This is a genomic window from Pseudomonas sp. BIGb0558, assembly GCF_024807515.1.
Classification (GTDB): Bacteria; Pseudomonadota; Gammaproteobacteria; order Pseudomonadales; family Pseudomonadaceae; genus Aquipseudomonas; species Aquipseudomonas yamanorum_A.
This window is the reverse complement of sequence record NZ_JANUEW010000004.1, coordinates 229,861-286,126: the sequence shown is the minus strand read 5'-3', so window position 1 is coordinate 286,126 and position 56,266 is coordinate 229,861. Positions and strand designations below refer to the sequence as shown.

At 62.3% G+C, this 56,266-nt stretch carries 55 protein-coding genes and 2 pseudogenes (2 of these 57 running past the window's edge); 21 read left to right on the top strand and 36 right to left on the bottom strand.

Going from position 1 to position 56,266, the window contains the following annotated elements; translation table 11 throughout:
- The 4 genes from M2400_RS09075 to M2400_RS09060 form a co-directional block, all read left to right on the top strand.
- Nucleotides 1-329: the 3' portion of an AAA family ATPase gene (locus tag M2400_RS09075; RefSeq protein ID WP_259195643.1), read on the top strand. It extends 628 nt beyond the left edge of the window; the window shows 329 of its 957 coding nt (coding positions 629-957); the start codon falls outside the window, past its left edge; it ends in the stop codon at nt 327-329.
- Between the two features lie 50 nt (nt 330-379).
- Nucleotides 380-943 (top strand): DUF2239 family protein, encoded by a 564-nt coding sequence (locus M2400_RS09070; RefSeq protein WP_259195644.1) that lies wholly within the window; start codon nt 380-382, stop codon nt 941-943.
- A 22-nt stretch (nt 944-965) separates the two neighbouring features.
- A complete protein-coding gene (locus M2400_RS09065; RefSeq protein WP_259195645.1) occupies nt 966-2,321 on the top strand; it encodes an MATE family efflux transporter in 1,356 nt (451 codons plus the stop codon).
- 170 nt (nt 2,322-2,491) lie between these two features.
- Nucleotides 2,492-3,517: a hypothetical protein gene (locus tag M2400_RS09060; protein ID WP_259195646.1), complete on the top strand. Its 1,026-nt coding sequence runs from the start codon at nt 2,492-2,494 to the stop codon at nt 3,515-3,517.
- Nucleotides 3,518-3,572: 55 nt separating this feature from the next.
- Here M2400_RS09060 and M2400_RS09055 read toward each other — a convergent pair whose 3' ends face one another.
- A complete protein-coding gene (locus tag M2400_RS09055; protein WP_259195647.1) occupies nt 3,573-4,349 on the bottom strand; it encodes a helix-turn-helix domain-containing protein in 777 nt (258 codons plus the stop codon).
- A 116-nt stretch (nt 4,350-4,465) separates the two neighbouring features.
- Between M2400_RS09055 and M2400_RS09050 the strand changes: the two genes are divergently transcribed.
- Nucleotides 4,466-5,350: an EamA family transporter gene (locus M2400_RS09050; RefSeq protein WP_177113187.1), complete on the top strand. Its 885-nt coding sequence runs from the start codon at nt 4,466-4,468 to the stop codon at nt 5,348-5,350.
- Here M2400_RS09050 and M2400_RS09045 read toward each other — a convergent pair.
- From M2400_RS09045 to M2400_RS08985, 13 genes are all read right to left on the bottom strand, one after another.
- Nucleotides 5,328-5,885, bottom strand: a complete 558-nt coding sequence (locus M2400_RS09045) for a GNAT family N-acetyltransferase (protein ID WP_177121826.1) — start codon at nt 5,883-5,885, stop codon at nt 5,328-5,330. The genes M2400_RS09050 and M2400_RS09045 overlap by 23 nt on opposite strands.
- A gap of 63 nt (nt 5,886-5,948) precedes the next feature.
- A complete protein-coding gene (locus M2400_RS09040) occupies nt 5,949-6,437 on the bottom strand; it encodes an Lrp/AsnC family transcriptional regulator (protein WP_259195649.1) in 489 nt (162 codons plus the stop codon).
- Between the two features lie 166 nt (nt 6,438-6,603).
- On the bottom strand, nt 6,604-7,989 hold the full coding sequence (locus tag M2400_RS09035) for an aspartate aminotransferase family protein (RefSeq protein ID WP_259195650.1): 1,386 nt from the start codon (nt 7,987-7,989) through the stop codon (nt 6,604-6,606).
- A complete protein-coding gene (locus M2400_RS09030) occupies nt 7,986-9,473 on the bottom strand; it encodes an NAD-dependent succinate-semialdehyde dehydrogenase (RefSeq protein ID WP_259195651.1) in 1,488 nt (495 codons plus the stop codon). The genes M2400_RS09035 and M2400_RS09030 overlap by 4 nt, the downstream gene beginning before the upstream one ends.
- Before the next feature lie 226 nt (nt 9,474-9,699).
- Complete coding sequence (gene proX, locus M2400_RS09025; RefSeq protein ID WP_177075838.1) at nt 9,700-10,725, bottom strand: glycine betaine/L-proline ABC transporter substrate-binding protein ProX; 1,026 nt, start codon at nt 10,723-10,725, stop codon at nt 9,700-9,702.
- 72 nt (nt 10,726-10,797) lie between these two features.
- Nucleotides 10,798-11,694 (bottom strand): proline/glycine betaine ABC transporter permease, encoded by an 897-nt coding sequence (locus M2400_RS09020; protein ID WP_079443397.1) that lies wholly within the window; start codon nt 11,692-11,694, stop codon nt 10,798-10,800.
- The gene (locus M2400_RS09015; protein ID WP_259195652.1) at nt 11,687-12,883 is read right to left on the bottom strand and encodes a glycine betaine/L-proline ABC transporter ATP-binding protein; all 1,197 of its coding nucleotides are present in this window, start codon (nt 12,881-12,883) and stop codon (nt 11,687-11,689) included. The genes M2400_RS09020 and M2400_RS09015 overlap by 8 nt, the downstream gene beginning before the upstream one ends.
- 179 nt (nt 12,884-13,062) lie before the next feature.
- A complete protein-coding gene (locus M2400_RS09010; RefSeq protein ID WP_259195653.1) occupies nt 13,063-13,458 on the bottom strand; it encodes a carboxymuconolactone decarboxylase family protein in 396 nt (131 codons plus the stop codon).
- On the bottom strand, nt 13,451-14,263 hold the full coding sequence (locus M2400_RS09005; protein ID WP_259195654.1) for an alpha/beta fold hydrolase: 813 nt from the start codon (nt 14,261-14,263) through the stop codon (nt 13,451-13,453). Before M2400_RS09005 ends, M2400_RS09010 begins: the two co-directional genes overlap by 8 nt.
- Nucleotides 14,263-15,339 carry an LLM class flavin-dependent oxidoreductase gene (locus tag M2400_RS09000; RefSeq protein ID WP_177042695.1) on the bottom strand — a complete coding sequence of 359 codons (1,077 nt, stop codon included), beginning with the start codon at nt 15,337-15,339 and terminating at the stop codon, nt 14,263-14,265. The genes M2400_RS09005 and M2400_RS09000 overlap by 1 nt, the downstream gene beginning before the upstream one ends.
- A gap of 18 nt (nt 15,340-15,357) precedes the next feature.
- Entirely contained in the window at nt 15,358-16,869 is a 1,512-nt protein-coding gene (locus M2400_RS08995) for an aldehyde dehydrogenase (protein WP_259195655.1), read from the bottom strand.
- A gap of 22 nt (nt 16,870-16,891) precedes the next feature.
- Nucleotides 16,892-17,839 (bottom strand): flavin reductase family protein, encoded by a 948-nt coding sequence (locus tag M2400_RS08990; protein ID WP_177042693.1) that lies wholly within the window; start codon nt 17,837-17,839, stop codon nt 16,892-16,894.
- 411 nt (nt 17,840-18,250) lie between these two features.
- Nucleotides 18,251-18,850 carry an amino acid synthesis family protein gene (locus tag M2400_RS08985; protein ID WP_177042692.1) on the bottom strand — a complete coding sequence of 200 codons (600 nt, stop codon included), beginning with the start codon at nt 18,848-18,850 and terminating at the stop codon, nt 18,251-18,253.
- A gap of 189 nt (nt 18,851-19,039) precedes the next feature.
- On the opposite strand from M2400_RS08985, the gene M2400_RS08980 reads away from it, so the two are divergent.
- The 7 genes from M2400_RS08980 to M2400_RS08950 all read left to right on the top strand — a co-directional run bounded on the left by M2400_RS08980 (nt 19,040) and on the right by M2400_RS08950 (nt 27,648).
- The gene (locus M2400_RS08980) at nt 19,040-20,788 is read left to right on the top strand and encodes a helix-turn-helix domain-containing protein (RefSeq protein WP_259195656.1); all 1,749 of its coding nucleotides are present in this window, start codon (nt 19,040-19,042) and stop codon (nt 20,786-20,788) included.
- A gap of 67 nt (nt 20,789-20,855) precedes the next feature.
- Nucleotides 20,856-21,356, top strand: coding sequence for a sigma-70 family RNA polymerase sigma factor (locus tag M2400_RS08975; protein WP_259195657.1), 501 nt, complete (start codon nt 20,856-20,858; stop codon nt 21,354-21,356).
- 32 nt (nt 21,357-21,388) lie between these two features.
- On the top strand, nt 21,389-22,363 hold the full coding sequence (locus M2400_RS08970) for a FecR family protein (protein WP_259195794.1): 975 nt from the start codon (nt 21,389-21,391) through the stop codon (nt 22,361-22,363).
- A 96-nt stretch (nt 22,364-22,459) separates the two neighbouring features.
- Nucleotides 22,460-24,865, top strand: coding sequence for a TonB-dependent receptor (locus tag M2400_RS08965; RefSeq protein WP_177075822.1), 2,406 nt, complete (start codon nt 22,460-22,462; stop codon nt 24,863-24,865).
- Nucleotides 24,866-25,180: 315 nt separating this feature from the next.
- On the top strand, nt 25,181-26,122 hold the full coding sequence (locus tag M2400_RS08960; protein ID WP_259195658.1) for a type III secretion protein: 942 nt from the start codon (nt 25,181-25,183) through the stop codon (nt 26,120-26,122).
- A 574-nt stretch (nt 26,123-26,696) separates the two neighbouring features.
- Complete coding sequence (locus M2400_RS08955; protein ID WP_177113171.1) at nt 26,697-27,044, top strand: hypothetical protein; 348 nt, start codon at nt 26,697-26,699, stop codon at nt 27,042-27,044.
- The gene (locus M2400_RS08950) at nt 27,034-27,648 is read left to right on the top strand and encodes a type III secretion effector protein (RefSeq protein ID WP_177042685.1); all 615 of its coding nucleotides are present in this window, start codon (nt 27,034-27,036) and stop codon (nt 27,646-27,648) included. Before M2400_RS08955 ends, M2400_RS08950 begins: the two co-directional genes overlap by 11 nt.
- Before the next feature lie 45 nt (nt 27,649-27,693).
- Here the strand turns inward: M2400_RS08950 and M2400_RS08945 are convergent, their stop codons facing one another.
- From M2400_RS08945 to M2400_RS08910, 8 genes are all read right to left on the bottom strand, one after another.
- Nucleotides 27,694-28,845, bottom strand: coding sequence for an MFS transporter (locus tag M2400_RS08945; protein WP_177042684.1), 1,152 nt, complete (start codon nt 28,843-28,845; stop codon nt 27,694-27,696).
- 98 nt (nt 28,846-28,943) lie between these two features.
- Entirely contained in the window at nt 28,944-30,167 is a 1,224-nt protein-coding gene (locus M2400_RS08940) for a sugar MFS transporter (protein ID WP_177075820.1), read from the bottom strand.
- Between the two features lie 51 nt (nt 30,168-30,218).
- Nucleotides 30,219-30,566 (bottom strand): L-rhamnose mutarotase, encoded by a 348-nt coding sequence (locus M2400_RS08935; RefSeq protein WP_177113169.1) that lies wholly within the window; start codon nt 30,564-30,566, stop codon nt 30,219-30,221.
- Nucleotides 30,563-31,336: an SDR family oxidoreductase gene (locus tag M2400_RS08930; protein ID WP_177075818.1), complete on the bottom strand. Its 774-nt coding sequence runs from the start codon at nt 31,334-31,336 to the stop codon at nt 30,563-30,565. The genes M2400_RS08935 and M2400_RS08930 overlap by 4 nt, the downstream gene beginning before the upstream one ends.
- On the bottom strand, nt 31,333-32,193 hold the full coding sequence (locus tag M2400_RS08925; RefSeq protein WP_259195659.1) for an amidohydrolase: 861 nt from the start codon (nt 32,191-32,193) through the stop codon (nt 31,333-31,335). The genes M2400_RS08930 and M2400_RS08925 overlap by 4 nt, the downstream gene beginning before the upstream one ends.
- Nucleotides 32,194-32,230: 37 nt before the next feature.
- Nucleotides 32,231-33,508 (bottom strand): L-fuconate dehydratase, encoded by a 1,278-nt coding sequence (locus M2400_RS08920; RefSeq protein ID WP_259195660.1) that lies wholly within the window; start codon nt 33,506-33,508, stop codon nt 32,231-32,233.
- 20 nt (nt 33,509-33,528) lie between these two features.
- Entirely contained in the window at nt 33,529-34,374 is an 846-nt protein-coding gene (locus M2400_RS08915; protein WP_177133173.1) for a fumarylacetoacetate hydrolase family protein, read from the bottom strand.
- Nucleotides 34,375-34,404: 30 nt separating this feature from the next.
- On the bottom strand, nt 34,405-35,145 hold the full coding sequence (locus tag M2400_RS08910) for an SDR family oxidoreductase (protein ID WP_259195661.1): 741 nt from the start codon (nt 35,143-35,145) through the stop codon (nt 34,405-34,407).
- A gap of 234 nt (nt 35,146-35,379) precedes the next feature.
- On the opposite strand from M2400_RS08910, the gene M2400_RS08905 reads away from it, so the two are divergent.
- A complete protein-coding gene (locus M2400_RS08905) occupies nt 35,380-36,141 on the top strand; it encodes a FadR/GntR family transcriptional regulator (protein ID WP_076016736.1) in 762 nt (253 codons plus the stop codon).
- Entirely contained in the window at nt 36,138-37,121 is a 984-nt protein-coding gene (locus M2400_RS08900; protein WP_259195662.1) for a diaminopimelate epimerase, read from the top strand. The genes M2400_RS08905 and M2400_RS08900 overlap by 4 nt, the downstream gene beginning before the upstream one ends.
- On the opposite strand, the gene codA is transcribed toward M2400_RS08900, so the two are convergent.
- From codA to M2400_RS08865, 7 genes are all read right to left on the bottom strand, one after another.
- On the bottom strand, nt 37,116-38,351 hold the full coding sequence (codA, locus tag M2400_RS08895) for a cytosine deaminase (protein ID WP_177042675.1): 1,236 nt from the start codon (nt 38,349-38,351) through the stop codon (nt 37,116-37,118). The two genes, M2400_RS08900 and codA, sit on opposite strands and share 6 nt — an antisense overlap.
- A 27-nt stretch (nt 38,352-38,378) precedes the next feature.
- Nucleotides 38,379-39,596: a PucR family transcriptional regulator ligand-binding domain-containing protein gene (locus M2400_RS08890; protein WP_259195663.1), complete on the bottom strand. Its 1,218-nt coding sequence runs from the start codon at nt 39,594-39,596 to the stop codon at nt 38,379-38,381.
- A complete protein-coding gene (codB, locus tag M2400_RS08885) occupies nt 39,593-40,861 on the bottom strand; it encodes a cytosine permease (protein WP_259195664.1) in 1,269 nt (422 codons plus the stop codon). The genes M2400_RS08890 and codB overlap by 4 nt, the downstream gene beginning before the upstream one ends.
- A gap of 202 nt (nt 40,862-41,063) precedes the next feature.
- Nucleotides 41,064-41,687 carry an NUDIX hydrolase gene (locus M2400_RS08880; protein WP_177042672.1) on the bottom strand — a complete coding sequence of 208 codons (624 nt, stop codon included), beginning with the start codon at nt 41,685-41,687 and terminating at the stop codon, nt 41,064-41,066.
- Nucleotides 41,688-41,697: 10 nt separating this feature from the next.
- Complete coding sequence (locus tag M2400_RS08875; RefSeq protein ID WP_259195666.1) at nt 41,698-42,150, bottom strand: GNAT family N-acetyltransferase; 453 nt, start codon at nt 42,148-42,150, stop codon at nt 41,698-41,700.
- Between the two features lie 91 nt (nt 42,151-42,241).
- Nucleotides 42,242-42,598 (bottom strand): 6-carboxytetrahydropterin synthase QueD, encoded by a 357-nt coding sequence (gene queD / locus M2400_RS08870; protein ID WP_003190259.1) that lies wholly within the window; start codon nt 42,596-42,598, stop codon nt 42,242-42,244.
- A 179-nt stretch (nt 42,599-42,777) separates the two neighbouring features.
- The gene (locus tag M2400_RS08865; RefSeq protein WP_259195667.1) at nt 42,778-43,857 is read right to left on the bottom strand and encodes a patatin-like phospholipase family protein; all 1,080 of its coding nucleotides are present in this window, start codon (nt 43,855-43,857) and stop codon (nt 42,778-42,780) included.
- A gap of 159 nt (nt 43,858-44,016) precedes the next feature.
- Here M2400_RS08865 and M2400_RS08860 point away from each other — a divergent pair, with 159 nt between their 5' ends.
- Genes M2400_RS08860 through M2400_RS08845 form a run of 4 tightly spaced genes read left to right on the top strand, consistent with a single transcriptional unit; the run spans nt 44,017 to nt 46,629 of the window.
- A complete protein-coding gene (locus M2400_RS08860) occupies nt 44,017-44,325 on the top strand; it encodes a PepSY domain-containing protein (protein ID WP_177090057.1) in 309 nt (102 codons plus the stop codon).
- Nucleotides 44,325-44,648 carry a PepSY domain-containing protein gene (locus M2400_RS08855; protein ID WP_010172783.1) on the top strand — a complete coding sequence of 108 codons (324 nt, stop codon included), beginning with the start codon at nt 44,325-44,327 and terminating at the stop codon, nt 44,646-44,648. The genes M2400_RS08860 and M2400_RS08855 overlap by 1 nt, the downstream gene beginning before the upstream one ends.
- The gene (locus M2400_RS08850) at nt 44,648-45,316 is read left to right on the top strand and encodes a response regulator transcription factor (RefSeq protein WP_177042668.1); all 669 of its coding nucleotides are present in this window, start codon (nt 44,648-44,650) and stop codon (nt 45,314-45,316) included. The genes M2400_RS08855 and M2400_RS08850 overlap by 1 nt, the downstream gene beginning before the upstream one ends.
- On the top strand, nt 45,313-46,629 hold the full coding sequence (locus M2400_RS08845) for a sensor histidine kinase (RefSeq protein WP_177133189.1): 1,317 nt from the start codon (nt 45,313-45,315) through the stop codon (nt 46,627-46,629). The genes M2400_RS08850 and M2400_RS08845 overlap by 4 nt, the downstream gene beginning before the upstream one ends.
- Nucleotides 46,630-46,765: 136 nt before the next feature.
- On the opposite strand, the gene M2400_RS33520 is transcribed toward M2400_RS08845, so the two are convergent.
- Nucleotides 46,766-47,521: a methyl-accepting chemotaxis protein gene (locus M2400_RS33520; protein WP_371321516.1), complete on the bottom strand. Its 756-nt coding sequence runs from the start codon at nt 47,519-47,521 to the stop codon at nt 46,766-46,768.
- Between the two features lie 102 nt (nt 47,522-47,623).
- A pseudogene (locus M2400_RS33515) lies at nt 47,624-47,770 on the bottom strand (HAMP domain-containing protein); the annotation flags it as partial.
- A 1,391-nt stretch (nt 47,771-49,161) separates the two neighbouring features.
- Between M2400_RS33515 and M2400_RS08835 the strand changes: the two are divergent.
- The 3 genes and pseudogenes from M2400_RS08835 (at nt 49,162) to M2400_RS33505 (ending at nt 52,230) form a co-directional block, all read left to right on the top strand.
- Nucleotides 49,162-50,481: a Na+/H+ antiporter family protein gene (locus M2400_RS08835; protein WP_169389406.1), complete on the top strand. Its 1,320-nt coding sequence runs from the start codon at nt 49,162-49,164 to the stop codon at nt 50,479-50,481.
- A 69-nt stretch (nt 50,482-50,550) separates the two neighbouring features.
- Nucleotides 50,551-51,372 (top strand): annotated as a pseudogene (locus M2400_RS33510) (cache domain-containing protein); the annotation flags it as partial.
- Nucleotides 51,373-51,408: 36 nt separating this feature from the next.
- Entirely contained in the window at nt 51,409-52,230 is an 822-nt protein-coding gene (locus tag M2400_RS33505) for a methyl-accepting chemotaxis protein (RefSeq protein ID WP_371321515.1), read from the top strand.
- A gap of 60 nt (nt 52,231-52,290) precedes the next feature.
- On the opposite strand, the gene M2400_RS08825 is transcribed toward M2400_RS33505, so the two are convergent.
- From M2400_RS08825 to nuoL, 5 genes are all read right to left on the bottom strand, one after another.
- Entirely contained in the window at nt 52,291-52,605 is a 315-nt protein-coding gene (locus M2400_RS08825) for a DNA-binding transcriptional regulator (protein ID WP_102604535.1), read from the bottom strand.
- The gene (locus M2400_RS08820) at nt 52,595-52,945 is read right to left on the bottom strand and encodes a type II toxin-antitoxin system RelE/ParE family toxin (protein WP_259195669.1); all 351 of its coding nucleotides are present in this window, start codon (nt 52,943-52,945) and stop codon (nt 52,595-52,597) included. Before M2400_RS08820 ends, M2400_RS08825 begins: the two co-directional genes overlap by 11 nt.
- 238 nt (nt 52,946-53,183) lie before the next feature.
- Nucleotides 53,184-54,647, bottom strand: coding sequence for an NADH-quinone oxidoreductase subunit NuoN (gene nuoN / locus M2400_RS08815; RefSeq protein ID WP_017476148.1), 1,464 nt, complete (start codon nt 54,645-54,647; stop codon nt 53,184-53,186).
- A 7-nt stretch (nt 54,648-54,654) separates the two neighbouring features.
- Nucleotides 54,655-56,187: an NADH-quinone oxidoreductase subunit M gene (gene nuoM / locus M2400_RS08810; RefSeq protein ID WP_017476147.1), complete on the bottom strand. Its 1,533-nt coding sequence runs from the start codon at nt 56,185-56,187 to the stop codon at nt 54,655-54,657.
- A gap of 55 nt (nt 56,188-56,242) precedes the next feature.
- A protein-coding gene (gene nuoL, locus M2400_RS08805) for an NADH-quinone oxidoreductase subunit L (protein ID WP_003219559.1) crosses the window boundary here: on the bottom strand, nt 56,243-56,266 show its final stretch. 1,830 nt of this gene lie beyond the right edge of the window; the window shows 24 of its 1,854 coding nt (coding positions 1,831-1,854); its start codon lies off the right edge, out of view; its stop codon occupies nt 56,243-56,245.

Here is a 56,266-nt window from a genome sequence, read left to right as displayed (position 1 = left end):
AATTTCTCAATCGCATCGACCGCATCCTGATGTTCGAGCCCATCGATCATCAATGGCTTGAAGCGTTGCTGGAGGTGGAACTCGGCAAACTCAATCAGCGCCTCGCCGCTCAGCAACGCTCACTGGTGCTGGATGAGTCGGCGCGGGCCTGGCTGTGCCGCGACCATGACCCACGGTTTGGTGCGCGTGCCCTGAGCCGTCGGCTGCGGGTCGAACTGGAGCCGGCGATTGCCGAATGCGTATTGCGCGACCCGGGTGTGGGGCCTATGGGCGTGACGGTCGGCAGCGATCGTTTGGTGGTTTCGCAACAAGCGCCTTGCATCCCCTGAATTTCAGGTTAATATAACCCGGGTAAAACAATATATTCCGGGTAAAAGTCATGAGCGCATCACACTGCACCGCCTTCCTCGGCCACCAACGCGTGGCCGCCGGCTCTTATGCCGACGTCGCCAAAACCCTGAAAAGCCTCGACCTGTCGGCGGGCAGCTTGCTGGTGTTTGATGACACCAGCGGTGTTCAAGTCGACTATCCCTGGCCAGCCGATTACGCACCCCAGCAGCCGACGGTTGCGGTGAACGAGGCCGAAGTGCCGGCGTCACCGGCTGTAGGCCGCCCGAAGCTCGGCGTGGTCGCCCGTGAAGTCACCCTGTTGCCGCGGCATTGGGAGTGGCTGGGGCAACAACGCGGCGGCGCCTCGGCGGCCTTGCGCCGGCTGGTGGATGAAGCGCGCAACGCCCATGCCGAGCATGACCAGCAACGCCAGGCGAAGGAATCCAGCTATCGTTTCATGAGCGCCCTTGGCGGCGACCTGCCAGGTTTTGAAGAAGCCTCGCGGGCCTTGTTTGCCCAGGATGGCGCTGACTTTTCCAACAAGATTGCGCACTGGCCGGTGGATGTGAAGCTGTACCTGGCCTGGTTGTCACGCAACGCTTTCCCTGCCTGATTGCATTGAGATCCGAACCTTCATGGAAGTCACCCAGAAACGACCGTTGTGGCAGATCTACCTGATCTTTTTGGCACCCATGGTGCTGTCCAATTTCCTCCAGAGCTTTTCCGGCACGCTCAACGGCATCTATGTCGGGCAGATGCTCGGCACCCAGGCGTTGGCGGCCGTGTCGGGGATGTTCCCCATCGTGTTTTTCTTTATCGCCCTGGTGATTGGCCTGGGGGCGGGCGCGTCGGTGCTGATCGGCCAGGCCTGGGGCGCCCAGGAAACCTCGATGGTCAAGTCGATCACCGGCGCCACCCTGACCCTCGGCGCCCTGATCGGGGTGATCGCGGCGGTACTGGGCAGCGTGTTTGCCCGCCCGGCGATGCAGGCCCTGGGCACCCCGGTGGATGTACTGGATGACGCGGTGGGTTATGCGCAGATGATGATGTTGATCATGCCGCTGCTGCTGGTGTTCATCCTGTTCACCCAGCTGCTGCGGGGCGTGAGCGACACGGTGTCGCCGTTGCTGGCGCTGATGGTGTCGACCGCCGTGGGCCTGGTGCTGACCCCGACGCTGATCAAGGGTTGGCTGGGCCTGCCGCCGATGGGCATCCAAAGCGCGGTGCTGGCAGGTCTGGTGGGTAACGCCCTGGCGATGACCTTTCTGGTGCTGCGCCTGCGCCATAAAAACCACGTGATGGCGCCGGACCGCGAGTTGATGGCGGCGCTGCGGCTGGACCGGGTGATCCTCGGCAAGGTCCTGCGTATCGGCCTGCCAACCGGCTTGCAAATGGTGGTGCTGTCGCTGTCGGAGCTGGTGATTCTGGCGCTGGTCAACAGCCATGGTTCCCAGGCGACGGCGGCGTATGGGGCGGTGACGCAAATCGTCAACTACGTGCAGTTTCCGGCGCTGTCGATTGCCATCACCGCATCGATCCTGGGGGCGCAGGCGATCGGGGCAGGGCGGCTGGAACGTATCGGGCCGATCCTGCGTACGGGGATTTTGATCAACCTGTGCCTGACGGGAGGGTTGATAGTGCTGGGGTATGGGTTGTCGCACTGGTTGCTGGGGTTGTTCATTACCGACGTTGATGCACGGGTCAAGGCCGAGCACCTGCTGCATATCATGCTCTGGAGCATCCTGGTGTTTGGCTTCCAGGCGGTGGTGGGCGGGATCATGCGCGCCAGCGGGGTGGTGCTGGTGCCGGTGGGGATTTCGATCTTTTGTGTGTTGGGGGTGGAGTTGCCGGTGGCGTACCTGCTCAACGCCCGGTTCGGGCTGGAAGGGGTCTGGATGGCGTTTCCGGTAACGTACCTGGCGATGCTGGGGTTGCAGACCGCGTATTACCGGTTGGTCTGGCGGCACAAGCAGATAAAACGCTTAGTGTGAGGGGGGTGTTCCTACTGGACGATGAAGGGTTTTCCTGCCGGGAACTGGAAGTTTCGGAACCATTTTTCGGCAAGGCGCCACACAGCCTTGGCCCATCCGGCTTGGTCGTTGGTTGATCAACACCAGTCCTGGATGGGCGGTACAAGGTCTAATCCATTGGAGAATAACTTATGTCATCAGTTGGCAAACCCTATCAAACCTTCGCTCCGCCTCCACCGCCTCAACCCACGCCCGCTGCCCTGCCATCAACTGCCTACGACCAGGCCACGCCTGAAGACATCGCTGAGGCTTTTGTAAAGAACAGTTCCCAATTCGTGGACAAAAAGACCGGTGAGCTCACCCTGGAAAAACTGATAGCGGTGGGCAACCGTAAGCCAACCGGGAATGCTGCGACCGACGGTATCACGGCCCTGGCCCTGGCCGTGCTCCAGCACAGCCTGTTTGATGGAGACTTGATCGACAGGAGCGAGGAATTCCTCAGGACCGGTGGTAGAGGCGAGAAGACTAAAGGCGCTGACGCCAAAAAGGACTTGCCTGTCGGCGGCAGGGGGGATGGTCTGCAGCGTCACAGGGTCGAGAGTTCTGACAAGGACAACGGGCAACTGAATGCTTATCGCGACAAAAAGCCCGAGGACCTTGCCGATAACGCCATGGCGCGCTTCAGTTCATTGGCCGATGCCGACGGGTTCATAAGCGATAAATCCCTGGCTGCGGTCGCCGCTGGAAAACATCAGGATGGTACTCCCGCTACTCAGTCGGAGATCAACCTGGCCAATGCGCTGATGGACGCGCCGGGTCTGTTCCGTGGGCTTGACGGGGATAAGGACGGGAAGTTTGACGGGAAGATATCCCGTGATGACCTGGCACAGTTCCAGTACACATCGATGAAACCCGATGTGTTGCTCAAAGGTATCAATGAGCACTTTTCAGAGTTGTGGGTCAACGGGTCGAAAGACTATATCAACGTCGGCGAGCTTGAACTGGCGGCAGGCATCCAGGAGTCTTCCAAAACCTATAGCCCTGAGCTGAGAGCCCTTGCCAAGCAACTCCTCGCGCGTCCAGAGCTTCTTCGGGAGTTGGACATCGGGATCAGATCCGACGGAAAAACGCCAGGTATTGAAGATGGCCGATTTGACAAGGACAACCTCGACTACCTGATCAAAAAGTACGCGTCGTCCGAGCAAAAAATTGCCTGAGTCCTTTCATAGGCCGTGAACTGCTCCCAAGGGTCGAACACAACCTTTGGGGGTTTTACATAAGCGCCCTGGCGAAATAACGACTGGGCACCTCGCCCAATACACGCCTGAACACCGTCGCAAATGCGCTCGGGCTGCTATAGCCCAGGTCCAGCGCCACCCTTGTCACCGTTTCGCCGTTACCCAGGTGCACAATCGCCGCCAGCAGGCAGGCTTGCTGGCGCCATTGCAGGTAACTGATGCCCGTGGCCTGGCGGAATTGCCGGGTAAAGGTACGGCGACTCATGCCGGCGCTGAGCGCCATGGCATCAATGCTGATTTCCAGCGAAGGCCCAGCCAGAAACTCCTCGCAGGCCTTGGCCAATCGAGGCTCCGCTGGCAACGGCGCACTGAGCGGAAGCACCGGCATCCGGGCGATTTCGTGCAGCAGCAAACCCATCAGGTAACTGTCGCGACCCCCCGCCGCATAACGCGCCGGCACCTCAACGGCTTTTTCCAGCAACTGCCCAAGCAACGGTGATACGTCCAGCACCTGACACGCCTGGGGCAGTTCCAGCCGCCGCGCCGCCTGCGGGCGAATGTAGGTGTTGAGCATCGTCACTGGCCCGCGCATCAGCATGGCGTGTGACACATCGGGCGGCACCCAGATGGCGCGTCGGGGCGGCACGACCCAGTTGCCGGTCGCGGTGTAGACGGTGATGACACCGAGGCGGGCATAGGCAAACTGCCCGCGCGGGTGAGCGTGGGCGGGGAACAGCTGGCTGTCGGCATAGTCGACGGCGGTCACGACCACGTCGCGGGGGGTGTTTTCGTAGGGATAAATATCGGACATGGCCTGATTCTAGCCTTTGTTGACCCACAATCGCAGGCGGGCCATCGCGGTTTGCGAAAAAATCGGTCGGATGCATGGCCTCTCGCCGTGCCACTGAGCAAACGGACCCCGTCACCATGAAGCACAAACACCTGTTACTGGCCGTCCTGGTGACGGCTGTGTGGGGCATCAACTTCCCCATTACCAAGCTGGGCCTGGCCGAGATCAACCCGCTGTTGCTGACGGCCCTGCGGTTCACCCTGGCGGCGTTGCCCTGGGTGTTCCTGGTAAAACGGCCACAGGTTGCCGTGAAGTGGCTGGCGGCCTACGGCTTGATATTCGGGGTGGCGATGTGGGCCTTGATCAACCTCGGGATCGCCATGGGCGTGCCGCCCGGCAGCGCGTCGCTGCTGATCCAGTTCAGCGCGTTTTTTACCATGGGCTGGGGCGTGCTGCTGTTTCGTGAAAGCCTTTCCCTGGCGCAATTGATCAGTGTGCTGCTGGCGGCCCTGGGCCTGGTGGGCATGTTGGTGGGGGTGCAGGGCTCGGCCACGATGCTGGGGTTTGCCCTGGTGCTGTTCAGTGCGCTGGCCTGGAGCGTCGGCAATATCATCATCAAGGTTTCCCGGGTGCGGGAGATCTTTGGGTTCGTGGTCTGGGCCAGCCTGTTTGCACCGGTGCCGCTGCTGCTGTTGACGTGGCTGCTGGACGGCTCGCAAGCCTTTGTCGCCTTGCCTGCCCAATTGAACGGCGTGGCGCTGTTCTCCCTGGCGTTCCAGGTGTATGGCGCGACGCACTTCTGCTATTGGGGCTGGAACCTGTTGTTGCGCGAGTACCCGGTTTCCCGGGTCGCGCCGCTGTCACTGCTGATCCCGGTGTTTGGCATTGTCAGCTCGATGCTGATCCTCGGTGAGCGCCCCGGCGCTGCGCAGTGGCAGGCCATGGGCTTGATCCTGCTGGCCTTGATCGTCGGCCTGAAGAAGGGGCGCCCGTTGTGGGTCAGGCAGGACGGTCACGCTTGAGCAGGCCGTACAATGCGCTGTCCGAGACCTCGTCGCCCACCACCCAGCGCTCGCGCAACAGGCCCTCGCGGACAAAACCCAGGCGCTCAAGCAGTTTCGCGGAACCCAGGTTGCGCGGGTCAATGTCGGCTTCAAGGCGGCGCAGCCCGGCGGTGTCGAACCCATGGTCGATCACGGCGCGGGCGGCTTCGCTCATGTAGCCCTTGCCCCAGTGCTGGCGGTTCAGGGTGAAGCCGATCTCGGCGCGGCGGCATTGCTCATCGACATTGAACAGGTCGCAACTGCCGATCACCTCGCCGGTGGCCAGCAACTCCACCATGCACACCAGGTCTTCACCGGCAACCGAGGCCTCCATCAGTTGGCCGAAGCGTTCGATGGCCTGCTCGGCGCGAATCATGGTGGGGAAGGAAAAGTAGCGCATGGCCTCGGGATCGGACCAGATCGCAAACAGCGCGCGCCAATCATCCTGATGGGGAGGGCGCAGGCCGAGGCGCTTGGTGGTGAGGAGAACGGGGGCGAAAAAGGGCAGGGTCATAAAGTGCTCGTCCGTGAAAGTCACGGGCGCAATCCTGCCGGGATTGGGGGTGTTGTACAAGGGTCAGGAGAAGGCGGCGTCGTCCAGCGCCTGGGCCGGCAGTGCGCCGCTGGCCTTGATGGTTTTGGTGACGATGTAAGTGAAGTAGCGCTCGATGGCCAGGTCTTCCATCAGTAGCTGATCGATGAAGCGCTGGTACTGGTCGATGTCGGTGGCGCGGATCATCGCGATGTAGTCCACGCCGCCGCCGGTGGCGTAGCAGAACTCGACTTCGGGGGCGTCGCTCATGCGTTGTTCGAAGCGGCGCATGTCCTGGGCGGTGTGCCGGGCGAGGGTGATTTCCACCAGCAGTTGCTGGCTCTTGAACACCTGGTTCCAGTCGATCACGGCGCGGTAGCCCTTGACCAGGCCGGCGCTTTCCAGCTTGCGTACGCGTTCCCAGGCCGGTGTCACCGAGAGGTTGATGGCCTCGGCCAGGCTCGACTTGGTGATGCGCCCGTCCGCGGAGAGGATGCGCAGGATTTTCAGGTCATAGCGGTCAAGCTTGTGCATTGCGAGCAGACTCTGAAGCGGGCGGGTAAATATCAGGCCACTAAATTGTGGGAGCTGTCGAGCTTTAGCGAGGCTGCGATGGCGTCGGCATTGCAAACATTGAGGTTGCCTGACCCACCGCTATCGCAGCCTCGCTAAAGCTCGACAGCTCCCACAGGCGGCCTCATCAGCCCAATACTTCGCCGGCCACCTGGTCGATCGCGCCCTTGGTGATGTCGACAATCAGGTCGGCCTCAGCCCTGGTCAGGATCAGCGGCGGAGCAAAGCCGAGGATGTCGCCGTGGGGCATGGCCCGGGCGATCATGCCGCGTTCCAGGCAGGCGGCCGAGACTTTCGGGCCAACCTTCAGCGCTGCATCAAACGGCGTGCGTTGCTCCCGGTCGGCCATGAATTCCACGGCGGCAAGCATGCCGTCACCGCGTACTTCGCCCACCAGCGGATGGCCTTCGAGGGTTTCCCGCAGGCGGCGATTCAGGTAGCTGCCGACTTCGTCCGCGTTGGCGGTGAGGTTTTCCCGCTCCAGGATATCCAGGTTGGCCAATGCCGCCGCCGCGCAGATCGGGTGCCCGGAGTAGGTCCAGCCATGGCCCATGGCGCCCTCATGAGTTGAGGCTTTTTCAATCACGTCCCACACCTTCTCACCGATGATCACCGCCGACAGCGGCGCATACGCACTGGTCAGGCCCTTGGCGGTGGTGATCAGGTCCGGGCGCATGCCGTAGCGCTGGCTGCCCATTTTCGAGCCCAGGCGGCCGAAGGCGCAGACCACTTCATCGGCGATCAACAGCACGTCGTACTTGTTGAGTACCGCCTGGATCGCCGCCCAGTAACCGGCCGGTGGCACCACGATGCCGCCGGTGCCCATCACCGGTTCGCCAATGAAGGCGGCGACGGTGTCGGGGCCTTCGGCGAGGATCATTTTTTCCAGCTCGTCGGCGCAGTAACGTACGAATGCCGCCTCGTCCATGCCCGCCGGCGCCTTGCGGTACCAGTGGGGGCAAACGGTGTGCTGGATGCCCTGTTCCGGCAGGTCGAAATGCTGGTGAAACGCTGCCAGGCCCGTAAGGCTGCCGGTCATGATGCCCGAACCGTGGTAGCCGCGATCACGGGAGATGATTTTCTTCTTCTGTGGGCGGCCCAGCACGTTGTTGTAGTAACGCACCAGCTTGATCTGGGTTTCGTTGGCGTCGGAGCCGGACAGGCCGTAATAGACCTTTTTCATGCCCTCGGGCGCCCAGTCCATGATACGGCTCGACAGCTCGATGATCGCCTCGGTCGAGTGGCCGACGTAGGTGTGGTAGTAGGCCAGTTCCTTGGCTTGCTTGTAGATCGCATCGGCGACTTCGGTACGGCCATAGCCGATGTTCACGCAGTACAGGCCGGCGAATGCATCGATGAATTCACGGCCCTCGTGGTCGCGAATGCGGATGCCCGAGGCGCTCTGGATGATGCGGCCCTTGAGTGCGCCGCTGGCGTGATCATGGGCGTGGGTGGACGGGTGCATGAAGTGCGCGCGGTCTTGTTCGAACAGGCTTTCGAGTGCTTGGCTCATGGTTGCTCTCCTTGGAATTGGCCTTGGTGATGCAGGCAAAAGTATTTGGTTTCGACAAAGGCTTCGAAGCCCTCGGCGCCGCCTTCACGGCCCAGGCCCGAGGCTTTCATGCCGCCGAAGGGAATCGGGTGGCCGGTGAATTTCACTCCGTTGACGGCGACCATGGCGTGGTCGAGGCGGCGGATCAGTGGGTAGATCAGGTCCAGGCGGTTGGAGCAAATGTAGGCGGCCAGGCCGTACTCGGTGTCGTTGGCCATCTCGATGGCCTGTTCAATCGAGTCGAACGGCATCACCCCGGCGATCGGTGCGAAGTTTTCTTCGCGGTAGATGCGCATCTGCGGGGTCACGTCGGCGAGCACCGTGGGCTGGTAAAACAGCCCGCCCAGTGCATGGGCTTCGCCGCCCACCAGACGGTTTGCGCCCAGCTCCAGGGCATCGGCCACGCGCTCGGCAGTGACGTCGAAGGCGGCCTGGTGCATCAGCGGGCCGATGTCGACGTTTTGCTCCTGGCCGCCGATCAACGCCGGGCCGACCCGCAGCTCCCGCACGGCGGCGGCGAAATGGCTGAGGAATTCGGGATAGATCGAACGCTCCACCATGATCCGGTTGGCGGCGCAGCAGTCCTGGCCGGAGGTTTGGAATTTGGCCTCCACTGCGACTTTCACGGCGTGCTCAAGGTGGGCATCGGCGCAGACAATAAACGGCGCATTGCCCCCCAGTTCCAGGGAGACCTTCTTCACGTCCTGTGCCGCCGCCTGCAACACCAGCTTGCCGACCCGGGTCGAGCCGGTGAAGCTCACCGAACGCACGCGGCTGTCCTGCACCAGGGTTTGCATGGCCATCTGCGGTTCGCCCAGCACTACGTTGAACACCCCCGGCGGGAAGCCGGCTTCCTCGGCCAGTTGCGCCAGGGCCAGGGCCGAGTAGGGGGTTTCATGGGCGGGCTTGACCACCACCGTGCAACCGGCGGCGAGGGCGGCAGCGGCCTTGCGGGTGATCATCGCCGAGGGGAAATTCCACGGGGTCAGCAGGGCGCACACGCCCACGGGTTCCTTGAGGGTGCCCAGGTGCGCACCGGGGATATGGCTGGGAATGTTCTGGCCGTACAGGCGCCGGGCTTCTTCGGCGAACCATGGAATGAAGCTTGCGGCATAGGCGATTTCGCCGCGGGCTTCGGCAAGCGGTTTGCCCTGTTCCTGGCTGAGGATACGGGCGAGGTCTTCCTGGTGTTCGAGGATCAGGGCCGCCCAGCGCCGCAGGATCGTGGCGCGGGCATCGAGGCTCTGTTCACGCCAGGCGGGGAAGGCGCGGTGTGCGGCGTCGATGGCGGCGACAATCTGGGGTTTTTCCAGCATCGGCACATGGCCGATCAGTTGCTGGTTCGCCGGGTTGTGCACGGCCATGGTGCTGGCACTGGCGCTGTGGACCCAATGGCCGTCGACGTAGCACAGGGCCTTGAACAGCAGTGGGTGTTTGTAGGTCATCGGGTTCACTCCGGTTCGTCTGAGTGGGAGTAATGCTAGGGCAGGGGCGCGTGCGGGATTGGTGGTTTGGTGGGGGTGGGGCAGTGGGTTTTTTCTGATTGATGTCGCCCAAACAGGTTTTTTTGCGGCGGGTGAAAATCAACTGTGGGAGCTGGCTTGCCTGCGATAACGATGTTGAATTCACCACCGCCATCGCAGGCAAGCCAGCTCCCACATTGAATGGGTGCTACTTCGCGGTTTTTGCGGTGGCTATCCAGCCGTCAAAGGTCGCTTTGTTTTCTTTCATCCAGTCCTCCGCCAGCTTGCGAATATTGCGTTCGCTGGAGCCGTCGGCGCTGATGGTTTTTTCCCAATAACTCCACGTCGCCTGGGAGAACGTCATCTGCTCCACCAGCTTCTTGATCGCCGGATTCGCCGCGATGAACTGCTTGTTGCCGATCGCGTACCAGTTCCACGCCGCCATCGCCATGCGGCACGGATCGGCCCCGCCGGCACACCCGGCAACCCCGGGCGTGAGTGCCGACGTGGTGCTCGGCACATTGCCCGGCAATGCATCAAACGGCGTCGGCAACCACACCACGTCCTTGCCCGGCACCATGGTGTTGGTCATCCACGACGGTGCCCACGCATAGAAAAACACCGGCTCGCCACGTTTGAGGCGGGCGACGTTTTCGAACATCAGCGCTTCGTACTTGCCGCGAACCGGGTTCACCGTGTCCTTGAGGCCGAACTTGTCGAGCTGGTAATCCACCACATCACCACAGCCCCAACCCGGGTCACAACTGATCAGGTTGGCCTTGCCGTCCTTGCCGAACAGCCCGGCGATTTTCGGGTCCTTCATTTGCTCCAGGCTGGTGATGCCGTACGCATCGGCGGTTTTCTTGTCGATCATGTAGCCGTTGTAGCCGGCGCCGGTAATGAAGCCTGCGCCCACCACTTCGGTGCGGTCCTTCACCTTGTCAAAGCTGGGTTGCAGCATCGGCAAGGTCACGTCCATCGACAAATCCAGGTCGCCCTGGGCGGCGGCGGGGAAGAACAGCGTGGTGTTCACGGTGCTCAACTTGCTTGCATAGCCCAGGCGCTTGGTGGCCTCGATCGCGATTTTGGTCAGTACGTAGTTGCCGCCGGTGCTCTCCGATTGCACGAAGCGGATGGTCTTGCCGGTGCCGGGTAAATCTTCGGCCCACACCTGCGTACTTGCCAGGTACAACACTGCTGCAAATCCAAGCAAGGCTTTGAATGGATGCATCATGATTTCCTCTTTTTTTTCTCGTTATGGTCAGGGTTGGCAGTCAACAACGGGCATTCATGATTTCTTGTATTTTTATGCGTTTACCGGGTTCGGATTCAGCAGGCGCTTGAACAGCGACTTGCGTTTGCGCACCGTCGGCTGCGCCAGGTTCTGGGTGATGCGGTCGAGCATCATCGCCAGCAGCACAATGGCAATCCCGCCCACCGCCGCGCGGCCCACGTCCATCCGCCCCAGGCCTTGCAGCACCACCAGGCCCAGGCCTTCGGCGCCGATCATCGCCACCACCACCGACATCACCATGGCCGTGAGCACGGTCTGGTTGAGGCCGCCGAGGATGGTCGGGATCGCCAGGGGCAGCTGGATTTCCCAGAGCAACTGGCGCTTGTCTGCACCAAAGGCGTGGCCGGCTTCCACCAGTTCGGTGTCGACCATGCGGATGCCCAGGTAGGTAAAGCGAATCAGCGGCGGGCAGGCAGAGATCACCACCGCCACTTCCCCCGACACGGTGCCGACGCCAAACAGCATCACCACCGGCACCAGGTACACGAAGGTCGGGGTGGTTTGCATGATGTCGAGAATCGGCCGCATCACGCCCCACACCCGCTCACTACGGGCGCACCAGATGCCCACCGGAATGCCCACCACCATGCAGATCACGATCGCCGTGGTGATCAGCGACAAGGTGGTCATGGCCTCGTCCCACACTCCCAGCGCGGCGATCACCACCAGGGCCACGGCGCTGAACACCGCCACTCCCAGGCTCGCGGCGCGATAGGCAATCACGAACATCAGCAGCACCATGACCGGGAACGGGATCGCGTGGATCACCGTGTCGCTCAGCCCCAGCAGGTGCTCCACCGGCCAGCGGATCGCCTGGAACATCGGCCGCAGATGAATCCCCAGCCACTCCACGCCCTGGCTGATCCATTGGTCTACGGGCAGAACCGCGAGGTCTTCTGAACTAAGCATGCTGTGCAACCTCCGCAGCGGCAGGGCGCGGGGCCGGGACGCTGGCTATGCAATCAAGAATGTGCGCGCTGTTGAGCGTGCCGACGAACAGCCCGTCGCCATCCACCACCGCCACCGGCAGGCCCGGCTTGAGCAGGCGCGCGGCTTCCACCAGCTTGGCGTTGGCCGGCACGCTGACGAACTGGCTCGACAACTGTTGCAGTGCGTCGGCGCCGCCGCCCACGGCCAGCAGCGCCGCCGAGTCCAGCACGCCGACGGCCTTGCCGCTGGTGTTGAGCACGAAGGCTGCCGAGCTTTCATTGCCCACCACCCGGGTGTCGCCTTGCACCAGCAGGGTGTTGGCTTTCTCCATGATCGAGCGCGCATCGAACAGCCGCGAACGGTCCACCTCGCGGGTGAACGCCGCGACGTAATCGCTGCCCGGGTCCATCACGATTTCCTGGGGCGTGCCCTCGCGCACCACTTGGCCGTCGGCCATGATCGCGATGCGCGTGCCCAGCTTCAGGGCTTCCTGGAAGTCGTGGGTGATGAACAGGATGGTTTTTTTCAGGGTGCGTTGCAGGCGCAGCAACTCGTCCTGCATCTCGGTGCGGATCAACGGGTCGAGTGCGCTGAAGGCTTCGTCCATGATCAACACGTCAGCGTCGGTGGCCAGTGCACGGGCCAGGCCCACGCGCTGGCGCATGCCGCCGGACAGCTCGTGGGGATGGTGATCGGCCCACTTGGCCAGGCCCACAATGGCCAGCACTTCCAGGGCACGCTTGCGCCGCTCGGCCGCCGAGACACCCCGCAGCTTGAGGCCGAACTCGGTGTTCTCGATCACGGTTTTGTTCGGCAGCAGCGCGAAGTGCTGGAACACCATGGAGATGCGCGTGCGGCGCACTTCCCGCAACTGGTTTTCGTCGAGGGTCACCAGGTCTTCGCCGTCCAGCAGGATCTTGCCCGCGGTCGGTTCGTTGAGGCGGTTGATGCAGCGCGCCAGGGTGGATTTGCCCGAGCCCGAGAGGCCCATGATCATGTAGATCGCACCGCTTGGAATCGACAGCGATACGTTGTTGAGGCCGACCACGGTTGCGGTCTCGGCCAGGATCCGGTCTTTGCTGGCCCCGGCGGTCAAGAGCTGCATGGCTCTGTCGGGCGTCGAGGAAAAGACCTTGTAGAGGTTCTCAATCTTTAGTCGTTCGCTCACCAATTGCCTCCAATTGTTGTTTTGCAATCTGCGGAAAACTTCATCAATAGAAATTTTTGGGCTACTGGCAGTTAAAAATCTTCGAGCTATGACGACGCAAGGTGCAGTCGCAAAAATTTCTTGTTGTGGTGCCAAGGCACTTACAGCATGAGCGGTGTGACGAGTGCAAGGGTTGGCCGTCAACCGGTCGGTGAATCCGATGGAGCCATGCTTTCCCGGGCCTTGCGGGCCACGCGGAACGCCTCGACACCCGCCGGAACGCCGCAGTACACCGCGATCTGCACCAGGGCGGCGCGCAGTTCGTCGTCGCTCAGGCCGTTGCGGATGGCACCGCAAAAATGCGTGCCGAATTCGTCCATGCGCCCCAGTGCCGCGAGCATCCCCAGGTTGAGCAGGCTGCGTTGCTTGAGGTCCAGGCTGTCGTCGGTCCAGACCATGCCCCAGCAATACTCGTTGAGCACCGCCTGGAAGGGGCGGGAAAAGTCGTCGGCGCGGCCCAGGGCCTGGTCGACGTAGCTATCGCCCAAGACTTTGCGGCGTACGCTTTCGCCCTGGGCCTGCAGTGATTTATCCATGATGGGTCTCCGAGTCGGTTAGAAAATCGCGTATCAGGGCGGCCACCTGTTGCGGCGCCTCGATCAGAATGCAATGGCGCAGCCCCGGCAGAATCTGCAGTTGCGAACCCTCGATGCGCGCGTGCATGAACGCCGCCATGCGCGGGTTGGAGCCGGCATCGTCGGCGCCGGTGGCAATCAGCGTGGGGCAGTGGATCCGTGACAGCTGTTCGCCGAAATCCGACTCGGCGAGGATGCGATACGCCGCGGCATAACAGCCGGGGTCGTTCTCGGCATTCAACTGACGCAGACGGGTGACGGCCTCGGGATGGCGTGCCTGGAAGTCCTCGGTCAGCCAGCGCGACAACGACGCCTCGTAATGCGCCACGGGCTCCCCGGCCTGCAACGCGGCGAGGCGTGCCTGCACCCGCTCGCGCTCCTCGGCGTTACGCCCGGCCACGGTGGACAGCAGCACCAGGCGACGCACCCGCGCCGGATGGGTCAGGGCCATGCGCTGGGCGATCAAACCGCCCAACGAGAACCCGGCCAGGTCGAACTGCTTGAAACCCACGTGATCTGCCAGGGCCAGGGCCTCGCCCACCAGGTGATCAATTTCATAACGCCCGGGTGTGCGCGACGACTGGCCGTGGCCGCGCAGGTCGAAGGTCAGCACGGTGAACTGCTCCTGCAAACCGGCCACCGTCTCGGCCCACGCCTCGAGGCTGGAGCCCACGCCGTGAATGCACACCAGCGGGCGCGGCCCATGCCCGTCCAGGCGAAAGTTGAGCGTGACGTTGGCCACGCTGAAACGTTGTGCCTGGCCCATCACGCGCTGACCTTGTCGCGTTGTCTGGCGCGTTCGCGCTCGGCGAAGAACGGCATCACTTCATCGATGAACAGGCGCAGGGTCTGCTTCTGCAATTCAAACGGCAGGTTGAAGGTCAGGCCCAGGCAATACTGGTCGACACCGGCGGCTTCGTAGTCGAGCAGCTTTTCGATGATCTCCTCGGGGGTGCCGAACATCAGGTTGCGCCGCAGGTTTTCCGGGTTGTAGTTGTCTTTGCCGCGCACGCTTTCAAACGGCACCGGCTCCGGGAAGCCGTTGTGCACGGTGCCGATGTTCTGCATCAGGTTTTCGAAGGCGCGGCCAAAGTCCATGCTGTGTTTGACCGGCAGTTCCCAGTCGTTGGCATTGGCGTACACGCAGGTGCGGCGCTGCATCATGAAGCGCGGGCGCGGCACGTGGGGGTTGTCGGCCACCGCCTTGTTGAACTTCTCGCCGAGCACGGCGATTTCGGCCGCCGGCAGCGAGAGCGGGGTGGACAGGATGTTGGCGCCAATGCTCACCGCCCAATCGAAGGTGCCCGGGTCCCGCGCGGCGACCCAGATCGGTGGATGGCCTTTTTGCAATGGCTTGGGCACCGCAGCGGTCTGCGGGAATTTCCAGTAGTGGCCGTCGTGGGCGTAGTCGCCGGTCCAGAGCTTTTGCACCGCCGGCACCAGTTCCTTCATGTAGCCCACGCCTTCCTGCTGTTGCAGGCCGGGGGTCATGCGGTCGAATTCGTACTGGTAGGAACCGCGGGCAATCCCGAACTCCAGGCGACCTTGGGTCAGGTGATCACACAGCGCGGCTTCGCCCGCCAGGCGGATCGGATGCCAATAGGCCGCGGCGAGGGTCGCGGTGCCCAGGCGAATGCGCTCGGTGTGCTGGCCGAGCCAGGTCAGGGTCTGGAACGGGTTGGGCGCGATGGTGCATTCCAGGGTGTGGTGCTCGGAGGTCCACAGGGTTTCAAAGCCGCCGGCATCGGCGATCTTTGCCAGCTCCAGCAGGTTGGCCATGACGGTCTGCATCGGCACGTCCGGCGAGAAGCGTTCCATGCTCAGGGATACGGCGAATTTCATAAGGTGCTCCTTGAATAATCAGCGCAGGCGAATGACGAAGGGGTCCTGCATTTCGCCGGAATAATCGATGACCACGTTCTTGGCCCGGGAAAACTCGCGCATCACGTCAAAGCCACCGCGACGGCCATAACCGCTGTGTTTGAAACCGCCATTGGCGGACATGTAGGCCGAGCTGCGGTAGGTGTTGATCCACACCGTGCCGGCGTCGATGCGGTTGGCAAAACGCAGGGCGCGGTCGATGTTCTGGGTCCAGATGCCGGAGGCCAGGCCGTAGTGGGTGTCGTTGGCCAGGCTGAGCATTTGCTCTTCAGTGGTGAAGGGCATCACGCCCACTACCGGGCCGAACAGTTCATCGCGCATGAACGGCATGTCGTTGGTGGCGTTGGCCATCACCGTGGGTTCGAAGTACCAGCCTTCGGACAGGCTGGCCGCGTTGGGGCGCTTGCCGCCGACCGCAATCTGCGCACCCTGTCTGGCGCCGCTGGCGATGTAGCCTTCGAGCTTTTGCAGTTGGGCTTGCAGGGCCAGCGGGCCGATGTCGGTGTGTTCTTCCATCGGGTGGCCGACGCTGATCTGTTGGGTGCGGGCCACCAGGGCCTCGACGAATTTGTCGTAGATCGGCGCCTCGACAAAACAGCGCGAACCGGCCACGCAACTTTGCCCGGCGGCGGCGAAGATCCCGGAGACCACGCCGTTCACGGCCTTCTCGATATCGACATCGGCAAACACCACGTGGGGCGACTTGCCGCCCAATTCCATCTGGCACGGCACCAGGTTGTTGGCGGCGTTGCCGGCGATGCGTCGGCCGGTGTCGGTGCTGCCGGTGAACACGTATTTGGCGATGTCCGGGTGGCGGGTCAACGCATCGCCGGTGACGGCGCCGTTGCCGGTGACCACGTTGACCACACCCGCCGGAAAGCCGGCTTCGATGATCAATTCGGCCAGTGCAAGTGTGGAGGCGCTGGCGTGTTCCGACGGTTTGATCACCACGGTGTTGCCGATGGCCAGGCACGGCGCGAGGGTACCGGTGAGCAGCATCAAGGGCGAGTTCCACGGGGTGATCATGCCGACCACGCCCAACGGTTCCCGGCTGCTGTAGTTGAGCTGGTTGAGCTTGTTGACCGGGATCACCTCGCCTTGCAGCTTGTCGGCCATGCCCGCGAAGTAGATGTAGGCGTCGGGCAGGGCGCTCATCTGGGCGCGCATTTCCCGCAGCAGCTTGCCGTTGTCGCGGGTTTCCAGCAGCGCCAGTTCTTCGGCGTGCTCGGCCACAAGCTGGGCCAGGCGATACAACAATTTGCCCCGTGCGGTGGGCGTCATATTGCGCCACTGCGGGTCGTTGAAGGTCTTGTGGGCGGAAGCGACGGCGCTGGCGACGTCACCGGCATCGGCCTGGGCGAACTGGTACCAGGACCGGCCGGTGGTGGGGTCGAAACTGTCGACGTAGGTGTCGCTGGCGGGCGCAACGAAGCGGCCGTCGATAAACAGGTTGAGGCGGTTGCCCTCAAGGGCGCTGACCGTGGTTTTCATGCAGGAGTCCTGTGGGTGCGTGTCAAAGGGGCGCGTTTTCGAGCATCGCGATGCGGCCGCTGGCGGCGGAGCCGGTGTAGATGCCGAATTGCTGGTTCTGGCGCTCGCGGGCATAGCGACGCACCACCGAGCGCAGTTCGTTGACCGGCATCTGTTCGATGGGCAACGCGTCCAGCGGGAAGACGCGCAGGGTGTCGGGCAGGCCGCTGTCGAACGGGCCGAGCTGGGCGCGGTAGATCAGGTAGCCGGGGTCGGTGTCGTCGACATCGAAGGCCGAGTACAGGAAGGTCGATTCCTGTTCCACCGGCAGCGAGCTGTTACCGGCGTCGATAAAACCTTTGCGTTTGCCGGCCACCGGCAGTGTCCAGCCGCCGTTGCCATCGGCGCGGAACAGGATCCCGCCGTCGGCTTCGATCAGGTAGCCGATGATCATCTTGTGGGAGTCCAGCCAGCTGGCCGGCAGCGGGTCCTGGATGTTGGCGTAGCGGCCCCGGCAGAAACACAGCGGCAGCTTGGGGCTGGTGCCGAAGGCACGTACCTGGCCGATCAGCACCAGGTGGTCGCCGGCTTCGATGCGCTGGTGCACGCTGCAATCGAACCAGGTCAGGCTGTCGGTGAGGATCGGCGCGCCGGTGTGCACGGTGTCGTGGTTGACGGTGTGGAACTTGTCCGGCGACTTGGAGGCAAAGGTGCCGGAGACGTCGACCTGGCCTTCATGCAGCAGGTTGACGGCGAATTGTTCGGTGTTGGCGAACGCGGTGTAGCTGGCGGCGGACTTGCCCACGCACACCAGCAGCAGCGGCGGGTCGAGAGACACCGAGGTGAACGAATTGGCGGTCATGCCGCGTGGGTTGCCGTCGGCGTCATGGGTGGTGATGACGGTGACGCCGGTGACGAAGGTGCCGAAGGCCTGGCGCAAGGCGCCCGGATCGACGGCTGCAACGTTGGCGCTGATCACGGTGCTCGGCATCGGGGTACTCCTTTGTTCTTGTGGTGTGAAGCAAGCCTACGAGGAAGGGAGACCGTGGGCTTGCGTCGAAAAATGGTAACGATGGTGAAAGTTTTGCTGTGCTTCGTAGTGCTCCGGCATTTCCATGACAAATACATCAACCCTGTGGCGAGGGAGCTTGCCTGTGACTAGGAGCTTGCCTGTGGCGAGGGAGCTTGCTCCCGCTGGGCTGCGAAGCAGCCCCCCAAAGCCAACCGGGTTCTTTCAGGCGGACTGTGGCGGGATTCATGGGGCCGCTCCGCGACCCAGCGGGAGCAAGCTCCCTCGCCACAGCAAGCTCCCCAGCCACAAGCAAGCTCCCCAGCCACAGGCAAGCTCCTGGTCACAGGCAAGCTCCTTAGCCACAATTGAGCGTCGTTCTTCAGTGAGGCGTCAGTCCTTGGGCAGTTCCGCTTCCATCTCCGCCATATCCTGGTAGCGATCAGCAATCCGTGGGTGCGCACGGGAGCCGTCGCTGGCACCGATGGCGATCAACACTTCGTCGGGGCCCGGCGCATCGGCGATCTGGAAGTTGGCGGTGAGAAAGTGCGAGCGCTTGCCGGTTTCGCTCTTGTGCACCATCGGCAGCGAGAGCAGGGCGCCCGGGGCGTTGCGGGTGTTGGTGAAGCTCAGGTAGGCGGTGCCTTCCACGGCTTCGCGAAACAGGTTGCCGAAGCGCAGGGTGTGGATCAGGCCCGAGGCGTGCTCGATTTCACCGTTGACCCCCACCGCCGCCGCCTTGCCGAAGGCTTCGACCTTGCCGCCGGGCATCAGGGCGATCAGGCGGCGGGTCATTTCATAACCCAGGCCCGGGGCCAGGCGCAGGATTTCCGGGCGCAGGTTTTCGACGAAGCCCTGGCCGGCCCAAGGGTTTTTCAACACCGCGGCAACCACGATCAGGGTGATGGGTTTGCCGGCGTCCTTGCCGCCTTCGATAAGGGTTTCTTCGATAAAGGTGCAGTACTTCCTGACGCCCAGATTTTCCAGATTCATGATGACTCGTCGCCCTTGTGGCTGTTGGTTGTGGCCTTAGGCTAGGAGCATTGGCCAACAGCGTCTTCCGTGGTTTCGGAGTGCAAATCCACTGGACATTGCTCTGAACCGGCGCAAGTATCAGGCGGGCCTGGCAGGCAACGTGGCTGCCGTGACCTCCATGTTCGGGTGAGCGCCTTGAATCGAGAAATGCAGATACTGTCGTTGCGGGATGTGGCCAGTCAGATCAACTCCGGCGGTGACTTGCAGTCGATGCTGCACCAGCTGGTGTACGCCAGTTGCCGCCACACCCACTGGACCATGAGCTCGATCATGGCCATCGACATGGACGCCGGCTTCGGCCACGTCATCGCCCGCCACGACCCGACCCTGGTGCAGCGCCCGCTGGTGGATTGCTGGGAGCTGTCTTCGAGCCCGGTGATGACCGCCCTGCAACGCAACGAGGCGGTATTCATCCGCGACGTGCGCGAATGCGAGTACCCCGGCTACCGCCGCGAATCCCTGGAGCGCGATTACCGCACGGTGATGGTGATGCCGATGAACTGCACCGACTTCGATGGCCGGCCCATGGTGCTCAGCGTGATTTCCCGCACGCTGATGGACGTGTCGGAAGAAGACCGGGTGTTCCTCGGCATGATCATCCACCTGGGCGCCATCGCGGTGGAGCGTCAGCGCCAGCTGGAAGCCGAGCGCCGCGCCGCCGAGCGCATGCAGCAGGCCTTGAAGGTGCACACCACGATGCTGGAACACGTGTTGGGCGGCGGCTCGGTGACGTCGTTATCGTTGATGGTGGGCGACCAGTTGCCCAACCCGGTGATCGCCGTGGACTTCACCGCCAACCAGGTGGTGGCGGGGCGCTCGCCGGACACTGCGCTGTTTGATGACAACGCCTGGCAGGCCGCCGTCGCCGGGGTGCTCAGCGTGCAGATCACCAAGGCCGCCCAGGAAAGCTTGCGCAGCGCCCTGCGCAACACGGTCAACCTGTTCCTTGACGACGGCCAGCGCCAGTTTACGTTGCGGGCGCAGATCGAGCCGTTGATGGTCGACCACGAACTGGTGGGCGCGTTGGTGTTGTTCCCGGTGGCGGCGCCGGTCAACGAGCTGGATTTGCTGATGCTGGAAAGCGCCAAGTTCGCCTTGAGCGTGCAGATGATGCGCAGCTTTATCCGCTTTCGGTTTGAAACCCGCACCCAGACCGAGTTGTTGTTCGAAGTGCTCGAAGGCCGCTGGCGCGACGCCGATGATATCCAGCAACGGGCCCAACGCCTGGGGATCAGTTTCAACACCCCGCAGCAGATGATTATTGTCGACTATGGCGCCAAGGCCCGGGAGGCGAAGAACCTGCACCACAACGTCGCCCGCATCCTGCAACGGGCGGGGATGCAGGCCACGGTGATCATCGTCGACGACGGCCTGGTGTGCCTGGTGCCGGCGGAAGGCGAGCGCTTGAGCAAGATCAAGCGGCAGATCGCGGATGACCTGGCGCACTACCTGGGCGCCGAGCCGATCCTGCTGGCCAGCGGCGTGTGCCGGGTGCTGGCGGATTATCCGGCTGCGTGGGAACGCTGCCGGCGGCTGATCGAGATTGCCCGTTCATTTGGTCGCAGCGGGCCGATCTCCGACCAGGATTTCGGGCCGATCCCGATCTTTGTCGCGGCCGTGGGCGGCGAGGATATTCGCACCTTCGTCAACGACAGCGTCGGCGCGATGCTCGCCCATGACCGCAAGCACCAGACGCCGTACCTGGAAACCCTGACCGCGTACCTGCGGGAAAGCTGCCGCAGCCAGGCGTGTGCGGATGCGATGGGGGTGCATGTGACGACGCTGCGCTATCGGCTGGCGCGGATTCAGGAGTTGTTCGGGATTGATGTGGAAACGCCGGAAAAGCGGTTTGCCACGGAGTTGGCGATTCATTTGCAGCGGGTGATTGATAACTGACGGGTAGCATTGCCCCGCTTAATAGGAAGCATTACTATTCACGCCCCGCCTCCCCAGTGCTCCCTTGATGACTCCTCAGCCGCCCCGCAGAACAGGCTTTTTCGAGCACTACGAAGAGTTGATCGGGACCTGGACGCGCCGCCTGAGAAACCGTCAGCAGGCCGAAGACCTGGCCCACGACACCTTTGTGCGGGTGCTTGAGTCCAAGTCCACCACGGTTGAGCAACCTCGCGCCTATCTGCATCAAACGGCGCGCAATATTGCGGTTGACGCCTATCGCCGCGAGGACCGGCGGGAGGCGATGGCGCTGGAAGCCTTTGATCAGAGTTCGCCCCACAGTGGCGACCCGGAGCATTTCATGCACGCGATCCAGCTGGCGGACTCCATCGAGCGGGCCTTGGCCGAGCTGCCGCTCAATTGCCGCAAGATTTTCATCTGGCAGAAAATCGAGGGCCTCACCCAGCAGGAAATCGCCGAACGCCTGGGCCTGTCTAAAAACATGGTGGAAAAGTATATGATCCGCACCCTGCGGCATCTACGTGACCGCCTGGACGCGATGGCCCCATGACCAATGCCCGCTTTGAAACAGGATCTTCCATGATGGATACCCGTGAGTGTGCCTGCGGCAGTGCAGCGGCCCGCGATGAGGCGGCGCAGTGGTTTGTGCGTGTGCAGGACGGCCAATTGAGCGTCGAAGAACGCGAGCGTTTTGATGCCTGGCGTGCAGAGCATGCCGAGCACCAGTATGAATTTGATGTGCTGCAAGGTTTGTGGAGCGCCACCGACCTGTTGCCAAAAGCGCGCTTGCAGGCGTTGTGCGATGCGCCGGAACCGCGTGCAAAGCGCCGGCCCGTGCTGCGTTATGCAGTGGCCGCCAGTGTGCTGGCAGTGGCCCTGGGCCTTGGTCTGTTCAGCGGCCTGGATCATCCGGCAACCTATAACGCCGAATTCAGCACCGCCCTGGGGGAGCGCCGGCAGGTGGCGTTGCCCGACGGTTCGCTGATGGATTTGAACAGCCGCAGCGTGGTCGCGGTGCACTATGTAAAAGGCCAGCGCGGTATCGAGCTCAAGCAGGGCGAGGCGATGTTCAGCGTCGAGCATGACACCAGCCGGCCCTTTGTGGTGGCGGCCGGGGCAGGGCAGGTGACGGTCACCGGCACGCGTTTCGACGTGCGCCGCGATGACGACCAGACCCGCGTGGTGGTCGAGGCCGGCACGGTCAAGGTGCAAGGACGCTCTTCCGATGAAATCGTGACGCTCACCGCAGGCCGGGGCACCCATGTGGATACCCAGGGCCAGGTGGCGGCTGCCTACGCCGTCAACCCCGAAGAACTGACGGCCTGGCGTACCGGCAAACTGGTGTTCAACAACGCCACCCTCGGTGAAGTGGCCCGGGAAGTCTCGCGCTACCGCGAGCAACCTTTGCGGGTCAGCACCGCTGCGGTGAGCAACCTGCGTTTGACCAGTGTATTCAAATCCACCGACACCGACGCCTTGCTCAAGGCCTTGCCGCACATCCTTCCGGTGGCCTTGCGCACCTTGCCTGACGGCAGCCAGGAAATAATTTCACGATAGATTCAGGTTTTTTCCGAGTTCTTCGTCTTCTTGTGCAACTGCAACTGGTTTGCATTAACAGCCGCACACTCTTGCGATCACAGGACTCCGTTCGACGTGAAAAAACTCGCCGTGAAAAACAATAAATCCTCCCGTTGGGCACCGCTCGCCCTGGCCCTGGCCGTCAGCGCCGCACTGCCGGCGGCCTATGCCGACGACGCGATTCATATCCAGGCCCAGTCCCTGGGTTCGGCCTTGAGCCAGTTGGGCCAGCAAACGTCCCTGCAAGTATTTTTCAGTCCCGACATGGTGGCCGGCAAACAAGCCCCGGCCGTGGACGGCAACCTGTCGCCGGAACAAGCCCTGCGCCAGTTGCTGCAAGGCAGCGGCCTGGATTACCAGATTGATGCCGGCTCCGTTACCTTGCGCCCACAGGGCAAGGGCACCGGCGAAGCAGGGTCCCCGCTGGAACTGGGCGCCACCGATATCAAGGTCGTCGGCGACTGGCTCGGCGATGCGAATGCCGAAGTGGTGCAGAACCACCCGGGCGCGCGCACCGTCGTGCGCCGTGAGGCTATGGTGGAGCAGGGCGCGATGAACGTGGGCGATGTGCTGCGGCGCATTCCCGGTGTGCAGGTGCAGGAAGCCAACGGCACCGGCGGCAGCGATATTTCCCTCAACGTCGGCGTGCGCGGGCTGACATCGCGTCTGTCGCCACGCTCCACGGTTTTGATCGATGGCGTACCGGCGGCGTTTGCCCCGTACGGTCAACCGCAGCTGTCGATGGCACCGATTTCCTCCGGCAACCTGGACAGCATCGACGTGGTGCGCGGTGCAGGCTCTGTGCGTTATGGGCCACAGAACGTCGGCGGCGTGATCAACTTCGTGACCCGCGCCATCCCGGAAAAATTCTCCGGCGAAGTCGGCACCACCCTGGAAACCGCCGCCCACGGCGGCTGGAAGCACATTGAAAACGCCTTCATCGGTGGCACCGCCGACAACGGCATCGGCGCCGCCTTGTTGTATTCCGGGACCAAGGGCGACGGTTACCGCGACCGCAACAATTCCAACGACATCGACGACGTGATCTTCAAGACCCACTGGGCACCGACCGATCAAGACGATTTCTCGCTGAACTTCCACTACTACGACGCCAGCGCCGACATGCCCGGCGGCCTGACCCAGAAGCAGTACGACGCCGACAAGTATCAATCGGTGCGTGACTGGGACAATTTCAACGGCCGGCGCAAGGACATGTCCTTCAAGTACATCCGGCAGATTGACGACCGTACCCAGGCCGAAGTGCTGACCTACTACTCCGACAGTTTCCGCGGCAGCAACATCGCCAACCGCGACCTGAAGACCCTGGGTTCCTACCCGCGCACCTACTACACCTTCGGCATCGAGCCGCGGGTGTCCCATGTGTTTGACCTGGGGCCGAGCACCCAGGAAGTCAGCGTCGGTTACCGTTACCTCAAAGAAGGCATGCACGAGCAGGCCACCAGCCTGGCGCTGGTCAACAACGTGCCGACCCCGGTGGGCCAGAGTGATGGCCACGTGTACCAGGACCGAACCGGTGGCACTGAGGCCAACTCGTTCTACATCGACAACAAGATTGATATCGGCAAATGGACCGTCACCCCGGGCATCCGCTTTGAGCAGATCCGTACCGAGTGGCACGACCGCCCGGTGGTGGGGCTGAACGGCGCGATGGTTCAGGAGAAGCGTCGCGAGATCCACAACAACGAACCGCTGCCGGCGCTGAGCGTGATGTACCACGTCTCCGATGCCTGGAAACTGTTCGCCAACTACGAAACGTCCTTCGGCAGCCTGCAGTATTTCCAGCTGGGCCAGGGGGGTAACGGCGACCAGACCGCGAACGGTCTGAACCCGGAAAAAGCCAAGACCTACGAAATCGGTACCCGCTACAACGACAACGTCTGGGGCGGCGAAGTGACGCTGTTCTACATCGACTTCTCGGACGAACTGCAATACGTCAGCAACGATGTGGGCTGGACCAACCTCGGCGCCACCAAGCACGAAGGTATCGAAGCGTCGGCCCATTATGACCTGTCGAACCTGGACCCGCGCCTCGACGGCCTGACCGCCAACGCCGGCTTCACTTACACCAAGGCTACCTCCGAAGGCGACGTTGCCTTCAAGGGTCGCGACTTGCCGCTGTACTCCCGTGAAGTGGCGACCCTGGGGCTGCGTTACGACATCAATCACTGGACCCATAACCTGGACGTCTACGCCCAGTCCGGCCAGCGTGCACCGGGCACCGGCACCACCTACATCACCCAGCCGACTGCCGATGGCCAGTACGGGGATATTCCCGGCTATGTATCGGTCAACGTGCGCAGCGGTTATGACTTCGGTGCGCAGCTGTCGAACCTGAAGCTGGGCGTGGGGGTCAAGAACGTCTTCAACCAGGAGCACTACACCCGCTCCAGCGACAACAACTCGGGGATTTACCTGGGCGAACCGCGCACATTCTTTGTGCAGGCCAGCGTAGGGTTCTGACGGATTGTTGAAGTAAACCGTTGAGAAAAATGTGGCGAGGGAGCTTGCTCCCGTTGGGTCGCGAAGCGGCCCCAAAAACAGGGCCTGCTGCGCAGCCCAACGGGAGCAAGCTCCCTCGCCACAGGTATGATGTTTTTCCTGGACTGATCGATATCAGCCTTTCTTCCTACCCTTTTTCGAACGATTTTCTGCGTCCGCAGGAACTGAATCCGACAGATTTGCCACACAAGAAGGTGCCCACTTTCCATGGGGCACCTTGCAGCGTCGAGGTGCCTTTGATCCGAGAGTGAATCGTATCAATACGTCGAACTGGAGATGCCAATGTCGGTACCAGGACTCAATCAATCCGTTACCCATTCCCCCACTAACTCCGAGATGCATCAGGCCGGTACCGCCGCGTTGGCACTGGCACGCTCACTGGTCGGGCCGGAATCGGTCACCGTCAATTTCGGCGCCCCGGAGAATAAAACCGGCCCGATGTTCGCCGGCCCGCAGGCGCAGAGCACTGCGGACCCCCGTGGCTTCGCGCCAGGTTCGTTCCCGACGTCAAATCCGGGCGGCTTTCTGGACAACCTGATCACACAATTCCAGACATTTCTGAATAACCTGAAGTCGCTGTTCAGTCCTGCCCGGCCCAACCCCGGGTGCTGCCCTGCGGCCCCTGCCAAGCCTGAGCCAGGCTACGGTCGCCCGGATCCACAGTATTCGCGGCGCAGCAACGATCAACTGGGGGAGTTGCTCAAGGACAACTTCAACGCGTTCAGGGCGCCGGGCACCTCCCACGTCACCCAGCAAAGCCTGCAGGACATGGCGGACAGGCGGTTGACCGGCAATGAGGACAGGGATCAGAACATTCTCCTGGCCCGGGAACTGTTGCGACGTCCCGAGGTGCTTCAAGCCTTTGATCGAAGCGGTGGGACGGGCAATCTGGATGGTCGAATCACCCGCAAGGATCTCGACGCCGTGCTCAGCTCTGACAACCCGTTGAAGTATCAGAGCGACAAGCAGATCGCCGAACAGATGCTGAAGGACTTCAATGCGCTGAAGGGCGGTTTCTGGAAAAGCTCCATCAATATCAATGACCTGCACCGCATGGCTGCACTGCCTTTGACGGGGAACCCAAGACAGGATTCGCTCATCCAGTTGGCCAGGGAAGTCACCCAGCGTTCCAGTCTGTTGACGCAAATGGACAACTTCGCCAGTCAGGATAACGACGGCAAAATCGTCAAGGACGCCCTGCGCTGGCTGTCGCGCTAAACCCGTTTTAACCCGATCACGCCGCGAGTGCTTCGTGGCGCGATTTCCTGCGTTGATCAATCCGCTGTTTTTTACGCTTTCAGCCAGGGCTTAGACATGCCTTCAACTTCATTTGGATCGCCTAATCCCGCGCCTCAACCCGTCTGTCGTGCGCCGAGGGGCAGCGAAACCCTGCCATACGACGAGGGTGGCGAAGCACTGCGCGTGAAGAACTTCACCGGGCAGCACACGTTTCAGGCTCCCGCGTCTGACGACTTCATCAGAGGCCTGTTGCCCCATGGACAATTGCCTGCCACTGAGGCGGCCTCTGTGCTGCGCCAGTTTTGCTCAGTGCTGGGAACGATGGCCGGTGTGATCAAAGGCCTTTGGCAGGCGGCAAAACCGACTGTGCCGGGTTCCCGGAAAACTGACTGATTTTTCGTTTTTTACATGTTGTCATTGGAACACTGTGCTACTTCGGAACCATTGCCTTCAGGGCACCACACACCTTTGGCTTGTTTATCGCGCGAGCGATACGGCCATTACCGAGGGTAATAGCTTGGCAGCGTGGATCTAAAATTGGTGGAGATGAAGCATGAGAATTGATGGCGGGTCAGGCTACCTGCAGTCCGGCGCTGCAAGCCGATTTGACGTAACACCGGATGAGGGGGGGCGCACCGTTCAGTCCGCTTCAAATGAAGCCGCTGATGTTGGCCGGCACGTTAATTATCACGATGGCGCCACGGCGGTGCGTTCTTCCGGTTATCGGCCACCTTTGCGGTCGGCCCAGCCCTATGAGGTGGTGTCCCATCATCGTACGCTTCAGAACGCTGTTGCTCCCCGCGCCGGCCAGCCCAATCCCAACCTGCACTTGCCGGACAGCGAGTTGGTGAAAGCACTGAAAGCCGGTTTTCCCACGCTGAAAGAACTTCATGAAAAGTGACGGACTGACGCTGTCTTCGTTGCAGCGAATCGCCGGCAGAAAAATCGGCGACAACCCGAAGTTCGACAGTGCGATTCTGCTGGCCAAGGCACTTGTCCAGCGTCCGCGCCTGATCGATGCAATCACCGATCAGGACGGCCGCATCACCCTGGAAAGCCTTTCACAGGCCGAAAGCGTGGTGTTCGGCAACAGCGATCCCGGCGCCTTCAGCCCGGATCCTTTCCACGCCAAGAGCAATGCCGAGCTTGTCGTGGTGTTCAAGGCGATGTTCGACGAGCTGCGTGACCGGTCCCGGGACCGCAAGGGATTCTTTGAACACATCGGCTACGTCAACATCGAGTTGCTGGTGGCCATGAGCAAGGACCCGGACGAACTCGACAGTCAGGGTGAGCCCGTGCTGGACCCCGCCACAGGGCTGGCGCGGAAAAAATACGACGAGCAGCAGGTGTACATGGCGAAGAATATTGTGGACCGGCCGGGGTTGCTGCGGTCACTGGAAAACGCCGACGGCAGCGGTCGGCGGATGTTTGGCAGTCATCACCAGGCGGGCTGGCTCAGCAGCAAGACCCTCGATCGCTGGCTTGGGCACCAAAAAACCCGGTAAACCCCGGGTAACGCCTCCACGCGCGAGGCGTTACGGGGAAGCCCTTCATACCCGCAGTATTTTCCCGCTGATTGCCACGCCGATCAGCAACACCGCAATCAGTACAAAGGCGGTGCTCAGGCTGCTGCCGTGGGCGATAAAGCCGATCACCGCAGGGCCGGCGAGGATGCCGGTGTAACCCAGGGTGGTGATGGCGGGAACCGCGATGTGTTCCGGCATGACCGTCTGCTTGCCGACGGCGGTGTACAGCACCGGCACAATGTTCGAACACCCGGCACCGACCAGCGCGTATCCCAGCAGCGCGGTTTCCCACGCCGGGAACAGCGTTGCCAGCAGCATGCCGGCGGCCGCGAGGGCACCGCCGAACACGATCACCCGGGTTGCGCCGAGGCTGCGCACAATGCGGTCGCCGGTGAGGCGTCCGACCGTCATGGTCAAGGCAAAGGCTGCGTAGCCGAGGCCCGCATAAGCTTCGTCCAGGCCGCGCTCGGCACTCAGGAACACCGCGCTCCAATCCAGCACGGCGCCTTCGGCGAGAAACACGATGCAGCACAGGCAGCCGATAAACAGCACCACGCCGTGGGGCACGGCAAAGGCCGGCCCGGAGCTTTCACTGCCGTAAGGCAGCAAGTGCGGCCCGGCCTTGAGCAAGGCCACCGCAATGACCGCGATGACGGCGAACGTGGCCTGCAACGGCGACCAGCCCAACCCCAGCAACCCACTGACACCCGCCGCACCGACGATCCCGCCCAGGCTGAACAGCCCGTGAAAGCCCGACATCATGGTCTTGCCGCTGGCCCGTTCGACCATCACCGCTTGCAGGTTGACGGTGGAGTCCACGGTGCCGAGGCCGGCACCGAACACAAACAGCGCGGCCATCAACAGCGGAATCGAAGTGACGGTGGCCAGCATCGGCAGGCCCAGGCAGATCAGGAGCGTCCCGCCGGTGGCCACCCGCCGGATACCGTAGCGCGACGCCAGGGCACCCGCGACCGGCATCGCGATCATCGACCCCACCCCCAGGCACAGCAGCAACAGCCCCAGGGTGCCTTCATTGAGTTGGGCGCGGGCCTTGGCATAAGGCACCAGGGGTGCCCAGGCGGCGATGCCGAAACCGGCGATAAAAAACGCGATGCGGGTCGACATTTGTTCCAGCCGCCCGGGTACCACGGGCGCTGGGGTGCTGATGACGGTCATGAAAAATCCTTGGTTTTGCGTTCAACGAACGATGTGCAGCGCAACATCCTTGCACATCAGGCCGTATCGAGCGAGCCAGGTTCCATACGGGTGTTGCTTCATGGATGGCGCAGGCGACTGCGGGCATACACCGCCACAATCACGAAACACCCCATAGGCAACAGGTACGCCAGCGCCACCGTGCTGTTGTCTGCCACCTTGCCCATCAAGTAGGGCATCAGCGCGCCGCCGACAATTGCCATGATCATGAACGAACTGCCGCGCTTGGTATGGGGCCCGAGGTTTTTCACGCCCATGGCGAACAGCGTCGGGAACATGATCGACATGAAGAAGAACACCGCAATCAGCGCGATCACCGAGACACCTTCCAGGCCAATCACCACCAGCCCGCACAACGCGATATTGATCAGCGCATACGCCAGCAGCAGCTTCTGCGCGCTGACCCGTCCCATCAGCCAGGTGCTGAAGAAACGCCCGAACATGAAGGCCAGCATCGCGATCGACAGCAGGTAGGCCGCTTGCTGGTTGCCCATCTGCGCCCAGTGCTCGGTGACGTAGTTGATAAAAAATGCACCGACCCCGACCTGGGCCGCCACGTAGAAAAACTGCGTGATCACCCCTCCGACGAATTCCGGATACTGCCACAGGCCTTTGCCGGCCACTGGCTGCAGTTCCTGCTCCTGGGCGCGCAGATCCGGCAGCGGAGTGCGGGCGATCAACAGCGCCACCAGCAACACCAGCACCGCGATGACCACATAGGTGGTCTGCAACGAACTCATGTCCGAGGCCGGCGTGCTGCCAGCGCTGAAGAACATTGCGCCGCCAATCAGCGGCCCGAAGAACTGACCCAAACCGTTGAATGATTGCGCCAGGTTCAACCGCCGCTCGGCGCCCTGGGGTTCACCCAGCACCGTGGCGTACGGGTTGGCAGCGGTCTCCAGGCAGCCCAGGCCGCAGGCGATGACGAACAGCGCGAACAGGAAAAACGGAAAACTCGCCGCCGCTGCTGCCGGCATGAACAGCAGCGCACCTGCCGCATACAGGCACAGGCCCAACAGTATCCCGGCCTTGTAGCCGTGGCGGTCCATCAACAGCCCCGCCGGCAGGGCGATCAGGAAGTACGCGCCGAAATACGCGCTTTGCAACAACCCGGACTGGGCCTTGCTGACGTGCAGGACTTCCTGGAAGTGCTTGTTCAACACATCCAGCAACCCGTATGACAAGCCCCAGAGGAAGAACAGACTGGTCACCAGCATCAGTGCCCAGCGATAGGTCGGCACGACGCGTGCGCCGGTTGCCACAGGTGTGTCTTTGCTTAACATGACGCTTCTCCTGTTGTTTTTATGGGATCAAGGCGTGCGATGCAGCGGGTATCAGGGTTGGTCGGTGAGGCTGAAAATCTGGGTCAGCGGCTGCCATTTGCCGCCGGGATCAGTCCATGGCGTGGGGGCCTGGAAGCGCCACATCAGGGTTTCCCAGGCTTGCACCTCGGGGTTGGCGCGGGCGGCCTGGTCGAGCGCTTCGAAGCTGAAACCGGCGGCGGTGTCCATGACCATGAACAGCCGCGTGCCCAGGCGCCAGATCTGCATCTCCACGATCTGTTGGTCGCGAAGATGCTCGGCCACGGCGGGCCAGATGCGTTGATGCAACTGCTGGTACTCGACGATCAAGGCCTCATCGTCGATCAGGTCCAGGGCCAGGCAGTAACGTTGGCGGCTCATGTCAGCGCCCGGTCGAGGTGGGTGTAGCCACCGTCCACGACCAGCCATTGGCCGGTGGTGTGGGAAGCGCGAGGAGAGAGCAGAAACAGCACGCTGTCGGCAATTTCCTCGGGGGTAGTCATCCGTTTGCCCAAGGGGATTTTTTCAACGATGGCGGCCAGCTTGGCCTCGGGGTTGTCGAAGCCGTCGATCCAGCGTTGGTACAACGGCGTCAGCACCTCGGCGGGCACCACGGCATTGACCCGTATGCCGAACTCCAGCAACGAGGCCGCCCATTCCCGGGTCAGCGACAACTGTGCCCCTTTGGAGGCGGTGTAACCGCTGGTGCCGCCCTGGCCGGTGAGGGCCGTTTTCGAGCTGATATTCACGATCGCCCCGCGACTGGCCTTGAGAGCATCCAGGCACAAATGGGTCATCAGGTAGTAATGAATCAGGTTCTTTTCCAGGGATTCGACGAACGCTGCACGGCCTGCTTCCAGGCCCACACCGTCGTTGACCCCGGCGTTGTTCACCAGCCCGTCGATACGCCCGAAGCGTTGTAACACTTCGTTGACCGCCGCGCGGCAGGCGTCTTCATCGCGCAACTCGACACGGATGAAGTGGCTTTGACCTTGCTGTTCAAGCTCGGCTGCGAAGGCCGCCGACAACGGTTGATGTCCGAAAATCACCGGGATCGCGCCTTCGGCGATCAGCCCCAGGGAGATGGCGGCGCCAATCCCCGAGCCACCGCCGGTGACGATGATCACGCGGTCCTGCAAATGCAGATTCATGGGCAGTTTCCTTCAAGGTGATAGACCCGCTGGGCGGTGCCGCCCCAGATGGCCTGCTGTTCATCGGGCGACAGCGAGCCGAGGGTGTGTTGCAGCAATTGGCAGGTGCCCTGGTATTCCCCGGCCAGCAGGCACACCGGCCAGTCCGAGCCGAACATCAGGCGTTCGGCGCCGAACAGTTCCAGCGCCAGTTCGATATAGGGGCGCAGGGCACCGGCGTTGCGCTGGTCGGGCCCGGCTTCGGTCAGCAGTCCCGACAGCTTGCAACTGACGTGGGGCAGGGCGGCCAGCGGCGCCAGGTGTTCGGCCCAGCCGACCGGGCCGTTGGCGATGTCGGGTTTGCCCAGGTGATCCAGCACCAGGTGATGACGGTCGTGGCGCCGGCACAGGGCGGTGGCGGCATCGAGGTCGGCGCAGCGGATCAGCACCTCGTAGACGTAGCCTTGTTGCTGCAGGTGCCGTAGGCCACGGGAGAATCCCGGGTCAGCCATAAAGTGGGCGGGCTGGGGTTCGTCCTGGATCTGATGCCGGAAGCCCTTGAGCCTCGGTGCGTCGCGCCACTGTTCCAGGTGTTGTTCCAGGGTTGGGTCGCACAGGTCGACCCAGCCGACGACGCCGAGTATCCACGGGTGCCGGTGCGCCATTTCCAGCAGCGCTTCGGTTTCCTGCTCACCGGCGCGGGCCTGCACGGCGATGCAGCCATCCATGCCGGCAGCGTCGAGCAAGGGCCGCAGATCCTGTGGGAGAAAGTCCCGCCGCAGGTCGGCCTCAGCCGCGCCGATCCATGGATAATCAGCGGCCCGGTAGCGCCAGAAATGCTGGTGCGCATCGAGCCTCAGAGGTGATGGGGACGACATTATTATTGTGCTCCGTCCATTCAAATTGCGTTTCAGCTCACGGCCGGTGGCGGTATTGCTCCCGGGACGCGGCTTTCATCTGGATCGAAAACCCCGGTGCCTGCGGCGGCAGATAGGCAGCGTCGCGTACCACGCAAGGTTCCTCGAAATGCTCGTGCAAGTGGTCGACATACTCGATCACCCGGCCTTCGTGGGTGCCGGCGATGCACAGGTAGTCGATCATCGACAGGTGCTGCACGTACTCGCAAAGCCCGACGCCACCGGCATGCGGGCATACCGGCAGGCCGTACTTGGCCGCCATCAGCATCACCGCCAGCACCTCGTTGACGCCACCCAGGCGGCAGGCGTCAATCTGCACCACATCGATGGCTTCGCGCATGATCAATTGCTTGAAGATGATCCGGTTCTGGCACATCTCTCCGGTGGCGACCTTGACCGGCGCCACACCCTGGCGAATCTTGCGATGGCCTTCGATGTCGTCGGGGCTGGTGGGTTCCTCGATAAACCACGGCTTGGCGAACGCCAACTCGCGCACCCAGTCGATGGCGGTGTCGACTTCCCACACCTGGTTGGCATCGATCATCAATTGACGGTCCGGCCCCAGCACCTCACGGGCGATGCGCACGCGGCGCAGGTCGTCCTGCAGGTCGTGGCCGACCTTGAGCTTGACGTGATTGAACCCGGCATCCACCGCTTCCTGGCACAGCCGGCGAAGCTTTTCGTCGCCATAACCGAGCCAGCCGGCGGAGGTGGTGTAGCAGGGGTAGCCATTGGCTTGCAGGTTGGCCAGGCGTTCAGCCTTGCCTTCGGCGCGTTGGCGCAGCAAGGCCAGGGCTTCGCTGGAGGTGATGCAGTCGGTGATGTAGCGAAAGTCGATGCAGCGCACCAGTTGTTCCGGGCTCATGTCGGCTACCAGGCGCCATAAGGGCTTTCCTTCGGCCTTGGCCCACAAATCCCACGCGGCATTGACGATTGCGCCGGTGGCCAGGTGAATAGCGCCTTTGTCCGGGCCGATCCAGCGCAACTGGCTGTCACTGGTGACATGGCGCCAGAAGCGGCCCATGTCTTCGGCGATCCATTCCAGGGTCAAGCCCACCAGCAACGGCTGCATGGCCTGGATCGCCGCGCAGCAAATCTCGTTGCCGCGGCCGATGGTGAAGGTCAGGCCATGGCCTTCGAGCGCCGGGTTGTCGGTCTGCAGAATCACATAGGCGGCCGAGTAGTCCGGGTCCGGGTTCATGGCGTCGGAACCGTCCAGGGACTGGGACGTGGGAAAGCGGATATCTTCGACGCGAATCGCGGTAATGGTGGTCATGAACGGCTCCTTGGCTCTTGTCAGGCGTCGACCGTGGTCTGGTTCTGTTCGCCAAGGCCTTCAATGCCCAGGCGGATCTTTTGCCCGGGCTTGAGGTAGACCGGCACGGGCTTGATCCCCAGGCCGACACCGGGCGGGGTGCCGGTGGAAATCACATCCCCCGGCTGCAGGCTCATGAACTGGCTGAGGTAGCTGATCAATTTCGGAATCTGGAAAATCATCGTGCGGGTGTTGCCGTTCTGGTAGCGGTGGCCGTCGACTTCCAGCCAGATCGACAGTTGATGCGGGTCAGCGATTTCATCCCGGCTCACCAGCCAGGGGCCCAGCGGGCCGAAGGTGTCGCAGCCCTTGCCCTTGTCCCAGGTGCCGCCGCGCTCCAGTTGGAACTCACGTTCGGAGACGTCGTTGATCACGCAGTAGCCGGCCACGTGCTGCATGGCCTGGCTTTCTTCGATGTAACGGCCGCCCTGGCCGATCACCACGCCCAGTTCGACTTCCCAGTCAGTCTTGGTGGAGTGGCGGGGGATCTCGATGTTGTCGTTGGGGCCGACGATGGCGCTGGTCCACTTGTTGAAGATGATCGGTTCGTCGGGTATCGGCGCGCCGGTTTCGGCGGCGTGATCGGCGTAGTTCAGGCCGATGCAGATGAATTTTCCCACTTGGCCGACACAGGCGCCCAAGCGCGGGTTGCCCGGTACCAGGGGCAGGCTCGCGGGGTCGAGGTCTTGCAGGCGAGCGAGGTTGTGGGGCAGCAGGGCTTCGCCTGCGACATCACTGATGTGGGCGGACAAGTCACGCAGGCGACCCTCAGCGTCCAGCAGGGCCGGGCGTTCCTGGCCTTTTTCACCGTAGCGCAGCAATTTCATGAGTAATCCTCTTGATTCGCAAGTGGGCGGTCAGTTGCTCCAGCCGCCGTCAATGACTTGGGTGGTGCCGGTGGTAAACGCGCTGGCGTCGGAGCCAAGGTACAGCGCCAACTGGGCGATTTCCTGGGGTGTGCCCAGGCGGCCCATCGGCTGGCGCGCAGTGAAGGCGGCGTACACCTCGTCCTGCTGGCGGCCTTCGCGGCTGGCTTGTTCGATGATGCGTTGCTGCAGCGACGGCGACTCCACGGTGCCCGGGCAGATGGCGTTGCAGCGAATGCGTTGGGTGACAAAATCGGCCGCGACGGATTTGGTCAGGCCGATGACCGCAGCCTTGCTGGCGCAGTAGGCAAAGCGGTTGGGCACGCCCTTGAGGCTGGAGGCCACCGACGACATGTTGATGATCGAGCCACCGCCCGCCGCCAGCATTCCCGGCAGAAACGCGCGGATCATGCGGTACATGGCGGTGACGTTCAGGTCCAGGGCAAAGGTCCAGTCGCTTTCCGGGCACTCGAGTATGTTGCCGGCATGCACTACGCCTGCGCAGTTGAACAGCACATCGAGAGGGCCGATCTCGGCGGCGAGGCGCTGGATGGCGCTGGCGTCGGTGACATCCAGTACCACCGTTTGCGCACCCGTCAGGTCGGCGAGCGCTTGTTGATTGATGTCGGCTGCAATCACTTTGGCGCCAGCCGCCAGGTAGGCTTCGACGCTGGCGCGGCCAATGCCCTGGGCGGCGGCGGTGATCAGCACGCGTTTACCGGTGAGGTCCATGACAGACTCCCTTGATTGTTATTATTGGCTCAATGGTCAGGCCATTAAGGGCGTAAAACGCCTGCATCTGCGGCATAGCGACCCTGTGAGGGTTTGCTATGATCAGCACACTGGAAACGATCCAATGGTCAGGCCATTGATCCAATTTTTAGCATGGGTCTTCTCGGTCAACAAGCGGCTTTTTCGCGGGTTGATCATCTGGACCGTGCCATGCATGAATCGAGCTGAGCCTAGATGCCATTTCAAGTAATTGATAACCAACGTCTTTATCGACAGATTGCCGACCAGTTGCGGGCGTTGATCGACAGCGGAGAATTTCCGCCGGGCAGTCGCCTGCCGGCTGAGCGGGAGCTGGCCAAACTGTTAGGGGTGAGTCGCGCCTCCGTGCGTGAGGCGATGATTGCCCTGGAGGTGATCGGCCTGGTGGACGTGCGGGTGGGCAACGGCGTGCTGGTGTGCGAACCCGTGCAACCGAAAGTCAGCCAGGAGCCGGTGATGGCCCAGGCCACCCGGGATCAATGGAAGGAGTTCGACCCGGAGCTCAACCTGCACGTCGACTTCAATGCCGAGATTCCACCGTTTTCGTTGCTCCAGGCCCGTCGCCTGATTGAGCCGGAAGCGGCTGCTTTGGCGGCCAAACATGCCACCGACGAAGAGCTGGCGGGTATTCGCGAGGCGTTCGAGCGCAACGTGCAGGACAACCGCGAAGGCTCCCATACCCATCCGGGCGACCGACTGTTTCACATCCGCATTGCCCAGGCCTCGGGCAACCCGGCGTATGCGCTGATGATTGCGCACTTGCTGGGGCATCGTTACGGCAGCATGTTCCAGCGGTTGCAGGCGCATTACACCTCGGATGACATGCCGCATCGCTCGGAAGACGAGCATCGCAAGATCCTCGACGCCCTGGAACAGCGGGACGTGGAAGGTGCGCGACAGGCCATGCGCAAACACCTCGAAGAGGTGGTGCGGATTTTCATGCGGACGGCGCAATGACCGTGTTCTATGACGCTCGCGGCAATATCTACGGTGTGGTTAGCCCTGAGCAGTTACGCAGCAAGGGTATCGATGTGCCGGATGACGCCGCCTTGGCCGCGGGCACCCGCGATGCTTGGGCGTTGGCGGCGGTTGCCGCCGAATGCGAGTGGGGTTCTTTGCCACGCCCGGCTGGGGCCAAAGAGCATCGCTGCGACGGCTTGTTGGTGGGGCCGTTTCAGGCCGCACCGCCCTTCGACCTGTTGATCGTCAACACCGACGGTTCCCTGGCCGAGCGCAGTGGCAATGGGCTGACGATTTTTGCCCAGTCGTTGACCGACCAAGGGTTGATGACGCAGGGCTGTGACCTGCGGGTGCATCACGACAAGGCGGATGCAGTGTCGCCGGTGATCACGCGGGTTGAGCCTGCGCAGTACGAACAGATCCGAGGCTTTTGGCTGGCGCTGGGGCGTCCCGGGTTCGGGCCTTCGGCGGTGGGGGCGGTTGGGGTGGGTGTGGTCTCGCTTGAGGGGACCGAGGTGAGCCATGTCTCACCACTGTCTGCACTGAACACTGCGTGGAATCACAGCCAGTTTGTGCGAGTGGGCAATCCTCATTGTGTGACGCTGGTGCAGGATGCATCGGCGTTGCCGGACAACGCACAGATGCTCCAGCCAGGGTTGTTCGATTCGCTGAGGGCAATCGCTTTTGCGCCGCCTGCCGGGGCGGGTCAGCCCTGTATTTCCGGAGTCAACCTGCAATGGGGCGCCCGGGATTCCGGCAACCGTGTCATCGCCCGGGTGTTTGAGCGCGGCGAGGGGCCAACGGCGTCCTCCGGGACCAGCGCGAGTGCCGTGGCTTGCGCCGCCTGGTCTGTAGGATGGGTGACGGCGGGTGAGGTGGCGGTGGTGATGCCCGGCGGTACGGCACCGGTGCGCTTGCAGGCTGACGCGGGGGAGTTGCTGAGCGTCAGCCTGTTCGGAACGGCGCGGCGTTTATAAAAACTCCACCTGCGCCGGCCGGCGTTTCATCAACACTTTGCCTGCGCGAATCGAATACAGCGGCAGGCCCTGGCTGCGAATCACTTCATAGTCGCTGTCCGCCGACAGGATCAACAGGTTCGCCGGGCGTCCCGGTTCCAGGCCATAACGATCTCCCAGGGCCATGGCCTTGGCACTGTTGTCGGTGACCAGGTCCAGGGCGCTTTGCAGGTTGCGATAGCCGAGCATGTGGCAGATATGCAAGCCGGCTTCCAGCACCCGCAGGATGTTGCCGTTACCCAGGGGATACCAGGGATCGACGATGGAGTCCTGGCCGAAGCAGACGTTCATGCCGGCTTCCAGCAGTTCGTTGACCCGGGTCACGCCCCGGCGTTTCGGGAAGGTGTCGAAGCGGCCCTGCAAGTGAATGCTTTCGGTGGGGCAGGAGACAAAGCTGATGCCGGAGTGGCCCAGCAGGCGGAAGAGCTTGGCGCAGTAGGCATTGTCGTAGGAGCCCATGGCCGTGGTGTGGCTGGCGGTCACGCGGGCGCCCATGTCGCGGCTGCGGGCTTCTTCGGCCAGCACTTCGAGAAAGCGCGAATGAGGGTCGTCGGTCTCGTCGCAGTGCACGTCCACCAAGCAACCGGTGCGCTCGGCCAGGTCCATCAGGAACTTCACCGAACTCACCCCTTGGTCGCGGGTGTATTCAAAGTGCGGGATGCCGCCGATCACGTCGGCGCCCAAACGGATGGCTTCTTCCATCAGCTCGCGGCCATTGCGGTAGGACTCGATGCCTTCCTGGGGGAACGCGACGATTTGCAGGTCGATGAGGTGGGTGCTTTCCTCGCGCACTTCAAGCATGGCCTTGAGCGCGGTAAGGTCCGGGTCGGTGACGTCGACATGGGTGCGCACATGCTGGATGCCATGGGCGGCCAGGGTCTGGATGGTTTTCCTGGCGCGGGTCTTGGTGTCTTCCAGGGTGATGGTGGCCTTGCGTTCGCCCCAGCACTCGATGCCTTCAAACAGTGTGCCGCTCATGTTCCAGCGGGGTTCGCCGGCGGTCAGGGTGGCGTCGAGGTGGATGTGCGGTTCGACGAAGGGTGGCACCACCAGGTTGCCGGCGGCGTCCAGGTCGTCGGGGCCTGCGATGGGCGCCGCGCCTTGTTGGGTGATGCTGGCGATCCGGCCGTGTTCCAGGTGCAGATCATGCAGGCCTTCACGGTTGCGCAGGCGGGCGTTGATGATGTGCATGGGCAAGTTCCTCTTGGCAAAAAACAGTCAGGCAGACAGGCGCCAGATCATCAGCGCGATGCCGATGTCCAGGCGGTCATAAGAATTGTCCAGCGTCAGCCCGCACAGGGCTTCGATGCGCTGGACGCGATGTGTCAGGGTGTTGCGGTGAACCGCCAGCCGCTGGGCGGCGGCCACAAGGTTACCATTCTCGTGGAACCAGGCCTCCAGGGTTGGCATCAGGCTTGGGCCATGGTGCAGGTCGTGGCGCAACAGCGGCCCCAGGCGTTCGTTGAGAAACTGGTCGAGCAGGGCGCGATCACGTACGCCGCTGAGCAACTTGAGTACCCCCAGCTCATCGTAGACACACAACCCGGCGCGCTCACTGAACCGCCGCGCCGCCGCCAACGCCTGGCGCGCTTCGTCCAGGGCCTGGGCCAGGCGAGCGGGCGGGTGCGCGGCGGCACTCAGGCCGATAAACAGTTTCAGCGGCGCCAGGCGCAGGTTCAGCGCTTTCAACCAGCCCGCCAACAACTGACGGTTGGCCAATGCCTCGCCTGCGTCGGCCGCAGGCAACAGCATTGTCCATTGCCCGGCACGCCCCTGCACGGGCAAACGAGACGGATGCTGCGCGGAAAACTGGCGCAGACGACGGGTAATGGCATCGTGCTGACGGGCCAGCTGTGCTTCGACCACCGGCGCCTCGCCTTGGGCAAACAGTGCATCGCTGCCGTCCAGCTGCAACTGGACGAGCTGCCAATGCCCGGCCAATGGCATGCCCAATTGCGCGGCGCGGTGCAGCAGCAGATCCAGGGATTGATAGTCACCGGCCAGCAGGCGTTCCAATACATCGTGCCGCGAGCGCCCCAACTGTTGCGACTGGATCAACGCCGAACCGATGGCCTGGGTCACCAGCACCATCTTCAACGAGTACGGCTGCTCGATCAGCGGCATGCCCGCGTCTTGCGCGGCTTCCAGCAAGCGCTGCGGGATCGCCTGGATATAGTCCGCTCCCGTGAGAATCACCAGCCCGGCGACCTGGCGCTGACAGGCCTCGTCCAGCAACACCAGCAGGTTGGCCTCATCCCGGGGGTGATTGATACCGGTGATGAACACCAGTTCGCCCCCCAGCACCCATTCGGCGATGCCGCTGTTTTCCGCCACATAGGGCCAGCGCACCGTGTTCTCCAGGCCGGCTTCCCCGGCCCGCAGGCACATCGACTCCAGCCCGGGCAAGGCCAGCACATCGGCGATGGTCAGGCTCATGCCTGGGCGTCAGCCAAAGGAGCCCGCACCCGCAGGACGGTGGTCAGCACGATGTACGTCAGCGACGCCGCCACAATCCCCACCAGCGGAGCGACCCACGGCGAATGAAAGGCCAGTACCGTGCCCACGGCATAGGCGATCAGCCCGGGCCAGTTGAATGCCGGCAGGCGCGTCTCGGCCAGGCGCGGGTAGTGGCCGCGGTAGCGATAGAAAAAGTCCGCCATGATCACCCCGCCAATCGGCGGAATCACCGTGCCCAGCAGGATCAGGTAGGGCACCAGCATGTCGTACATGCCCAGCAGCGCCAGCAGGGTGCCGATCACCGCGCCGGCCAGGGTCACCGTTTTGCGGCGTTTGGTGCGCAGCAGGTTGCAGCCGGCGACGGCGAAGTTGTAGATGGTGTTGTCCTGGGTGCTCCAGATATTCAGGAGCAGCATGGCCATGGCGGCCATGGCAAAACCTTGCAGCAGCAACACTTCGACCACGTCCGGTTGCTGGTAGACGATGGCGCCGTAGGCCCCGATCAATACCATCAAGCCGTTACCGATAAAGAAGCCGATCAGGCTGGCCAGCACCGCGACCTTGGCCGAGCGCGAGAACCGCGTCCAGTTGGTGGCCTGGGTCGCGCCGCTGACGAAGGTGCCGAACACCAGCGTGATGGCGGTGGACAGATCCAGCTCGCCGGTCGGCACTACTGCCAGCAGCCCATCCAGACCGCCGACCTTGACAGTGGCCACCCACATCGACAGAAACAGCAAAATGCCCATGGCCGGTACGGCGATGTAGGACAGGATCTCCAACCCGCGATACCCCACGTAGGCCGTCGCGCAGAACACCATGCCGAACAGCACCATCAGCCCGAGCACGCTGCCCTGGCTCAACTCGAAATATTTGCCCAGCACCACAGCCGCCGTGGCGGTGCCCCAGGCGTACCAGCCGATCTGGGTGAAACCGAGGATCAAGTCGCTCAGCTTGCTGCCCACTTCGCCAAAGCAGAAGCGCCCCATCAGTACCGAATTCAAACCGCTCTTGAACGCGATGTAACCCAGCCCTGCAGCGTAGATACCCAACAGCAGGTTACCCAGGGCCACGACGCCGAGCATTTGGGTGAAGCTGAAGGCCACTCCCAATTTGCCGCCGGCGAACATGGTGGCGGTAAAAAAGGTAAAGCCCAGCAGCACCATGGCGGTGGAGGCCAGGCCTTTGCGGGCATGCATGGGCACCTCGCTGAGAGGGTAGTCATTGCCCGGTTCGTTCTGCGTCATGTGCCTTTCTCCCTGAATGAGTGACGCAGGCCTATTGCACCCGGCGTGCCAACTGCTATGCAGTGACGTGCGCACGGTCAGCGCTGTGCACGTTGCACAGTATTTATAGCCAAACAGGGAGAGCACGCGGGAGGGATTGGTCTTTCTGCCCAGTCAGGCGCGAAAGCGGTGCAGGGGTGATACAAATTGGATCACCCGTTTTTCAATCGAACAGGGTGTGGGTGGTCTCCCCGCGGTGAAACGCAAAGGCGGCCTCAAGGTCGCTTTCAATGGTGCGGCCACGGGAGAGCGGCGGCAGGGCGTCGAGCCTGAAGAAGCCGACTTCCGTGGTTTCGAAACCGGCAGCCGGCGCCACTTGATCAACCCGCTCGCACAGAAAATAGAGTTTGTAGAAGTCCCGGATATCGGGCCGGTACAAACCTTTGGCCTTATGGGTGACGCTGTACAGCGCCCGAGCGGTAACTGTCAGCCCGGCCTCTTCGCGGATTTCCTTGATGATGTTTTCAGCGGCCGACAAACCGATATCCGCATAACCTCCAGGCAACGCCCAGCAACCATCCGTCAACTCACGCACCAACAGGATCCGGTCACCGTCAATCACCGCACCCCGTACATCAATCATCGGCGTCGAATAGCGCTTGGCAAAGTCCGGCACCAGCCCGGTGATGCGCTCCAGCGGCACTTCGCCCAACTGCGCGAGCATGCTGTGGGCGATCTGGGCGATTTCCTCGAGGCGCTCGCGCTCGAAGTCATCGGTGCAGAAATGCAGCCCCGTGGAGGCCAATGCTTGCAAGCGCTTGGCCTGGGCCAGCCAGGTGTTTTCCATGGGAATTCCTTCAGCGAGAGGCAGTGAGGTCTTTTTGCAGGTAAACCCGACGCAGGCCGTTTTCCTCGGCCCGGTGGGTTTCCACATAGCCCTTGCGGGTGTACAGCGCGAGGTTTTCGGTCATTGCCTCATTGGTGTAGAGGCGCACGAAACCCTGATGGGCTTGCTGTTCTGTGAACTCCAGCAGCACGCGCCCGTAGCCCAACCCCTGGGCGCCGGGGTCGACGGCCAGGTTATCCAGCAGCAGGTACTCGTCCTCATGGATCAGCACGACAAAGCCGTGCACCCGGCCGGAACTCTCCAGCACATGTACGCGTCCAGCAGCGACCTGTTGGCGATAATCATCCAGCATCGGCCCCGGCTTGCGCCCGATGCGTTCGATGTAAGGGGAGTAGGCGGCGTGGACGATGGTCTCGATGGTGGCGATATCGTCAACGGTAGCGGGGCGGATATGGGTTGGCATCGCAGCGCTTCCTGTACAAGAGGCCACGACTGTAAGGGAGTCACCGGCATAAAAAAACCACCGCAAGGGTGGTTTTTTCTAGATCACCGGCTCATTCGCCGCGATAAATGCAGCCACTGGTGCAGGTCTCATGGATGCGAATCGCGCTGAGTTCCGGCAACAACGGTTTCAATTCATTCCAGATCCATTTGGCCAGCACTTCGCTGGTCGGGTTCTCAAGGCCCGGGATGTCATTGAGGTAGTTGTGGTCGAGGCGTTCGTAGAGCGGCTTGAAAATCGCCTTGATCTCCGAGAAGTCACGGATCCAGCCGGTATGCGGGTCGAGGTCGCCGCTGAGGTGGATTGCCACCTTGAACGAATGGCCATGCAGGCGCCCGCACTTGTGGCCTTCGGGCACGTGGGGCAGGCGGTGGGCGGATTCGAATGTAAATTCCTTGAAGATTTCCACAGTATTTTTCAGCTCGGTCAGGTGTCTGGCAGGCGGCGAGTTTAACAGTTTGTTGCCACCGCGCGCGCACCCTACGTAGCAGCTGTCGAGCTTTAGCGAGGCTGCGTTTACGGTTTGTCTGGTAAACCGAGGTGCTGCCGACGCAGCCTCGCTTAAGCTCGACAGCTGCTACGGGGGGGTCAGAGAGCCAGCAGGCGTTCGCCCAATTGCCCGTTGTCGGCCAGTTGCAGAAACTCATCCCCCAGCCGCTGGCTTTCGCTCATCGCGGTTTGCCAGTACTTGTTGCGTCCCGGGTCATCACCCATGAAACGCTTGAAGTCACTGCGGTCCGGCAGTTTGCCGTGGGGCAGGCGGGCCAGGTATTCCTTCGACGGCGCCAGCAGCAATACATCCTGCAGGCCCTGTTGATTGGCACGGCGCCATGGCAAGCCCTTGTCGAACCAGCCGGGAATGACCCTGTCGGTGAAGTGCGGGTACAGCACGATGTCGTCACCGTGGTAGGGCAGGTCGAGGTGATAGTCCAGCAGGCCGCCGTCGCGGTAGGTGCCTGCGCCAGCACCCGGCAGGTCACGCACGCCTTGCATCACCATGGGGATCGAGCCGGACGCCAGCAACGCCTGGCGCAGGTTGCCCAGTTCCAGATTGAGGAAGCGCGACGGGAAATCCTTGAGCGCATGCAGCGGTGGCGCCTGGCGCGGGTCGTGGACGATCAGCCGTTCGAAGTGCCGTGAGAGCCGAGCGCGGCCCCGCAGGTTGTCGGCGATCACCGAGGACAGGCCCAAGCCGAGGCGACCGCGATGATCGTCGGCGAGCAGGCCGTGGCTTTTGACCACCATGATGTTCAGCCGATAGTTCGGGTTGTCGAGAACCCGGGCATCGCGGCCGGCCAGCAGGTCATCGAGCATGCGCACGCAGCTCTGGCTGACTTCGGCCATGGTCACGCCTTTGGCAAAACTTTGTTCGTTGTACAGGCGGCCCAGGTCGAGCAGGCCTTGCACCGGGTCGGGCAGGCACGCGCTGGCAAACCGCCAGGAGCCTATCGAGGCGCCGATCAGTGCACGCTCGCGTGGCGCGCGGGGCAGCCAGTCACCGAACAGCGCCAGGTCCAGGCCCTGGATGCCCAGGGCCTTGGGGCCGCCAGCAGCACCGGGCAGGATGCCGACATCCGCAGGCGCCAGCCCTTGTTCGCGAATGCGTGCGAAAGCGCGTTTGCCAGCCTTGAGTGTCAAGGCGGGAAATTTCATATGGATAGCAGTCATACCGATCTCATCGACAGCGAGCAGGGCAGTATAGAAAATCCTGCGCGGTTGCAGGCAATGGTGTTGCGCAGAATTGCCATGGTGGCAATTCAGTTTCAGTTAAGTTGGATCCAGTACCGTGAGCGCCGTAGGCAAAATATCCTGAAACGGAGACTCACCATGAAAACCCTCACAGCCTTGATTGCCAGCAGTATCATCGCCCTCACCGCTGGCATCGCCCAGGCCCGTGACCTGGGGCCGGACGAGGCACTGAAATTGCGCGACGCTGGTACCATTGTGTCTTTCGAGAAGCTCAACGCCATTGCACTTGCCAAACATCCCGGCGCCACCGTGCATGAAACCGAGCTTGAAGAGGAATACGGCAAGTACCTTTATCAGGTTGAACTGCGCGACGCCCAGGGCGTTGAGTGGGACCTGGAATTGGACGCCGTCACCGGGGCCGTCCTCAAGGATCATCAGGATACGTAATGAAGGTAAATCTACGCACCAGCGTTCAAGTGGCGCTGGTGCTCCTGGCATTTTGCTCAAGCCTGGCCGCTCGGGACCTGGGCCAGGACGAAGCGCTGCGCCTGCGCCAGAAGGGTGTGATCGCGCCGCTCGAGCATCTGCTTGGCCCGGCTTTCGAGCGCTACCCGGGCGCCAAGTTGCTCGACGCCGAGCTTGAAGAGCACAAGGATCGTCCTGTGCGCTATATCTATGAAATCGAACTGCTGACAGTGGAAGGCGTAGTACGCGAGATCGAACTCGACGCCAACACTGGCCAGTTGCTCAAAGACAAGGAAGATGACTGATGCGCCTGCTTCTGGTGGAAGACCACGTACCCCTGGCCGATGAGCTGATGGCCGGGCTCAATCGCCAGGGCTATGCCGTCGACTGGCTGGCGGACGGGCGCGATGCGGTGTATCAGGGGCGCAGCGAACCCTACGACTTGATCATTCTTGATCTCGGCCTGCCGGGTTTGCCCGGGCTTGAGGTGCTGACGCAATGGCGCGCCGCCGGCTTGGCCACGCCGGTGCTGATCCTCACTGCCCGCGACTCCTGGGCCGAGCGCATCGAAGGGCTCAAGGCCGGGGCCGATGATTACCTGAGCAAACCGTTTCATCCCGAAGAGCTGCACCTGCGTATCCAGGCCTTGCTGCGCCGTTCCCATGGCCAGGCCAATCAGCCCACCTTGCAGGCCGCCGGCTTGCACCTGGATGAAGGGCGCCAGTGCGTGATGCGTGACGGCGAGGAGATCCAGCTGACCGCCGCCGAGTTTCGGCTGCTGCGTTACTTCATGCTGCACCCCGAGCAAATCCTTTCCAAAAGCCACCTGGCCGAACACCTGTACGACGGCGAGACCGAGCGTGATTCCAATGTGCTGGAAGTGCACGTCAATCACCTGCGCCGCAAGCTGGGCCGCAGCGTGATCGAGACCCGGCGCGGCCAGGGTTACCGGTTTGGCGCTGGCCCTGCATGAAGTCGATCCAGCGGCGCCTGAGCCTGGGGCTGATCAGTGTGATGGTGATCGTCGGCCTGGTGCTGGCGCAGACCAGTTTGTGGCTGTTCGAAGTGGGCCTGCAACGCTACCTGGAATCGGGCCTGCGCAATGACAGCGAGAACCTGCTGGTGGCGCTGGTGCGCGGGCCCACGGGTGTGCAACTGGATGAGCAGCGGCTGTCTCCGGCTTATCAGCGCCCGTTTTCCGGGCACTATTTCCGTATCGATTTTGGTGACACCCACTGGCGTTCCCGCTCGTTATGGGACCAGGAGCTGCCGCAACTGCCCCAGGCCGGGCTCAAGGGCAACCTGCAACTGGGCCCGGAAGGCCAGCAACTGCTGGTGCTGCGTTCGGACTACAAGCGCTTCGGCCAATCGATTTCCATCAGCGTGGCCCAGGACTACACCCCGGTCAGGGAAAGCTTTCGCCTGATGCGCCAGATTGGCCTGGTAATCGGGCTGGCGGCGCTGTTGCTGATCCTGATCCTGCAACGGGTCACCGTGCGCCGCGCGTTACGCCCGCTGGAGACCGCGCGCAACCAGATCGCCCAACTGCAACAAGGCCAGCGCTCGCAACTGGACACCCAGGTGCCGGTGGAACTGGAGCCGCTGGTGGCACAGATCAACCATTTGCTGGCCCACACCGAAGACAGCCTCAAACGCTCGCGCAACGCCCTGGGCAACCTCGGCCATGCCCTGAAAACCCCGTTGGCGGTGTTGCTGAGCGTGGCCTCCAGCGAGCAGCTCAAGGACCATCCGCAACTGAGCAAGCTGCTGCGCGAACAGTTGGAGCAGGTGCAGCAACGGCTTAACCGCGAACTCAATCGTGCGCGGTTGGCCGGCGAGACCCTGCCGGGTGCCTTGTTCGACTGCGATGGTGAATTGCCGGGGCTGTTAGCGACCTTGAACATGATCCATGGCGAACATCTGGATTTGAGTTACCGCGTGCGCCCCGGTTTGCAACTGCCGTGGGACCGCGAGGATTTGCTGGAGCTGTTGGGCAACCTGCTGGACAACGCCTGCAAATGGGCGGATGCCGAGATTGTGTTGAGCATCAGCGAAACCCCGGAAGGCTTTCGGCTGACGGTCGAGGATGACGGGCCGGGGATTCCCGAGAGTCAGCGCGACCAGGTGTTCAGCCGGGGCACCCGGCTGGATGAGCAGACTGATGGCCATGGTCTTGGGCTCGGGATCGTGCGGGATATTGTCGAGGTGTGGGGCGGGGTGCTGCTGTTGCAGGAAAGCGAGCTGGGCGGGCTGAAGGTGGTTATCGACCTGCCACGTCGCCAGTGAAAACCGACGTAGCAGCTGTCGAGCCTTGGCGAGGCTGCGTCGGCGGCATACCTGACACACCGCTAACGCAGCCTCGCCGAGGCTCGACAGCTGCTACGGGATACTCGGGCTTATTGCCAGAGAATCTCGCAGCTCATCAAACCCTGAACTGATCCATCAAACCCTGCTGCTGATTCGCCAGGCTATTCAACGCCTGACTGACCCGCGCCGATTCATTCGCCTGCTCGGACAGCGACTCGGTCACATCCCGAATCGTCGCCACGTTGTTGTTGATCTCCTCGGCCACTGCGCTTTGCTCTTCGGCGGCGCTGGCGATTTGCAGGTTCATGTCGCTGATCACCGTTACCGCATCGCCGATCTGGCGCAACGCGGTCACGGCCTGGCCCACCTGTTCGACGCTGCCCTGGGCCTGGCGATGGCTGTTGCTCATGGAGCCCACCACATCCTGGGTGCCACTTTGCAGTTGCTCGATCACCAGGCGGGTTTCTTCCACCGATTCCTGGGTACGTCGTGCCAGGTTGCGCACTTCGTCGGCAACCACTGCAAAACCACGACCGGCCTCACCCGCGCGGGCCGCTTCGATGGCGGCGTTGAGTGCCAGCAGGTTGGTCTGCTCGGCGATCGCGCGAATCACTTCCAGTACCGAACCGATCTTCTCGCTGTTGGCAGCCAGGCCTTCAACCTGGGTCATTGCCGTGCTCATGTCAGCGGCCAGATGACCGATGCTGGTGGTGGTGCGGTCGATCACCGTCAAGCCTTCGCGGGTAGCCCGGTCGGCATCGCGGGCGGCCTGGGCCGCTTGGGCTGCACTGCGGGCGACGTCCTGGGCGGTGGCGCTCATCTCGTGGGAGGCGGTGGCTACCTGGTCGACCTGGCGGTATTGCTGCTCCATGCCGGCGCTGGTTTCGGTGGCAATCGCGGCCGACTGATCGGCAGTGCCACGGGCGTCCTGCACCGAACGTTTGACCTGGGCAATGATCGGCTGCAGCTTGTCGAGGAAGCGGTTGAACCAGCCGGCCAACTCACCGAGCTCATCGTGCTTGTCGTAGGCCAGGCGACGGGTCAGGTCGCCTTCGCCGCTGGCAATGTCTTCCAGCATGCGCGCCACCCCGAGGATCGGCCGCGTCACGCTGCGGGCCATCAGCCACACCAGCAACAGGCCGACGATGGCGGCCAACAGGCCCAGGCTCAGTTCCAGCAGGGTGCCCTTGGCGTTGTCGGCGTCGAGCTTGACCTTCAGGGCTTCAGCCGGCGCCACCAGGACTTTCTCCGGCACATCCAGCAACACGCCCCACGGTTTGCCATCGGGAATCGGCAGGAACGGCGCCAGTACCTTGAGTTGATGGTCGGTGCGCACACTGCGGGTCTGGGTGCTGCTGGCCAGAGCGCTGATCAGTTGCGCGCCATTGGAGGAGTCGACGGTGTCCAGGCGCTGGCTGAGTTTGCCGGCGTCCGGGCTGTAGCCGGCCAGCAGGCCCACCGGGCTGATGATGCTGACGCTGGTCTGGCCGTTGTAGAGTTTCTGGCTGGCGCTCTGGCTGACCGCTTGCAGGCTGTTGAGGTTGATGTCCACCGACAGCGACGCGATGACTTTGCCGTTGACCATCAGCGGGAACACGATGCTGGTCATCAGCACCTTTTGCCCGTCGATGACATAGAAGTACGGCTCGATCACGCAGGGTTTGAGGGTGGTGCGCGGGCAGGTGAACCACGCGTTGGCTTTTTCGCCGCTGGGTCCGATGCTGGTGTCGGACATGTCGCTTTCGGGCAGCGACATTGAGGTCAGTTTGCCCGCGGTCGGCTGGGACCAGTACAGCGCAAAGCGGCCCTTGTCGTTGCTGCCCAGCTCCTTTTGATTGGCGAACAGTTCGTCCTTGCCGTCCAGTGCGTTGGCTTCAAACACCAGGGACAGGCCCAGCAAGTCCGGGTTGGCTTGCAACGCGGCCTTGACCTGGCGAGTCAGGTCTTCGCGCAGATCGAAGGCATCCAGGAAGCGTTTTTCTGCCTGTTCCCGCAGGAACAGCACCTGCCGGGAAAAACCGTGACCGTATTGATAGGCGTCCATGAACTGCTGGCGAATGCCCAAGGCCTGGACTTCACCCTGGGCTTCGATGCGCGCCTGGGCGGCTTCGTCGAGCATTTCCATGCTGGAGGCCTTCACCAGATCGGAGCTCTGCGCCATGCGGTACAGCGACAGACCCACCAGCAAGGTCACGATGCCCAACAGGCAGAGACCGGCCAGCAGGGTAATTTTCCATTGAATGGACAGCTGTCTGAGCGACATGGAGCCTTCCTTAACCTTTCGATACGACAGAGACGATCTGCCTGTATCGGCCGCTTGAAAGTTTTCTTTATTCAAACGTTCAATTTAAAGCTGTTTGCGACGTCGTGCTTTGACATGCCCGCCTGCCTGCTGCAAAGTGCGCGCCCTCTAATAAAACTCCTTTAACACCTGATTTGCGGCAGCCGTCCCCGACAGCAGCCCGGGCAGGTGCGTGCTTTTTTTATGTTTTCTGTCTTGAGGTAACGATGATTAATGCAGTAATCGCCGCGGTCGGCACCATGCTGGTGCTCAGCCTGTCCCGCGTGCATGTGGTAATCGCGATCATTGTCGGCGCCCTGGTGGGTGGCCTGACCGGCGGCCTGGGCATCGACGCAACGCTCAAGGCGTTCAACAGTGGGCTGGGTGGCGGTGCGACGGTGGCATTGTCCTACGCGCTGCTCGGTGCTTTCGCGGTGGCGATTGCCAAGTCTGGCCTGGCCCATGCGTTGGCCGACAAGGCCCTGCTGCTGGTGGACCGTCAGGAAGCCACCGGCGGCAGTCACGTCAAGTGGTTGCTGATCGGCTTGCTCTGGGTGGTGGCCATCGCCTCGCAGAACATCCTGCCGATCCACATCGCGTTTATCCCGCTGCTGGTACCGCCGCTTTTATATGTGCTGACCAAGCTGCAACTGGACCGCCGGCTGATCGCCTGCGTGATGACCTTCGGCCTGATCACGCCCTATATGTTTCTGCCGGTGGGCTTCGGCAATATCTTCCTGAATCAGATCCTGCTGGCCAACGTGGCCAAGAGCGGTGTCGACATCAGCCAGGTCAACGTCACCCATGCCATGGGCCTCCCGGCGCTGGGCATGGTGGTCGGCCTGCTGGTGGCGGTGTTTATCAGCTACCGCAAGAAGCGCGTGTACGATCTGGAGAAAATCGAGCGGGTCGAGCAGGTGGCGGTGCAATACAACCCGCTGACCCTGCTGGTGGCCGGCCTGGCAATTGCGGCGGCGTTCATTATCCAGCTGTGGCTGGACTCGATGATCATCGGCGCCCTGGCGGGGTTCCTGATTTTTTCGGTGTCGGGCATCGTGCGCTGGCGTGACACCGATGACCTGTTCACCGAAGGCATGAAGATGATGGCGATGATCGGCTTCATCATGATCGCCTCGTCGGGCTTTGCCGAAGTGCTCAAGGCCACCGGCGAAGTGCAGACTCTGGTGCAAGCCTCGGCGGCGTTTATCGGCCATAGCCGCGGTGTGGGCGCGCTGCTGATGCTGCTGGTGGGCTTGTTGGTGACCATGGGCATCGGCTCGTCGTTTTCCACGGTGCCGATCCTGGCGGCGATCTTTGTGCCGCTGTGCGTGCAACTGGGCTTCAGCCCGCTGGCCATCGTGTGCATCGTTGGCACGGCCGGGGCACTGGGGGATGCCGGCTCGCCCGCGTCGGATTCGACCCTGGGCCCGACTTCCGGTTTGAACATCGACGGCCAGCATCACCATATCTGGGACACCGTGGTCCCGACCTTCCTGCATTACAACATTCCGCTGCTGGCGTTTGGCTGGTTTGCTGCGATGACGCTCTGAGGGATTGTCCTACAGATTTATTGTAACTAGCCGTTAACCTCTTAAGTTGTCCCTTAAGAGAGAAGAGCCATGCGTCTGAGTCTAAAGGCCAAAGTACTGTCCCTTGCTGTCCTGCCCGTGTTGTTGTTTGCCGTGATCATCAGCCTGACCACGGTGTGGATCCTTCAGGAGCAGGCCCGCAAGGAGGTCGAAGAAACCCGTCAGAACCTGCTCAACGACGCCAAGACCACCTTGCGCGGCTACGTCGAGGTGGCCATGACCACCATCCAGCCGCTGTACGATGCTGCCGCCCAGGGCGACACGACGGTGCGGGCGCAGGTGGTCAAGCTGCTGTCCAACACCAGTTACGGCAAGGACGGCTACTTCTTCGGCTACGACTCCGAGACCATTCGCCTGTTCAAGGGCAACAGCCCGGACGGCGTGGGCAAAAGCTTCAAGGACAACCGCGACCCGAACGGCGTCTACGTCAACCGTGACCTGGTGAAAGTCGGCAAGGACGGCACCCACTACCTGCAATACAGCTCGACCCAGCCCGGCCAAACCGAACTGGTGCCCAAGCTGGGCTACACCGAATACTTGCCCAAGTGGGACATGGTGATCGGTACGTCGGTGAACCTGGACGGCATCGACGCCCAGGTCGCCGAGGTTCAGGCCAAGGTGGAAAAACGCATGGAAGGCGTGGTGCTGAGCATCATCGGGATTGCCGTGGTGGTGCTGTTGGTGATCGCCGCCGTGGGCATGCTGGTGGCCAATACCATCCTGCGGCCGCTCCACCTGATGAAGATCAACCTCGACGACATCGCCGCCGGTGAAGGTGACCTGACCCGCCGCCTGGCCATCACCAGCCAGGATGAACTTGGGGAATTGGCCGGCTCGTTCAACCGCTTTGTCGACAAGATCCACGGCCTGGTGCGCCAGATCACCGAAATGACCTCCCAGCTTACCGGCCTGGTGAGCCAGGTCGCCGAGCAAGCCAATCGCTCGGAAAAGGCCATGGAGCGCCAGCGCCACGAAACGGACCAGGTGGCCACCGCGATCAACGAAATGTCGTCTGCCGCCCATGAAGTGGCCCGCAGCGCCCAAGGCGCCGCCGTGGCAGCGCAACAGACCGACGCCGAAGGCCAGGCTGCGAAAAAAGTCGTGGATGGCAGCATCGCGCAGATTCACGCGCTGGTGAACGACATCCGCACCAGCGGCGTGTCCCTGGACAGCTTGCAGCAGGACGTTTCCTCGATTGTCAGCGTGCTTGGCGTGATCCGCTCGATTGCCGAACAGACCAACTTGCTCGCCCTCAACGCCGCCATTGAAGCCGCGCGGGCAGGGGAGGCCGGCCGTGGTTTTGCCGTGGTCGCCGACGAAGTGCGGGCGTTGGCCAGCCGCACCCAGCAAAGCACCCAGGAAATCCAGGGCATGATCGACCGCCTGCAAAAAGGCACCGAAGCCGCCGTGGAATCCATGCGTCGCTCCAGCGAAGCCGGCGACGGCACCTCGGCCCAGGCCAACGAAGCGGGTGCCTCCCTCGACACCATGGCGCAGTTGATCGGCACCATCAACTCGATGAACGCGCAGATTGCCAGCGCGGCGGAGGAACAAACTGCCGTGGCCGAAGAGATCAACCGCAGCGTGCATCAGATCGCGGTGGCGGTGGACAGTGTGGCGGATGAAACCCAGCAGGGCGCCCAGACCTCCCGCAGCCTGGCGGATCTTGGGCAGCGATTGGGGCAGTTGGTGGGGCAGTTCAGGATTTGATTGCAGGCTTTCGCCCATCGGCAACGTCCTGTTGCTGATGGGCTTGGCCAGATTGATGCATCAGGTCAACAGCGCCAACCGCTCCACGGTCTCGGGAAACTTCGCCACCAGCCGAATCAACGTTGCCGCCTGAGCATTGGGTGTGGCCCGGCCTTGCTCCCAATTTTCCAGGGTACGCGTATTGGTGCGCAGGTACATCGCAAACACCGAGCGCGACAGATTGAGTTGTTGACGCACAGCGACCACTTCGTCTGCGGTGAGCGGTGCCAGCTTGCTCAACTGCACCTTGTGGCTGCGCAGCGTTACCTTGCCTTGTCGTTCATCTGCCAGCGCGTCGAAGCCTTCGACCAGTTCGGAAAAGATGTCACGTTTCATAAGATTTTCTCGCTTTGATTTCCCTGTCCAGCAGGTGTTTGAGCGCCGTTTTGTGTTGTGTGCTCAGGTCGTCCTGTTCGTGTTTGCCATAAAGGGTGAACAGCCAGAACTGCGTACCACCCGACCACCAGTAATAGATGACTCGCAGGCCACCCCGTTTGCCCTTGTTGCGTCGCTCATCGACAAAGCGAACCTTGCGTAACCCGCCGGTCCCCTCTATCACGGCGCCCGCTTGCGGGTTTCTCATCAACTCCTGTTGAAAACCGTGAAATAACTCATCACTCAGATAATCCCTGCGGTGCCGCTCAAAGGCTGGCAATTCGATAAATAGAGCATCCATGTTCTGTACGTAGCCTGCGTATAGTTTGGTGGTCCATCTGCGGTGGGTCAAGTGACCCTGCTGTGGGATGTTTCCTAAAACGCAACCACGATACGAGTGACGCAGGCAGGTTGATGCCGGAAGGGTAGGCATCTCGATGAGGAAAACTCCCTCTGTGTGGCAGACAACAAATCGATACCCCAGAAACGCAAAACGGCGCCCGAAGGCGCCGTTTTGCTTACTGCGTTTAACTAAGCGATCAACCCGCCATCACCGCATGCTGCACCAGGGTGAGCAACGGTTGTGGGTACACACCCAGGAAGAACGCCAGCAGGGCGATTGCCAGCAGCATCACGCCGCCCGCTTTCTGTTCCCAGTGCAACTCGGCGTCTACACGGCGCAGGTTTGGCTCGATCAGGTACAGGGTCACCATCACGCGCAGGTAGTAGAAAACGCCGATGGCGCTGCCCAGTACCAGGGACGCAACCAACCACCATTCGTGGGCTTCAACACCAGTCGCCACGATGTAGAACTTGCCGATGAAGCCGGCGGTCAGCGGGATGCCGGCCAGGGACAGCATCATCACGGTCAGTACGGCGGTCAGGTACGGACGCCGCCAGAACAGGCCGCGGTATTCGTACAGGGCGTCAGCGTCACGGCCTTTGTAAGGCGACGACATCAGGGTGATCACACCGAATGCACCCAGGCTGGTGATCACGTAGGTGACCAGGTACACGCCGATGGCTTCCATCGCCAGGCCCTTGCTTGCCACCAGGGCGATCAGCAGGTAACCGAAGTGCGCGATGGACGAATAACCCAGCAGGCGCTTGAGGTTGTTCTGGGTCAGCGCCAGCAGGTTACCGAACAGGATCGAGGCGATCGCGATGATGGTCAGCACGTTGCTGAGTACACCGGTGTTGGCCGCAGGGGAGATCTGGAACAGACGCACCATCACTGCAAACACGGCGACTTTCGACGCGGTAGCCAGGAACGCGGCCACCGGCGCCGGGGCGCCTTCGTACACGTCCGGGGTCCACAGGTGGAACGGTACCAGCGACAGCTTGAACGCCAGGCCGATCAGCATCATGGCCAGGCCCAGTTGGGCGATAGGCGCAGGGCTGCCGGAGGCTGCCAGGGCGTGACCGATACCGCTGAAGCTCAGGCTGCCGGCTTCTGCGTAGAGCAGGGCCATACCGAACAACAGGAACGCGGAACCGGCGGCCGACAGCACCATGTACTTGATGCCGGCTTCCAGGGAGCGCTTGTTGAAGAAGGCATACGCCACCAGGCCGTAGACCGGGATCGAGAGCAGTTCCAGGCCGATGAACAAACCGGCCAGGTGCTGCGCGCTGACCAGCACGATACCGCCGGTCGCAGCCAGCAGGATCAGCAGGTACAGCTCTTCGCGGTTGCCCGGGTAACCCGTGCCGCCTTCGCCGAGGTAGGCGTGGGCGAGGGTGACGCAGGCCAGGGTGGCCACGAGGATCAACGCGATATAGAGCAGCGCGAAGTCATCGACCATCAACAGCGGGGTGACTGCCAGCGGTGCGACCTTGAGTGCCGGGATAATCGACAGCAAGGCCAGGTTCAAACCTGCCACGGAAATCAGGAAGGTCTGTGAGTGGTTGCGGCGCCATGCGATCGCCAGCATCACCACCACAACGGTGAGGCTGGAGATCAGCAGCGGCGCAAGCGCGATAAAGTGTTGGATCGTGAATTCCATAGCGCTCTTACCGGGCCGAAGCGAGTTGAGTGAAGGCGGTGCTGAACCATTGCTGCACGCCATGCATCGTTGCGGCAGAGGTATCCAGGAACGGTTGCGGGTACACGCCGATGAACACCAGCAGTACCGCAAGGCCGAGCACCATGATCAGTTCGCGACCGTCCATGCCGTGCAACACGGTGTCGGACTTGGCCGGGCCGAAGTACGCGCGGTGGATCATGATCAGCGAGTAGACCGAACCGAACACCAGGCCGGAGGTAGCGATTGCACTGATCCACGGTGTATGCACGAAGGCACCCATCAGGATCAGGAACTCGCCGATGAAGTTACCGGTACCCGGCAAGCCCAGGGAGGCGGCGGCGAAGAACAGGCTGATGGCCGGCAGGTAGGCGATACGCGACCACACGCCACCCATCTCACGCATGTCACGGGTGTGCAGGCGCTCGTACAGCTGGCCACTGAGGATAAACAGTGCCGCGGCCGACACACCGTGAGCCAGCATCTGGATCACCGCGCCTTGCAGTGCCAGTTGGCTGCCGGAGTAGATGCCGATCAGTACGAAGCCCATGTGGGAAACGGACGAGAAGGCAATCAGACGCTTGATGTCGGTTTGGGCGAAGGCCAGGAACGCACCGTAGAAGATCCCGATCAGACCGAGGGTCATGGCGATCGGCGCAAACTCGGCCGAAGCGTTCGGGAACAGCGGCAGAGCGAAACGCAGCAGGCCGTAGGCCGCGGTCTTCAACAGGATACCGGCGAGGTCAACGGAACCCGCGGTCGGCGCCTGGGCGTGAGCGTCAGGCAACCAGGAGTGGAACGGCACCACCGGCAGCTTCACCGCGAACGCGATGAAGAAGCCCAGCATCAGGATGTACTCGGTGGTCAGGGACATCTTGGTTTTCAACAGGTCGGCGTAGTTGAACGTGATCACGCCCGTGCTGTTGAAGTTGACCAGTACCAGGCCCAGGATCGCCACCAACATGATCAGGCCGGAAGCCTGGGTGAAGATGAAGAACTTGGTCGCCGCGTAGATCCGGGTTTTCTTGCCGTCCGAAGAACTGTGACCCCAGAGCGCGATGAGGAAGTACATCGGCACCAGCATCATTTCCCAGAAGAAGAAGAACATGAACAGGTCGAGGGCGAGGAACACGCCGACAACGCCGCCCAGGATCCACATCAGGTTCAGGTGGAAGAAGCCCACGTGACGCTGGATCTCTTTCCAGGAGCAGAGTACCGAGAGGATACCCAGCAGGCCGGTCAGCAGGATCATCAACAGCGACAGGCCGTCGAGGGCCAGGTGCACGTTGATGCCGAAGCGCTGGATCCACACGTGCTTGAATTCAAGCGCGAAGGTCGGATCGACACCCGGTGCCGGAGCAAATGAATAGTCACCGTGGGCCCACAGCCAGAGGCCGAGCGCGAGTTCCAGGGACATGGTCAGCAACGCAATCCAGCGGGGGAGGGTGGCGCCGAAGCGTTCACCCATCCAGCAGAGCAGGCCGCCGATAAAGGGGATCAGGATTAGCCAGGGCAGAATCATGACGGGCTCGTTTCCTTTCGCAAGTTCGCAAAGTTCGCAATGTACTTAGACATGGTCAGACCGCCACCACGATGATGGC

Bases quoted from the DNA above. Each gene is read 5' to 3' on its own strand.
- M2400_RS09070 (WP_259195644.1), top strand. From the start codon at position 380: ATGAGCGCATCACACTGCACCGCCTTCCTCGGCCACCAACGCGTGGCC.
- M2400_RS09065 (WP_259195645.1), top strand. From the start codon at position 966: ATGGAAGTCACCCAGAAACGACCGTTGTGGCAGATCTACCTGATCTTT.
- M2400_RS09060 (WP_259195646.1), top strand. From the start codon at position 2,492: ATGTCATCAGTTGGCAAACCCTATCAAACCTTCGCTCCGCCTCCACCG.
- M2400_RS09055 (WP_259195647.1), bottom strand. From the start codon at position 4,349: ATGTCCGATATTTATCCCTACGAAAACACCCCCCGCGACGTGGTCGTG.
- M2400_RS09050 (WP_177113187.1), top strand. From the start codon at position 4,466: ATGAAGCACAAACACCTGTTACTGGCCGTCCTGGTGACGGCTGTGTGG.
- M2400_RS09045 (WP_177121826.1), bottom strand. From the start codon at position 5,885: ATGACCCTGCCCTTTTTCGCCCCCGTTCTCCTCACCACCAAGCGCCTC.
- M2400_RS09040 (WP_259195649.1), bottom strand. From the start codon at position 6,437: ATGCACAAGCTTGACCGCTATGACCTGAAAATCCTGCGCATCCTCTCC.
- M2400_RS09035 (WP_259195650.1), bottom strand. From the start codon at position 7,989: ATGAGCCAAGCACTCGAAAGCCTGTTCGAACAAGACCGCGCGCACTTC.
- M2400_RS09030 (WP_259195651.1), bottom strand. From the start codon at position 9,473: ATGACCTACAAACACCCACTGCTGTTCAAGGCCCTGTGCTACGTCGAC.
- proX (WP_177075838.1), bottom strand. From the start codon at position 10,725: ATGATGCATCCATTCAAAGCCTTGCTTGGATTTGCAGCAGTGTTGTAC.
- M2400_RS09020 (WP_079443397.1), bottom strand. From the start codon at position 11,694: ATGCTTAGTTCAGAAGACCTCGCGGTTCTGCCCGTAGACCAATGGATC.
- M2400_RS09010 (WP_259195653.1), bottom strand. From the start codon at position 13,458: ATGGATAAATCACTGCAGGCCCAGGGCGAAAGCGTACGCCGCAAAGTC.
- M2400_RS09005 (WP_259195654.1), bottom strand. From the start codon at position 14,263: ATGGGCCAGGCACAACGTTTCAGCGTGGCCAACGTCACGCTCAACTTT.
- M2400_RS09000 (WP_177042695.1), bottom strand. From the start codon at position 15,339: ATGAAATTCGCCGTATCCCTGAGCATGGAACGCTTCTCGCCGGACGTG.
- M2400_RS08995 (WP_259195655.1), bottom strand. From the start codon at position 16,869: ATGAAAACCACGGTCAGCGCCCTTGAGGGCAACCGCCTCAACCTGTTT.
- M2400_RS08990 (WP_177042693.1), bottom strand. From the start codon at position 17,839: ATGCCGAGCACCGTGATCAGCGCCAACGTTGCAGCCGTCGATCCGGGC.
- M2400_RS08985 (WP_177042692.1), bottom strand. From the start codon at position 18,850: ATGAATCTGGAAAATCTGGGCGTCAGGAAGTACTGCACCTTTATCGAA.
- M2400_RS08980 (WP_259195656.1), top strand. From the start codon at position 19,040: ATGCAGATACTGTCGTTGCGGGATGTGGCCAGTCAGATCAACTCCGGC.
- M2400_RS08975 (WP_259195657.1), top strand. From the start codon at position 20,856: ATGACTCCTCAGCCGCCCCGCAGAACAGGCTTTTTCGAGCACTACGAA.
- M2400_RS08970 (WP_259195794.1), top strand. From the start codon at position 21,389: ATGGATACCCGTGAGTGTGCCTGCGGCAGTGCAGCGGCCCGCGATGAG.
- M2400_RS08960 (WP_259195658.1), top strand. From the start codon at position 25,181: ATGCCAATGTCGGTACCAGGACTCAATCAATCCGTTACCCATTCCCCC.
- M2400_RS08955 (WP_177113171.1), top strand. From the start codon at position 26,697: ATGAGAATTGATGGCGGGTCAGGCTACCTGCAGTCCGGCGCTGCAAGC.
- M2400_RS08950 (WP_177042685.1), top strand. From the start codon at position 27,034: ATGAAAAGTGACGGACTGACGCTGTCTTCGTTGCAGCGAATCGCCGGC.
- M2400_RS08945 (WP_177042684.1), bottom strand. From the start codon at position 28,845: ATGACCGTCATCAGCACCCCAGCGCCCGTGGTACCCGGGCGGCTGGAA.
- M2400_RS08940 (WP_177075820.1), bottom strand. From the start codon at position 30,167: ATGTTAAGCAAAGACACACCTGTGGCAACCGGCGCACGCGTCGTGCCG.
- M2400_RS08935 (WP_177113169.1), bottom strand. From the start codon at position 30,566: ATGAGCCGCCAACGTTACTGCCTGGCCCTGGACCTGATCGACGATGAG.
- M2400_RS08930 (WP_177075818.1), bottom strand. From the start codon at position 31,336: ATGAATCTGCATTTGCAGGACCGCGTGATCATCGTCACCGGCGGTGGC.
- M2400_RS08925 (WP_259195659.1), bottom strand. From the start codon at position 32,193: ATGTCGTCCCCATCACCTCTGAGGCTCGATGCGCACCAGCATTTCTGG.
- M2400_RS08920 (WP_259195660.1), bottom strand. From the start codon at position 33,508: ATGACCACCATTACCGCGATTCGCGTCGAAGATATCCGCTTTCCCACG.
- M2400_RS08915 (WP_177133173.1), bottom strand. From the start codon at position 34,374: ATGAAATTGCTGCGCTACGGTGAAAAAGGCCAGGAACGCCCGGCCCTG.
- M2400_RS08910 (WP_259195661.1), bottom strand. From the start codon at position 35,145: ATGGACCTCACCGGTAAACGCGTGCTGATCACCGCCGCCGCCCAGGGC.
- M2400_RS08905 (WP_076016736.1), top strand. From the start codon at position 35,380: ATGCCATTTCAAGTAATTGATAACCAACGTCTTTATCGACAGATTGCC.
- M2400_RS08900 (WP_259195662.1), top strand. From the start codon at position 36,138: ATGACCGTGTTCTATGACGCTCGCGGCAATATCTACGGTGTGGTTAGC.
- codA (WP_177042675.1), bottom strand. From the start codon at position 38,351: ATGCACATCATCAACGCCCGCCTGCGCAACCGTGAAGGCCTGCATGAT.
- M2400_RS08890 (WP_259195663.1), bottom strand. From the start codon at position 39,596: ATGAGCCTGACCATCGCCGATGTGCTGGCCTTGCCCGGGCTGGAGTCG.
- codB (WP_259195664.1), bottom strand. From the start codon at position 40,861: ATGACGCAGAACGAACCGGGCAATGACTACCCTCTCAGCGAGGTGCCC.
- M2400_RS08880 (WP_177042672.1), bottom strand. From the start codon at position 41,687: ATGGAAAACACCTGGCTGGCCCAGGCCAAGCGCTTGCAAGCATTGGCC.
- M2400_RS08875 (WP_259195666.1), bottom strand. From the start codon at position 42,150: ATGCCAACCCATATCCGCCCCGCTACCGTTGACGATATCGCCACCATC.
- M2400_RS08865 (WP_259195667.1), bottom strand. From the start codon at position 43,857: ATGACTGCTATCCATATGAAATTTCCCGCCTTGACACTCAAGGCTGGC.
- M2400_RS08860 (WP_177090057.1), top strand. From the start codon at position 44,017: ATGAAAACCCTCACAGCCTTGATTGCCAGCAGTATCATCGCCCTCACC.
- M2400_RS08855 (WP_010172783.1), top strand. From the start codon at position 44,325: ATGAAGGTAAATCTACGCACCAGCGTTCAAGTGGCGCTGGTGCTCCTG.
- M2400_RS08850 (WP_177042668.1), top strand. From the start codon at position 44,648: ATGCGCCTGCTTCTGGTGGAAGACCACGTACCCCTGGCCGATGAGCTG.
- M2400_RS08845 (WP_177133189.1), top strand. From the start codon at position 45,313: ATGAAGTCGATCCAGCGGCGCCTGAGCCTGGGGCTGATCAGTGTGATG.
- M2400_RS33520 (WP_371321516.1), bottom strand. From the start codon at position 47,521: ATGGAGCAGCAATACCGCCAGGTCGACCAGGTAGCCACCGCCTCCCAC.
- M2400_RS33505 (WP_371321515.1), top strand. From the start codon at position 51,409: ATGACCTCCCAGCTTACCGGCCTGGTGAGCCAGGTCGCCGAGCAAGCC.
- M2400_RS08825 (WP_102604535.1), bottom strand. From the start codon at position 52,605: ATGAAACGTGACATCTTTTCCGAACTGGTCGAAGGCTTCGACGCGCTG.
- M2400_RS08820 (WP_259195669.1), bottom strand. From the start codon at position 52,945: ATGGATGCTCTATTTATCGAATTGCCAGCCTTTGAGCGGCACCGCAGG.
- nuoN (WP_017476148.1), bottom strand. From the start codon at position 54,647: ATGGAATTCACGATCCAACACTTTATCGCGCTTGCGCCGCTGCTGATC.
- nuoM (WP_017476147.1), bottom strand. From the start codon at position 56,187: ATGATTCTGCCCTGGCTAATCCTGATCCCCTTTATCGGCGGCCTGCTC.